Annotated in this window: 48 protein-coding genes (1 of these 48 running past the window's edge); 21 read left to right on the forward strand and 27 right to left on the reverse strand. The window is 63.0% G+C overall.

Translation table 11 applies throughout. The features are described 5' to 3' along the window. The coding region (locus tag UCMB321_RS27025) for an RHS repeat-associated core domain-containing protein (RefSeq protein ID WP_245220858.1) at window positions 1-4,362 on the forward strand (4,362 nt) is incomplete at its 5' end. Beyond that, a complete protein-coding gene (locus tag UCMB321_RS27030) occupies window positions 4,359-4,628 on the forward strand; it encodes a hypothetical protein (RefSeq protein WP_040071768.1) in 270 nt (89 codons plus the stop codon). The genes UCMB321_RS27025 and UCMB321_RS27030, both read left to right, overlap by 4 nt. Window positions 4,629-4,901: 273 nt before the next feature. Here UCMB321_RS27030 and UCMB321_RS27035 read toward each other — a convergent pair whose 3' ends face one another. The 3 genes from UCMB321_RS27035 to UCMB321_RS27045 all read right to left on the reverse strand — a co-directional run bounded on the left by UCMB321_RS27035 (window position 4,902) and on the right by UCMB321_RS27045 (window position 6,724). Further along, window positions 4,902-5,177 carry an HU family DNA-binding protein gene (locus UCMB321_RS27035; protein WP_040071769.1) on the reverse strand — a complete coding sequence of 92 codons (276 nt, stop codon included), beginning with the start codon at window positions 5,175-5,177 and terminating at the stop codon, window positions 4,902-4,904. A 188-nt stretch (window positions 5,178-5,365) separates the two neighbouring features. Beyond that, on the reverse strand, window positions 5,366-6,514 hold the full coding sequence (locus UCMB321_RS27040) for an NAD(P)/FAD-dependent oxidoreductase (RefSeq protein ID WP_040071770.1): 1,149 nt from the start codon (window positions 6,512-6,514) through the stop codon (window positions 5,366-5,368). A gap of 42 nt (window positions 6,515-6,556) precedes the next feature. Then, window positions 6,557-6,724, reverse strand: coding sequence for a rubredoxin (locus UCMB321_RS27045; protein ID WP_040071771.1), 168 nt, complete (start codon window positions 6,722-6,724; stop codon window positions 6,557-6,559). A 203-nt stretch (window positions 6,725-6,927) separates the two neighbouring features. Between UCMB321_RS27045 and UCMB321_RS27050 the strand changes: the two genes are divergently transcribed. Both UCMB321_RS27050 and ubiA read left to right on the forward strand, forming a co-directional pair. Beyond that, window positions 6,928-7,491 (forward strand): chorismate--pyruvate lyase family protein, encoded by a 564-nt coding sequence (locus UCMB321_RS27050; RefSeq protein WP_040071885.1) that lies wholly within the window; start codon window positions 6,928-6,930, stop codon window positions 7,489-7,491. After that, the gene (gene ubiA / locus UCMB321_RS27055; RefSeq protein ID WP_040071772.1) at window positions 7,491-8,381 is read left to right on the forward strand and encodes a 4-hydroxybenzoate octaprenyltransferase; all 891 of its coding nucleotides are present in this window, start codon (window positions 7,491-7,493) and stop codon (window positions 8,379-8,381) included. Before UCMB321_RS27050 ends, ubiA begins: the two co-directional genes overlap by 1 nt. A 113-nt stretch (window positions 8,382-8,494) precedes the next feature. Here the strand turns inward: ubiA and UCMB321_RS27060 are convergent, their stop codons facing one another. Beyond that, window positions 8,495-8,875, reverse strand: a complete 381-nt coding sequence (locus tag UCMB321_RS27060; protein WP_040071773.1) for a COG4315 family predicted lipoprotein — start codon at window positions 8,873-8,875, stop codon at window positions 8,495-8,497. A 153-nt stretch (window positions 8,876-9,028) separates the two neighbouring features. Here UCMB321_RS27060 and phoB point away from each other — a divergent pair, with 153 nt between their 5' ends. From phoB to UCMB321_RS27075, 3 genes are all read left to right on the forward strand, one after another. Beyond that, the gene (gene phoB / locus UCMB321_RS27065) at window positions 9,029-9,718 is read left to right on the forward strand and encodes a phosphate regulon transcriptional regulator PhoB (protein ID WP_040071774.1); all 690 of its coding nucleotides are present in this window, start codon (window positions 9,029-9,031) and stop codon (window positions 9,716-9,718) included. Window positions 9,719-9,812: 94 nt separating this feature from the next. Continuing rightward, window positions 9,813-11,135, forward strand: coding sequence for a phosphate regulon sensor histidine kinase PhoR (phoR, locus tag UCMB321_RS27070; protein ID WP_040071775.1), 1,323 nt, complete (start codon window positions 9,813-9,815; stop codon window positions 11,133-11,135). Between the two features lie 137 nt (window positions 11,136-11,272). Beyond that, window positions 11,273-12,616 carry a hemolysin family protein gene (locus tag UCMB321_RS27075; protein ID WP_040071776.1) on the forward strand — a complete coding sequence of 448 codons (1,344 nt, stop codon included), beginning with the start codon at window positions 11,273-11,275 and terminating at the stop codon, window positions 12,614-12,616. Window positions 12,617-12,733: 117 nt separating this feature from the next. Here UCMB321_RS27075 and UCMB321_RS27080 read toward each other — a convergent pair whose 3' ends face one another. From UCMB321_RS27080 to UCMB321_RS27125, 10 genes are all read right to left on the reverse strand, one after another. Further along, entirely contained in the window at window positions 12,734-13,627 is an 894-nt protein-coding gene (locus UCMB321_RS27080; RefSeq protein WP_040071777.1) for a peptidoglycan DD-metalloendopeptidase family protein, read from the reverse strand. Window positions 13,628-13,692: 65 nt separating this feature from the next. Then, on the reverse strand, window positions 13,693-13,998 hold the full coding sequence (locus UCMB321_RS27085) for a helix-turn-helix domain-containing protein (RefSeq protein ID WP_040071778.1): 306 nt from the start codon (window positions 13,996-13,998) through the stop codon (window positions 13,693-13,695). Beyond that, window positions 13,995-14,327, reverse strand: a complete 333-nt coding sequence (locus UCMB321_RS27090; protein ID WP_040071779.1) for a type II toxin-antitoxin system RelE/ParE family toxin — start codon at window positions 14,325-14,327, stop codon at window positions 13,995-13,997. Before UCMB321_RS27090 ends, UCMB321_RS27085 begins: the two co-directional genes overlap by 4 nt. A gap of 248 nt (window positions 14,328-14,575) precedes the next feature. Then, a complete protein-coding gene (locus UCMB321_RS27095) occupies window positions 14,576-15,490 on the reverse strand; it encodes a response regulator (protein ID WP_040071780.1) in 915 nt (304 codons plus the stop codon). Between the two features lie 159 nt (window positions 15,491-15,649). After that, window positions 15,650-16,411: a phosphate signaling complex protein PhoU gene (phoU, locus tag UCMB321_RS27100; RefSeq protein ID WP_040071781.1), complete on the reverse strand. Its 762-nt coding sequence runs from the start codon at window positions 16,409-16,411 to the stop codon at window positions 15,650-15,652. A gap of 106 nt (window positions 16,412-16,517) precedes the next feature. Beyond that, on the reverse strand, window positions 16,518-17,351 hold the full coding sequence (gene pstB / locus UCMB321_RS27105; RefSeq protein ID WP_040071782.1) for a phosphate ABC transporter ATP-binding protein PstB: 834 nt from the start codon (window positions 17,349-17,351) through the stop codon (window positions 16,518-16,520). Between the two features lie 133 nt (window positions 17,352-17,484). After that, complete coding sequence (gene pstA / locus UCMB321_RS27110; RefSeq protein WP_040071783.1) at window positions 17,485-19,155, reverse strand: phosphate ABC transporter permease PstA; 1,671 nt, start codon at window positions 19,153-19,155, stop codon at window positions 17,485-17,487. A gap of 15 nt (window positions 19,156-19,170) precedes the next feature. Then, window positions 19,171-21,204: an ABC transporter permease subunit gene (locus UCMB321_RS27115; protein ID WP_209437217.1), complete on the reverse strand. Its 2,034-nt coding sequence runs from the start codon at window positions 21,202-21,204 to the stop codon at window positions 19,171-19,173. 416 nt (window positions 21,205-21,620) lie between these two features. Then, window positions 21,621-22,619 carry a phosphate ABC transporter substrate-binding protein PstS gene (locus tag UCMB321_RS27120; RefSeq protein ID WP_040071785.1) on the reverse strand — a complete coding sequence of 333 codons (999 nt, stop codon included), beginning with the start codon at window positions 22,617-22,619 and terminating at the stop codon, window positions 21,621-21,623. Window positions 22,620-22,871: 252 nt separating this feature from the next. Then, entirely contained in the window at window positions 22,872-24,161 is a 1,290-nt protein-coding gene (locus UCMB321_RS27125; RefSeq protein ID WP_040071786.1) for an MFS transporter, read from the reverse strand. Between the two features lie 373 nt (window positions 24,162-24,534). Here UCMB321_RS27125 and UCMB321_RS27130 point away from each other — a divergent pair, with 373 nt between their 5' ends. Continuing rightward, window positions 24,535-24,933 carry an acyl-CoA thioesterase gene (locus tag UCMB321_RS27130; protein WP_040071787.1) on the forward strand — a complete coding sequence of 133 codons (399 nt, stop codon included), beginning with the start codon at window positions 24,535-24,537 and terminating at the stop codon, window positions 24,931-24,933. A 51-nt stretch (window positions 24,934-24,984) separates the two neighbouring features. Beyond that, entirely contained in the window at window positions 24,985-25,887 is a 903-nt protein-coding gene (locus tag UCMB321_RS27135) for a D-hexose-6-phosphate mutarotase (RefSeq protein WP_040071788.1), read from the forward strand. Between the two features lie 11 nt (window positions 25,888-25,898). On the opposite strand, the gene UCMB321_RS27140 is transcribed toward UCMB321_RS27135, so the two are convergent. The 5 genes from UCMB321_RS27140 to UCMB321_RS27160 form a co-directional block, all read right to left on the reverse strand. After that, window positions 25,899-26,435, reverse strand: coding sequence for a DUF3299 domain-containing protein (locus UCMB321_RS27140; RefSeq protein WP_040071789.1), 537 nt, complete (start codon window positions 26,433-26,435; stop codon window positions 25,899-25,901). 81 nt (window positions 26,436-26,516) lie between these two features. Next, a complete protein-coding gene (locus UCMB321_RS27145) occupies window positions 26,517-26,762 on the reverse strand; it encodes a GlsB/YeaQ/YmgE family stress response membrane protein (RefSeq protein WP_040071790.1) in 246 nt (81 codons plus the stop codon). A 107-nt stretch (window positions 26,763-26,869) separates the two neighbouring features. After that, complete coding sequence (locus UCMB321_RS27150) at window positions 26,870-27,952, reverse strand: 5-(carboxyamino)imidazole ribonucleotide synthase (protein WP_040071791.1); 1,083 nt, start codon at window positions 27,950-27,952, stop codon at window positions 26,870-26,872. Window positions 27,953-27,963: 11 nt separating this feature from the next. Continuing rightward, entirely contained in the window at window positions 27,964-28,455 is a 492-nt protein-coding gene (gene purE / locus UCMB321_RS27155; protein ID WP_040071792.1) for a 5-(carboxyamino)imidazole ribonucleotide mutase, read from the reverse strand. A gap of 348 nt (window positions 28,456-28,803) precedes the next feature. After that, window positions 28,804-29,721, reverse strand: a complete 918-nt coding sequence (locus UCMB321_RS27160; protein WP_040071793.1) for a LysR substrate-binding domain-containing protein — start codon at window positions 29,719-29,721, stop codon at window positions 28,804-28,806. A gap of 181 nt (window positions 29,722-29,902) precedes the next feature. On the opposite strand from UCMB321_RS27160, the gene aspA reads away from it, so the two are divergent. From aspA to UCMB321_RS27190, 6 genes are all read left to right on the forward strand, one after another. Further along, a complete protein-coding gene (gene aspA / locus UCMB321_RS27165) occupies window positions 29,903-31,327 on the forward strand; it encodes an aspartate ammonia-lyase (RefSeq protein ID WP_040071794.1) in 1,425 nt (474 codons plus the stop codon). 394 nt (window positions 31,328-31,721) lie between these two features. Continuing rightward, window positions 31,722-33,170 (forward strand): alanine/glycine:cation symporter family protein, encoded by a 1,449-nt coding sequence (locus UCMB321_RS27170; protein WP_040071795.1) that lies wholly within the window; start codon window positions 31,722-31,724, stop codon window positions 33,168-33,170. A gap of 133 nt (window positions 33,171-33,303) precedes the next feature. Beyond that, complete coding sequence (locus UCMB321_RS27175; protein WP_040071796.1) at window positions 33,304-34,308, forward strand: asparaginase; 1,005 nt, start codon at window positions 33,304-33,306, stop codon at window positions 34,306-34,308. 210 nt (window positions 34,309-34,518) lie between these two features. Next, window positions 34,519-35,511, forward strand: coding sequence for an AraC family transcriptional regulator (locus UCMB321_RS27180; protein WP_040071797.1), 993 nt, complete (start codon window positions 34,519-34,521; stop codon window positions 35,509-35,511). A gap of 193 nt (window positions 35,512-35,704) precedes the next feature. Then, a complete protein-coding gene (locus tag UCMB321_RS27185; protein ID WP_040071798.1) occupies window positions 35,705-36,736 on the forward strand; it encodes a histone deacetylase family protein in 1,032 nt (343 codons plus the stop codon). A gap of 12 nt (window positions 36,737-36,748) precedes the next feature. Next, window positions 36,749-37,849, forward strand: coding sequence for a polyamine ABC transporter substrate-binding protein (locus tag UCMB321_RS27190; protein ID WP_040071799.1), 1,101 nt, complete (start codon window positions 36,749-36,751; stop codon window positions 37,847-37,849). 135 nt (window positions 37,850-37,984) lie between these two features. Here UCMB321_RS27190 and UCMB321_RS27195 read toward each other — a convergent pair whose 3' ends face one another. Continuing rightward, window positions 37,985-41,335, reverse strand: coding sequence for a dermonecrotic toxin domain-containing protein (locus UCMB321_RS27195; RefSeq protein WP_040071800.1), 3,351 nt, complete (start codon window positions 41,333-41,335; stop codon window positions 37,985-37,987). A gap of 86 nt (window positions 41,336-41,421) precedes the next feature. Further along, complete coding sequence (gene pdxR, locus UCMB321_RS27200) at window positions 41,422-42,972, reverse strand: MocR-like pyridoxine biosynthesis transcription factor PdxR (protein ID WP_040071801.1); 1,551 nt, start codon at window positions 42,970-42,972, stop codon at window positions 41,422-41,424. Window positions 42,973-43,062: 90 nt separating this feature from the next. Here pdxR and UCMB321_RS27205 point away from each other — a divergent pair, with 90 nt between their 5' ends. The 5 genes from UCMB321_RS27205 to UCMB321_RS27230 all read left to right on the forward strand — a co-directional run bounded on the left by UCMB321_RS27205 (window position 43,063) and on the right by UCMB321_RS27230 (window position 50,976). Continuing rightward, window positions 43,063-43,686, forward strand: a complete 624-nt coding sequence (locus UCMB321_RS27205; protein ID WP_040071802.1) for an FMN-binding negative transcriptional regulator — start codon at window positions 43,063-43,065, stop codon at window positions 43,684-43,686. A gap of 10 nt (window positions 43,687-43,696) precedes the next feature. Continuing rightward, window positions 43,697-44,143, forward strand: a complete 447-nt coding sequence (locus tag UCMB321_RS27210) for a GNAT family N-acetyltransferase (protein ID WP_040071803.1) — start codon at window positions 43,697-43,699, stop codon at window positions 44,141-44,143. A 17-nt stretch (window positions 44,144-44,160) separates the two neighbouring features. After that, on the forward strand, window positions 44,161-44,832 hold the full coding sequence (locus UCMB321_RS27215) for a GNAT family N-acetyltransferase (protein WP_040071804.1): 672 nt from the start codon (window positions 44,161-44,163) through the stop codon (window positions 44,830-44,832). Between the two features lie 207 nt (window positions 44,833-45,039). Beyond that, complete coding sequence (locus UCMB321_RS31255; RefSeq protein ID WP_209437215.1) at window positions 45,040-47,259, forward strand: autotransporter outer membrane beta-barrel domain-containing protein; 2,220 nt, start codon at window positions 45,040-45,042, stop codon at window positions 47,257-47,259. A gap of 261 nt (window positions 47,260-47,520) precedes the next feature. Then, window positions 47,521-50,976 carry an autotransporter family protein gene (locus tag UCMB321_RS27230; protein WP_052451370.1) on the forward strand — a complete coding sequence of 1,152 codons (3,456 nt, stop codon included), beginning with the start codon at window positions 47,521-47,523 and terminating at the stop codon, window positions 50,974-50,976. Between the two features lie 70 nt (window positions 50,977-51,046). Here UCMB321_RS27230 and UCMB321_RS27235 read toward each other — a convergent pair whose 3' ends face one another. The 3 genes from UCMB321_RS27235 to UCMB321_RS27245 all read right to left on the reverse strand — a co-directional run bounded on the left by UCMB321_RS27235 (window position 51,047) and on the right by UCMB321_RS27245 (window position 54,996). Next, the gene (locus UCMB321_RS27235) at window positions 51,047-51,325 is read right to left on the reverse strand and encodes a helix-turn-helix domain-containing protein (RefSeq protein WP_040071805.1); all 279 of its coding nucleotides are present in this window, start codon (window positions 51,323-51,325) and stop codon (window positions 51,047-51,049) included. Between the two features lie 420 nt (window positions 51,326-51,745). Beyond that, window positions 51,746-53,569 carry a sodium-extruding oxaloacetate decarboxylase subunit alpha gene (gene oadA, locus UCMB321_RS27240; protein ID WP_040071806.1) on the reverse strand — a complete coding sequence of 608 codons (1,824 nt, stop codon included), beginning with the start codon at window positions 53,567-53,569 and terminating at the stop codon, window positions 51,746-51,748. 11 nt (window positions 53,570-53,580) lie between these two features. Further along, a complete protein-coding gene (locus UCMB321_RS27245) occupies window positions 53,581-54,996 on the reverse strand; it encodes an acetyl-CoA carboxylase biotin carboxylase subunit (RefSeq protein WP_040071807.1) in 1,416 nt (471 codons plus the stop codon). Window positions 54,997-55,198: 202 nt separating this feature from the next. Between UCMB321_RS27245 and UCMB321_RS27250 the strand changes: the two genes are divergently transcribed. Further along, a complete protein-coding gene (locus tag UCMB321_RS27250; RefSeq protein ID WP_040071808.1) occupies window positions 55,199-56,161 on the forward strand; it encodes a LysR family transcriptional regulator in 963 nt (320 codons plus the stop codon). Here UCMB321_RS27250 and UCMB321_RS31545 read toward each other — a convergent pair. The 3 genes from UCMB321_RS31545 to UCMB321_RS27260 all read right to left on the reverse strand — a co-directional run. After that, window positions 56,103-56,294, reverse strand: a complete 192-nt coding sequence (locus tag UCMB321_RS31545; protein WP_084615169.1) for a PA3496 family putative envelope integrity protein — start codon at window positions 56,292-56,294, stop codon at window positions 56,103-56,105. The genes UCMB321_RS27250 and UCMB321_RS31545 overlap by 59 nt on opposite strands. 94 nt (window positions 56,295-56,388) lie before the next feature. Continuing rightward, complete coding sequence (gene hexR, locus UCMB321_RS27255; RefSeq protein WP_040071809.1) at window positions 56,389-57,255, reverse strand: transcriptional regulator HexR; 867 nt, start codon at window positions 57,253-57,255, stop codon at window positions 56,389-56,391. 149 nt (window positions 57,256-57,404) lie between these two features. Then, window positions 57,405-57,671, reverse strand: the final stretch of a protein-coding gene (locus UCMB321_RS27260; RefSeq protein WP_040071810.1) for a putative bifunctional diguanylate cyclase/phosphodiesterase. It continues 2,601 nt past the right edge of the window; only the last 267 of its 2,868 coding nucleotides appear in the window; the start codon falls outside the window, past its right edge; it ends in the stop codon at window positions 57,405-57,407.

Raw genomic sequence — 57,671 nt, forward strand, 5'->3', positions numbered from 1 at the left:
GTGCTCGAGGTCGCGGCCAACGTGGCAATCACCGCACTGGCCACCGCTGCCGTGGTCGCCGCCACCGGCATCACCGTCGCCACCGGCGGGCTCGGGGCCTGCGTACTGGGCGCAGTGATTGGGGTGGTCGTCGGCGTCGCCATGAGCAAGACCGGCGCCGACAAGGGCCTGAGCAAGATGTGCGAGGGCATCGGCAACAGCCTCTTCCCGCCCACGGTGCAGGCCAATATCCTCAGCGGCTCCAACAACACCCTGATCAACTCGATTCCCGCCGCCCGCGCCGCCGGTGCCGTACCGTCCCATGTCGAAGCCGCCGGCACGCCGGACAGCGACCCGCCCCAGGAAGCCAGCTACCTGGATATCGCCAAGGGCTTCTTTGCCCAGATGTGGCGACCCACGGTGGCAACGCCCGCCCCCGGCGCCGTGCCCAAGCCGCTGGACCTGGTGACCTGCACCAAGCACCCGCCGATGCCGCAGCAGTTTCTCGCCGAAGGGTCGAAAAAGGTCAGCATCAACGGCCAACCTGCCGTGCGCAGTGGCGACCGCAGTACCTGCGATGCCACCGTCGTGTCCTCGGGACTGATCTCGCCCAACGTCACCATCGGCGGTGGTTCGGTGGTGGTGCGCGAGATCCGCAGCGGCAAGACGCCCGGCGTTGGCCTGGCTGTCACCGCGCTGATGATGCTCAAGGGCAGCAAGGGCAAGTTCCTCAGCAACCTGCCGTGCATGCTGCTGGCCGGGGTCAATTCCTTCGTCACCAGCCAGGCCATCGGCGCCCTGACCAACGCCATCGTCGGCTCACCGAACCCGGTGCACGCCGCCACCGGCGCCAAGGTGCTCGGAGGCCTGGACGATCAGGATTTCGCCCTGCCGGGGCTGCTGCGCCTGGATTGGCAACGCTTCTACAACAGCCGCGACGAGCGTCGAAACGGGCTGTTCGGCGCGGGTTGGAGCGTGTCCTATGAAGTCAGCGTGCGCATCGAAGCCCACCCCGAGGGCGGCGAACGGCTGATCTACACCGACGAACAGGCCCGACGTATCGACATGGGCTCGATCCCCCTGGGCGGCGCGGTGTTCAGTGCCGGCGAAGGCTTGAGTGTCCGCCGGCATGGCAATGGTCAGTTGTTGATCGAAAACGACGACGGCCTCTATCGACTCTTCGAAGCCCTTTCGGGCGAGCCTGACCACCTGCGCCTGACGCAACTGGGCGACCGCAACGACAACCGGATCTATCTCGACTACGACGAGTCAGGACGGCTGGCGCGGCTGCGCGACACCTTCGATCTTGTCCAGGCACAACTGATCTACAGCGACCCATGGCCGAACCGGGTCAGCCGGATCGAGCGCCTGTACCCGGATCGCCCGAACGAGTTGCTGGTCAGCTACACCTACGACCTGCGCGGCGACCTGGCGCAAGTGCTGGATTCCACCGGCCATGTGCAACGGCGCTTCGCCTACGACGACGGGCAGCGTCTGGTGGAGCACCAGCTGTCCGTCGGCCTGCGCTGCTTCTACCAGTGGGCACAGGTCGACGGTCGCGAATGGCGGGTGGTGCGCCACTGGACCGACGAGGGCGATGAATATACCTTCGACTATGACCTGGACGGCGGGACCACCCGCGTCACCGACAACCTCAAGCGCAGCAGCACCCGGCGCTGGAACCCGCAGCACCAGATCACCGAATACACCGACAACCTCGGCCAGACCTGGCAGTTCCAGTGGAACGACGAACGCCAGTTGCTCGGCGCCACCGATCCCCAGCGCGGCCAGTACCAGTTCAGCTATGACGAAGCCGGTAACCTGTGCACCACCCAGGACCCGCTGGGCCGCAGCGAATCGACCCTGTGGCTGGAACACTGGGCCTTGCCGCTGGTGGAAACCGACGCAGCGGGCAACAGCTGGCAGTTCCGCTATGACAGCCGGGGCAACTGCATCCAGGAAACCAACCCGCTGGGGCACGTCACCCGTTATCGCGTCGATGCCCAGGGCCAGACCGTCGAGATCATCGATGCCAGTGGCAAAAGCAAGACGCTGCGCTGGAGCCCCCTCGGCCAGTTGCTCGAACATGTCGACTGCTCCGGCTACCCGACGCGCCTGAGCTACGACGAGCGCGGCCTGTTGCGGACGGTCATCGACGCGCTGGGCGAACGCACGCAGTACGACTACGACCCCCAGGGCCGCCTGCTGGGCAGCCACTTTCCGGACGGTCGCACGCACCAGTACCAGCGCAATGCCGACGGCCAATTGATCGGCTACACCGACCCGGCCGGACAGACCGTCGCCTACCGCTACGACCGGCGCGGCCAGGTGCGCCAGCGTATCGACGCCGGCGGCCGGCAGGTGCAGTTCAGCTACGACGCCTATGGACGCTTGCAGGCGCTGACCAATGAAAACGGCGAAAGCTATCGCTTCGCCTGGGATGCCGGCGACCGCCTGGTCGAGCAACAGGACCTGGACGGCAGCGGCCGCCGTTACACCTACAACGCCCGGAACGACGTCACCCGCGTCGACACCCTGCCCGCACCCCATGGCAGCGGCCTGGCGCTGGTCCCCACAGCGCCGGTCGCACCGATTGTCCACCACCTGGAACGCGATGCCGCCGGGCGCCTGACAGCGAAAGTCACCGACGACGGCCGTACCGAGTACCGCTACGACGCGCTGGATCAACTGACGGCGGTCACCTTTACCGACAACGACGGCAATGCACAGAGCCTGGGCTTCGCCTACGACGCCCTTGGCCAGTTGCTCGAGGAACAGAGCGCGGCGGGCAGCCTGCGGCATCACTACGACGAACTGGGCAACCTGATCCAGACACAGTTGCCCGATGACCGTTGGCTCAATCGGCTGTACTACGGCAGCGGCCATCTGCATCAGATCAATCTCGATGGCCGGGTCATCAGCGACTTCGAGCGCGACCGCCTGCACCGCGAGGTGCTGCGCACCCAGGGCCAGGTCGGCACCCGCAGCGAGTACGACCGCGCCGGACGCCTGCGTTCGCGCCTGCGCCGTCCCCTCAACCAGCCCTCGGCGCTGCCCGCCGCGGTGCAACAGCATTTCGACTACGACCCCGCCGATCACCTGCTCGGCCGCCTCGACCAACAGCCGGGCGGCACCCATCGGCAACTGATGCACCACGACGCCAGCGGCCGCATCGTCGCCAGCCAGGACAGCGTCCAGGGCCAGAACGAGACCTTCGCCTACGACGCCGCCGCCAACCTGCTGGACGGCCCCCAGGGCGGCCGCGTGCTGCACAACAAGCTGCTGACCTACCAGGACAAGCGCTACCGCTACGACGCCTTCGGCCGGATGATCGAGAAGCGCAGCGGTAGCCATCGGCTCCAGCGCTTCGCCTACGATGCCGAACACCGCCTGATCGAGGTGCACAACCAGGACGGTGCACGGGAAACCGTCGTGCGCATGCGCTACGACCCGCTGGGCCGGCGCATCGCCAAGACCGAGCACGACAGCCACGGTTACCCCTTGGGTGAAACCCACTTCACCTGGGACGGTTTGCGCCTGCTGCAGGAGCACCGGCACAGCCTGAGCAGCCTCTACCTCTACGCCGACGACGGCCACGAGCCGCTGGCCCGGGTCGACGGCAGCGGCGCGTTGCAGAAGGTCCGCTATTACCACAACGACCTGAGCGGCTTGCCCGAACAACTGACGGAAAGCGACGGTCATGTGGTCTGGCAGGCCCGCTACCGGATCTGGGGCAATACCGTCAGCGAAACCCGCGAGCCGTATTACCTGGAAGAACAGAACCTGCGCTTCCAGGGGCAGTACCTGGACCGGGAAACCGGCCTGCACTACAACACCTTCCGGTTTTACGACCCGGATATCGGGCGCTTCACCACCCCCGACCCGATCGGCCTGGCCGGTGGCATCAACCTGTATGCCTATGCACCGAGCCCGCTGACGTGGGTCGACCCCCTGGGGCTAAGCTGCGGTCCTTCGGGTAAAATGCCGATTACCCGTAACTCCGCACGCAAACTGTTGAGAAGCCGGGGACTGAACAAAAAAATCCAGCGTGAAACCGTCGACAGCTTCCAGGGACAGATCTACGCCACCCGAGGCAAGAAAGGCGAGGTGTTCACCATCACCGAGCACAAACCCGGCACCGCTTCGCAAATCTATGTCACCCGTGGTTCAGCGGGCGCGACGGCCGCGGACAGACGCGCGAACCTGGCACTGCCCAACAGCAACAGTGCGACACACGAAGGCCAGGTCGCCCTCACCCGCGACCAGGTCCTGCTCGAAGGCCGAGTGGCGCCACAACCGCAATGGGGCGATGACAAGGTCGGTGGCGGATGGCAAGTGGTCACCGCCGGCGGACGATATTCAGGAGCAACGGAACGGCTATGAACCTCAAAGAATGCAACGACACCCTCTGCGATCTGCTGAAACGCTCGGGTTATGAAGACGAGGCCGACGAGATCCAGGCACTGGTAGCCATCGTGCTGGACCCGGGTAGCAGCGACAGTCAGCGCAACGAAGCGATCAAGAACCTGACGATGCGCTGCCACCCCAAATGGCTGGGGGACTTCTTCATCGACGGCATGACCTATCCGCAATGGACCGATCTCATTACTCACTTCGAAAAGCTGCTCAATCGCCAGAAACGGCCGTGACGATGGCGTCGCACGCGCCTTAGGAGTCCCCTAGTGCAGCCCTGCCGAAACCCTGAGGCCGCCATCGCCGGCAAGCCGGCTCCCACAAATCGGTGCTCGCCGCAAAGGTGTCGTCGAGCCAAAACCCTGTGGGAGCCGGCTTGCTGGCGATGAGGCCCTTGAGACAGGCGCTCCCCATGGGAACGCCGCTGGAATGAAAAATGGGCACCCGATCCCATCGGCGTGCCCATTTTTCTACAGCCCTCCCCTTGCTCCGGGAGTCGTACCTGACGCTTACGGGTTGACGCTGTCTTTGAGCGACTTGCCCGGTTTGAAGGCGACGGTATTGCTGGCCTTGATCTTCACCGGCTCGCCGGTTTGCGGGTTCTTGCCGGTACGGGCACCGCGATGACGCTGCAGGAAGGTGCCGAAACCCACCAGGGTGACGCTGTCTTTGCGGTGCAGCGCGCCGGTGATTTCTTCGAGGACGGCGTTGAGCACGCGGCTGGCCTGTTCTTTCGTGAGGTCCGCTTTTTCAGCAATTGCAGCGGCGAGTTCTGGTTTACGCATAATGAAGCCTCTTTGACGGTTTTTTGTTGTTATGTCCGTGCTGTTCTTCCGGAACAGCGCCCAAAGCGCCGCAGGCTCTACTCTGCGGCAGACGGGAGTGAGGATGGCACGAGGCAAGGCCCCGCGCCAGTCTCGTTACGACCTTTGTAAGGGCAAGAACAGGGTGTTTACGACAGAAGGACCGCTATTTACGCCAGCAACGGCGGAAGCTCCTTGTTCAGGGCCAGTTTTTCCATCACCGCGGCCCCAGTCAGGGCATAGCCCAGCAGCCGACCGCTGGTGTCGCGGCACAGGGCCTTGATGTCGGAGCCCTGCCCTTCGACCGTCCAGACCCCTTCGTGGCCACGGGGTGGCGGCGACACCACCAGCGGGCATACCGGCGTCTTCACCGTGATCGGCATGGCGCCATAGCTCACCGCGGTGGCGTTGCCGGCCAGGGTCTGGGCCAAGGCCCGGGCGCAATTCATCAGCGGCATGACGTACAGCAGGTTCAAGCCATCGACCTCGGCGCAATCGCCCAGGGCATAGATATTGGCGTGGGAGGTTTTCAGGTGGCGATCGACCACCACCCCCCGATTGACCTGCAAGCCGGCCGCCGCCGCCAGGTCGATGCGCGGGCGCAGGCCGATGGCCGAAACCACCACGTCGCAGGCCAGGGTGGCGCCGTCCGACAGGTGCGCCTCCAGGTGCTCGCCGCTGCGTTGCAGGCGGGTCAGCACCGGGCCCAGGTGGAAACGCGCACCGAGGCTTTCCAGGCCCGCCTGCACCGCAGCCGCTGCCGCCGGGTGCAGCAGCGTCGGCATGACTTGTTCGCAGGGGGCCACGAGGTCCACCTGGTAGCCGCCGAGGATCAGGTCATTGGCGAATTCACAACCGATCAAGCCGGCGCCCAGCAGCAGGACGCGCTGCTTGCCCGCCGCCGCCGCCCGGAAGCGCGCGTAGTCTTCCAGGTCGTTGATCGGGAAAATCGCCTCGGGGGCATCGCCTTCCACCGGCACCCGCACGGTTTCCGCGCCCCAGGCCAGGACCAGGTCGCGGTAGTTCACCGCTTCCTCGCCGATCCACAGGCGCTTGTGGCCCGGGTCGATACCGCTGATGCGGGTGTGGGTGCGGATCTCGGCCTTGAGCTGCTCGGCCATGGCCCCGGGCTCGGCCATGCTCAGGCCGTCGGCGTCCTTGTTCTTGCCAAAGCCGGTGGACAGCATGGGCTTGGAGTAGGAACGCCCGTCATCGGCGGTAATCAGCAGCAGCGGGGTTTCGCTGTCAAGCTTGCGAAACTCCCGGGCCAGGTTGTAACCGGCAAGCCCCGTACCGACGATCACGACAGGTGCACTCATTCCTTTCTCCAGATCCATTTATTCTGTTTAAAAATTGATCAATCAGCCGATTTCGATCATTTCGAAATCCATTTTGCCGACGCCACAGTCCGGGCACAGCCAGTCTGCGGGGACGTCTTCCCACTTGGTCCCGGCGGCGATGCCATCATCCGGCCAACCGTCTTTCTCGTCATAGATCAGCCCGCAGACCACACATTGCCACTTCTTCATCTCGTTACTTCCTCGGTTCCCAGGCATATGACGGCACGGACAGTCGATGGGTATGGCGTTGCCGTCCGGCTCAGGGCGTTTTGTACTGATCGAAGCCCGCCGATGCAAGCACGATCGACAGCATGGATGACCCGAGCGCTCTAAACGGCTGGACGGCCTGTGATAAGCTCGGCGCCTCACTGGCTGCCAATCAACTGCCCATCGTGCCGCACAAAGCCCCCGTTCCGGCGTCTCCCGCCTGGCTCACGCAGAGCCGGCTGAGCGCCCCGCAAGACGCGCAAACCCTAGACTGGTTATTCGACGAGGGGTCTCTCACCCGTCGTCTGACAGCACTTTCCGATAACTCTTTCAGTGTCACGCCGCTGTTCGAAGGCTGGCAACCGCTGCGCGACGACGAGTGCGCCGCGCTGGAGCTGCCGGCGGCCAGCCTGGGTTGGGTGCGCGAGGTGTATCTGCGCGGTCACGGCCAGCCCTGGGTGTTCGCCCGCAGCGTCGCGGCGCAGAGTGCCTTGCGCGAGGGCGGCCTTAATATGGATGAGTTGGGCAGTCGTTCACTGGGTGAACTGCTGTTCTGCGACCAGGCGTTCGAGCGCCAGGCCATCGAGGTCTGCCAGTACCCCGCGCCCTGGCTGCCGCCGGAGCACCGCGCCGACAACCTCTGGGGGCGCCGTTCACGCTTCAATCGCGGGCCGCTGAGCCTGCTGGTGGCGGAAATTTTCCTGCCGAGCCTGTGGCACGCCGTCAATGCCTGCGCGGAGAACCCTTGATGTACCTGAACCTGCTCAAATCCATGAACCGCCTGCACCCACGGGCCTGGGACTTTCTCCAGTTGACCCGCATGGACAAGCCCATCGGCATCTACCTGCTGTTGTGGCCGACCCTGAGCGCGCTGTGGATCGCGGCCAAGGGCGTGCCGTCGCTGGGCAACCTGCTGATCTTCACCCTCGGCGTGATCCTGACCCGCGCCGGCGGCTGCGCGATCAACGACTTCGCCGACCGCAAGGTCGACGGCCACGTCAAACGAACCGAGCAACGGCCCCTGGCGGCCGGGCGGATCAGCGGCAAGGAAGCCCTGGTGGTGTTCGCGCTGCTGATGGGGATCGCCTTCCTGCTGGTGCTGTGCACCAACGCGACCACCGTGTGGCTGTCCTTCGGCGCCCTGGCGGTGGCAGCCTGCTACCCATTCATGAAGCGCTACACCTATTACCCGCAGGTGGTGCTGGGCGCGGCGTATTCCTGGGGCATCCTCATGGCCTTCACCGCCGAGACCGGCAGCCTGCCCGCCACGGCCTGGTTGCTGTATATCGCCAACCTGATGTGGACGGTGGCGTTCGACACCTATTACGCCATGACCGACCGCGAGGACGACCTGAAGATCGGCGTGAAATCCACCGCCATTCTGTTCGGCGAGGCGGATCGGGTGATTATCCTGACCTTGCAGGGCCTGATGCTCGGCTGCCTGCTGCTGGCCGGGGCGCGGTTCGAGCTGGGGGGCTGGTTCCATGTCGGCCTATTAGCGGCCGCGGCCTGTTTTGTCTGGGAGTTCTGGGTCACCCGGGGCAAGGACCCGCAGCTCTGCTTCAAGATGTTCCTGCACAACCACTGGGCGGGGTTGGCGATTTTCCTGGGGATCGTGCTGGATTACGCGGTGCGCTGATCATCCGAAACCTGTGGGAGCCGGCTTGCCGGCGATGAGGGCCTTGGGCCTTGCATCGCCTGATCGGCCGCTCTCGCCGGCAAGCCGGCTCCTACATTAGGGACAGCGCTGAATCAGTGCTTGGCCATGTGCCACATGCCGCCGCCTTTACCGTCACCCATGGCGTCTCCGGGCTTGGCATCCATCTTGAAGGTGTACATCGGCTTGCCATCATGCGCCCACTGCATCTTGCCGTCGTCGCGTTTGATCACCGTCCACTTGCCTTCGGGCTTGGCGTCCGCAGGGGCCATCATCGGTGGCCAGTTCTCGGCGCATTTGTCGTTGCACATGGATTTACCACCCTTGTCGTTATCAAAGGTGTACAGCGTCATGCCCTTGCTATCGACCATCTTGCCGTCTTTCATCATGGCCGGCTCGGCCGCGAAAACCAGGGTCGGCAGCGTCAATGCCGCCGTTACCATCAAGGCTTTCAGCGAAAACGAAGAGTGAGTCATGAGAACCTTCCTTTTGTGGTTGTAGGATTCGAATCCTCAGCGTAGCCCATGAACATGACCATTGCGCCTGCCGAAAAAAGCTGTCACATGTCTGCAATAATTTCGTTATCTAATGCGGCGCAAGACAGTTCAATGACAAGAGGGTGATGGGATATGGTTGGCAGGAGCATTCTGATCGTCGACGACGAAGCGCCCATCCGCGAGATGATCGCCGTGGCGTTGGAAATGGCCGGCTATGACTGCCTGGAAGCGGAAAACTCCCAGCAGGCCCACGCGGTCATCATCGACCGCAAACCCGACCTGATCCTGCTCGACTGGATGCTGCCCGGCACCTCGGGCATCGAACTGGCCCGGCGCCTCAAGCGCGACGAACTGACCGGTGACATCCCGATCATCATGCTCACCGCCAAGGGCGAAGAGGACAACAAGATCCAGGGTCTTGAAGTCGGCGCCGACGACTACATCACCAAGCCGTTTTCCCCACGGGAACTGGTGGCACGCCTCAAGGCGGTGCTGCGTCGTGCCGGTCCGACCGATGGCGAAGCCCCCATCGAAGTCGGCGGCCTGCTGCTCGACCCCATCAGCCACCGGGTGACCATCGACGGCAAGCCCGCGGAAATGGGCCCCACCGAATACCGCCTGTTGCAGTTCTTCATGACCCACCAGGAACGCGCCTACACCCGCGGCCAGTTGCTGGACCAGGTCTGGGGCGGCAATGTCTATGTCGAGGAGCGCACTGTCGACGTGCATATCCGTCGCCTGCGCAAGGCCCTGGGCGATGCCTACGAGAATCTGGTACAAACCGTGCGCGGCACCGGCTATCGTTTCTCGACCAAGGGTTGAGAACGGCGGCAAACGCCCCCCCGACACATCGCGAACCGAGCCGGCTTGAGGCTCGTCGCTCGAAACTGCTTCGCCTCCAAGGACGCATGTTGAAGTGAATCAAAACTGGCATGGCACCCTGATCCGCCATCTGTTGTTGCTGGTGACCGGCTGCCTGGTGGCCGGCCTGGTCAGCGGGTATTACGGCTGGAGCCTGGCCGTGGGCCTGGGGCTGTACCTGGGCTGGACCCTCAAGCAATTGCTGCGCCTGCACCAGTGGCTGCGCCAGCACAAACCCGAAGAAGCACCGCCGGACGGCTACGGCCTGTGGGGCGATGTGTTCGACAGCATCTATCACCTGCAACGTCGCGACCAGCGTGTGCGCGGCCGCCTGCAAGCGGTGATCGACCGGGTCCAGGAATCCACCGCCGCCCTGAAGGACGCGGTGATCATGCTCGACAGCGACGGCAACCTGGAATGGTGGAACCGCGCCGCGGAAACCCTGCTGGGCCTCAAGACGCCCCAGGACAGCGGCCAGCCGGTGACCAATCTGGTGCGGCATCCGCGCTTCAAGGAATACTTCGAGCAGGAAAGCTACGCCGAGCCACTGGAAATCCCCTCGCCGACCAATGACCGGATGCGCATCCAGCTCTATATCACCCGCTACGGCAACAACGAGCACCTGATGCTGGTGCGCGACGTGACCCGCATCCATCAGCTGGAACAGATGCGCAAGGACTTCGTCGCCAACGTCTCCCATGAACTGCGCACGCCCCTGACGGTGATCTCCGGCTACCTGGAAACCCTGCTCGACAACGTCGAAGAGGTGAACCCGCGCTGGGTACGCGCCCTGCAGCAGATGCAGCAGCAAGGCAGCCGCATGCAGACGCTGCTCAACGACCTGCTGCTGCTGGCCAAGCTGGAAGCCACCGACTACCCCTCGGACAACCAGCCGGTGCGCATCGATACCCTGTTGCAGTCGATCAAGAACGATGCCCAGGCCCTGTCCGGCCAGCGCAACCAGAGCATCACCCTGGAAGCCGACGGCGCCATCCGCCTCAAGGGCAGCGAGGCGGAACTGCGCAGCGCCTTCTCCAACCTGGTGTTCAACGCCGTCAAGTACACCCCGGCCGAAGGCAATATCCGCATTCGCTGGTGGGGCGACGAGCACGGCGCGCACCTGAGCGTGCAGGACTCGGGCATCGGCATCGACAACAAACACCTGCCACGCCTCACCGAACGCTTCTACCGGGTGGACTCCAGCCGCAACTCCAACACCGGCGGCACCGGCCTGGGCCTGGCCATCGTCAAGCATGTGCTGCTGCGCCATCGCGCCCGCCTGGAAATCAGCAGCGTCCTGGGCCACGGCAGCACCTTTACCTGCCATTTCGCCCCGGCCCAGGTGACTCGCACGCAGGTCAATAACCAGACCGCCTAGTGCCTTGCCGGGACACCCGTCGGGCCAGGCCACTAGGCAACGGGCGCATCTGCCGCTACATTGGACCACTTGTGCCTGCCTTTCAGGCACCCGCCCACCTACTTCAAATTGAAATACGGAACCCGTAAAACCCCATCATGGACCCTTCCCCTAGTAGCTTGACCCTCGCTTCGCTCTTTGCCAATTTCGGCATGCTTCTTTTCGCTCTGATCCTGGTATTGCTCAACGGCTTCTTCGTTGCGGCCGAATTCGCCATGGTCAAGCTGCGCTCGACCCGGGTCGAGACCATCGCCCACCAGAACGGCTGGCGCGGACAGATCCTGCGCACCGTGCACAGCAAGCTGGACGCCTACCTGTCCGCCTGCCAACTGGGTATCACCCTCGCCTCCCTGGGCCTGGGCTGGGTCGGTGAACCGGCCTTCGCCCACCTGATGGAGCCGCTGCTCGACGCCGTCGGGATAGACTCGGCCGAAGTGGTCAAGGGCGTGTCGTTCTTTACCGCCTTCTTCATCATTTCCTATCTGCACATCGTGGTCGGCGAGCTAGCGCCCAAGTCCTGGGCCATCCGCAAGCCCGAGCTCCTGTCGTTGTGGACGGCGGTGCCGCTGTACCTGTTCTACTGGCTGATGTACCCGGCGATCTACCTGCTCAACGCCAGCGCCAACACCATTTTGCGGATCGCCGGCCAGGGCGAGCCCGGCCCGCACCACGAGCACCATTACAGCCGTGAAGAACTCAAGCTGATCCTGCACTCCAGCCGGGGCCAGGACCCCAGCGACCAAGGCATGCGCGTATTGGCCTCGGCAGTGGAAATGGGCGAACTGGAAGTGGTCGACTGGGCCAATTCCCGCGAAGACCTGGTGACCCTGGACTGCAACGCTCCGCTCAAGGAAATCCTCGCGCTGTTCCGTCGCCACAAGTTCAGTCGTTATCCGGTGTACGACGCCGAAAACAACGTGTTCGTCGGCCTGTTGCACATCAAGGACCTGCTGCTGGAACTGGCGGCACTGGACCATATTCCCGAGTCGTTCAACCTCGCGGAACTGACCCGCCCGCTGGAGCGGGTGTCCCGGCACATGCCGCTGTCGCGCCTGCTGGAGCAGTTCCGCCAGGGTGGCTCGCACTTCGCCCTGGTGGAGGAAGCCGACGGCAAGGTGATCGGCTACCTGACCATGGAGGACGTGCTGGAAGTGCTGGTGGGCGATATCCAGGACGAACACCGCAAGACCGAACGCGGCATCCTCGCCTACCAGCCGGGCAAGTTGCTGGTGCGTGGCGATACGCCGTTGTTCAAGGTCGAGCGCCTGCTGGGGATCGACCTGGACCATATCGAGGCTGAAACCCTCGCCGGCCTGGTCTATGAATCCTTGAAACGGGTGCCGGAAGAGGAAGAGGTCATGGAAGTCGAGGGCCTGCGCATCATCATCAAAAAGATGAAAGGGCCGAAGATCATCCTGGCCAAGGTCCTCAAGATCGACTGAGGCGTAACACCCTCTGTAGGAGCCGGCTTGCTGGCGATAGCGGCTGCCAGGGCGATGCAAGGCTCACTGGCCTCATCGCCAGCAAGCCGGCTCCTACAGGGTTTGTAGCGCTCCAGGCTATTTGCCTCTTAGCGCAAAATTCGGCAACACTTCCAGCGGCTGGCTGAACTGATAGGGAATCGACACCAGCCCCATCCCGGTATTGCGCTGCACCACGAAGTGCAGGTGCGGCCCGGTGCTGTTGCCGGTGTTGCCCGACAGCGCCAGCGGGCTGCCCACTTCCACCCGCTGGCCTTCACGCACGCTCACCGAGCCTTGCTTGAGGTGCAGGTACACGCCCATGGTGCCGTCGTCGTGCAACACCCGCACGAAGTTGCCCGAAGGATTCTTGCCGCCGCCGCTCTGGTCATTCTCGGTCTTGATCACCACCCCACCCCGCGCCGCAACGATCGGTGTCCCGACCGGCATGGCGATGTCCATCGCGTAACGGCTCTTGGCGCCAAAGTGGCTGTACTGCCCGTTCGGCCCCTGGGTCAGGCGAAACGGCCCGCCGCGCCAGGGAAAGGGGTAGCGATAGCCCTGGGCCTGCCCGGAAGGATCGCCCAGGAAGTATTGGAACTTGGGGGTGTAGCGCATCGACTCGCCGGCCTGGATCGGCGTGAGCAGCGCCAGGCGCTGGTTGCTGCGGGCCGGCAGAACCTTGCGGATCGACCGCGGGGCACCGCTGACATTCTTCAGTGCCCCGAATCCCAGCTCGATCTCCACCGGGGCATACAGGTCGTTGCGCACGTAGACCTCATCACCACCCTTCTGCTTGCGGATATCCAGGCGAACCTGACGCTCCAGGTGCTCGACCATCCGATCACGAAACACGAATACCTGGGCCCCCGGCGCCGGTCGGTCACTGTAGGAGACCACCCCATTGGCATCGGTGTACTTGTAGATGGTCATCGCCGCAGCCGAGGTGGCGGCCATCAACAGACCACAGGAAAGCAGCAGGCGCAGGAACATAAGCGAGAGTCGCCGAATAAAACATGGCGACCAGACTAGCAGGTGGCCAGGGGCTTTTGTGTGAATCAGGCCAGCTGAATGGCCCCGGGGCCAAAGCACAGGTCGACGTCCAACTGAGCCGGCGCCGACAGGTTCACCAGCGCATCCAGGGAAAACTTGTCGATCTTGCCGTTCAGCAGGTCATTCAACCTCGGTTGAGTGATCCCCAGGCGCTTGGCCGCGTCCTTCTGGGACAGCTCCCAGGCATTGACCCGGCTGATCAGCTCCATCATCAGCTTGGAGCGCAGGCGCATATTGGCCGCCTCCCGGGGGGTGTCCTCAAGGGCATCCCAGACAGAGGCGAAACGTTCGGTCTTGATGGGGTCTGTCATAGCGTTGCTCCTATTTCCTGCAGTCTGGCCCGCGCCAGTTCGATATCCCGGGTTTCCGTCTTCAGGGCGGTCTTCCTGAAAGCGTGGAGGACATACAGGGCATCGGCCCGGTTCACCACATAAAACACCCGAAAGGCTCCACTCTCTTCACTCACCCTGATCTCGTAGACGCCCTTGCCTACCGTCTTCATGGGCTTCCAGTTGCAAGGTGCTTCACCCTGTTGCAGAAGGTCCAGCTGAAAGCCGACCGCCCTTCGCGCATCCAGCGGGAACGCCTTGAGATCCCTGAGCGAGCTCCCTACAAACACCACATCCTTGTGCCTTGGCATCGATCTCTCCTGTTGCTGACAGGAAAAGCGTAAACAACGGGCGGGATGTCTGTGGTGCGAGGTTGTTTCAAAGCTTGGCTGAAAGACCGTCCAACCCAGCCACTCAAAAACAGCTTATATCGAAACAGATATAAAACAACCTGAACGGAAGGATTCGGACGAAAGGTTTCCCGAAGGCAGGCGCCGGTACAGGAGGAAGGGCAGGCAAACGGCGCGGTGTGCAAGGCCACCGCGCCGTCAGGTGGGCATCAAGCCCCGGGAACGAAGTGCTTCAGGGCAGTGCCGCGGGCGATCAGGCGGGAGATGTAGTCCAGCTTCTGGGCATCCTGGTCGACAAAACGGAAGGTCAGTTGCAGCCATTCGCTGTCCGGCTTCGGCTCATGGGCAACGATCGCATGCAGGTAACCGTTCAGACGGGCCACCTCGGCGTTGTCGCCCTGCTCCAGGTCCAGCACCGCGTTTTCCAGTACCTGTGGCAGGGCCTCGGCACGGCGTACCACCAGCAGGGCTTCCTTGATGCTCAGCGCCTTGATGACGCACTGCTGGATACCGCTGGACAGGCGCAACTGGCCCTGGCCACGACCGCCCGAGGCCGCCGCCGGCGCTGCAGCCGGACGTACAGGCGGGCTGTTGAGCAGGCCTTTGGACGGTGCCGCCGCCGGGGCCTGTGCGGCTGCCGGGCTGACCACTTCAGCCTTGCCGCCGGTCAGGGCGCTCAGGGAGTCGTTGGCAAAGGCCGAGTTCGCCCGGGTCGGTGCGCTGTTCATCACGGCGTCGAGCTTGCCGACCTTGTGCAACGCCTGCTTGACCTTGGTCAGCAACTGTTCGTTGGTAAACGGCTTGCTGACATAGCCGGAAACACCGGCCTGGATCGCCTGGACCACGTTTTCCTTGTCGCCACGGCTGGTGACCATGACGAACGGCATCGTCTTGAGGTTGTCCTGCTGGCGGCACCAGGTCAACAGCTCCAGACCGGACATTTCCGGCATTTCCCAGTCACACAGCACCAGGTCGAACGCTTCGCGGGCCAGCACCGCCTGGGCCTTGCGACCGTTGACGGCGTCCTCGATCCGGATGCCCGGGAAGTAGTTGCGCAGGCATTTCTTCACCAGATCACGGATGAACGACGCGTCATCCACCACCAACACACTGACTTTACTCATTGACCATTCCTCTGAAAATCCCGGCTAGCATACTGACTAATGGCTATTTGCCAACACCGATCGGTCACGCCAGGACTTTTCGTTCGCGGATGCGCGTAAATTCTGTACGCCACAAACAAAAACGCCCGACCTTAGGCCGGGCGTTTCTCTCGGGCAATCTTACTTATCGTCAGCTTCGCCGGGAACATTAGCGGTTTCGGACGAGGTACCCTCAACTTCCTGGCGCATGCGCTTGAGGCCCAGGTGACGGACATCGGTACCGCGCACCAGGTAGATCACCAGTTCGGAAATATTCCGTGCGTGGTCGCCGATCCGCTCCAGGGAGCGCAGCACCCAGATGATGCTCAACACCCGGCTGATCGAGCGCGGATCTTCCATCATGTAGGTCGCCAGCTCGCGCAGGGCGGTCTTGTACTCGCGGTCGATGGTCTTGTCGTACTGCGCCACCGACAAGGCCAGCTCGGCGTCGAAGCGGGCAAAGGCATCCAGCGCGTCGCGGACCATGTTGCGCACCTGGTCGCCGATATGACGCACCTCGACATAACCCCGCGGCGCCTCGCCCTCCTCGCACAGCTGGATGGCGCGACGGGCGATCTTGGTGGCTTCGTCACCGATGCGTTCCAGGTCGATCACCGACTTGGAGATGCTGATGATCAGGCGCAGGTCGGAGGCCGCGGGTTGGCGACGGGCCAGAATGCGCAGGCACTCCTCGTCGATGTTGCGCTCCATCTGGTTGATCTGGTCGTCGATTTCGCGCACTTGCTGGGCCAGGCCCGAGTCGGCCTCGACCAGCGCGGTCACCGCGTCGTTGACCTGTTTCTCGACCAGACCGCCCATGGCCAGGAGGTGGCTGCGTACTTCTTCCAGTTCCGCGTTGAACTGCGCGGAAATGTGGTGGGTAAGACCGTCTTTATCAATCATGTTTCACTCCGCGAAAGCTGCAGGCTTCAAGCGCTAAGCTTCAAGCCGAATTAGGGATATTCTCTGGCTGCCCGTGCTTGCCGATTGCGGCCCGCAACTGCTTCACCTAGCCATAACGACCGGTGATGTAGTCTTCGGTCTGCTTCTTCGCCGGGTTGGTGAACAGGGTATCGGTGTCACCGAACTCCACCAGCTTGCCCATGTACATGAACGCGGTGTAGTCGGACACCCGCGCCGCCTGTTGCATGTTGTGGGTCACGATGACAATGGTGAACTTGGACTTCAGCTCGTAGATCAGCTCTTCGACCTTGAGGGTCGAGATCGGATCGAGTGCCGAGCACGGTTCGTCGAGCAACAACACTTCCGGTTCCACCGCGATGGTCCGGGCGATCACCAGACGCTGTTGCTGACCGCCGGACAGGCCCAGGGCCGAATCGTGCAGGCGGTCCTTGACCTCATCCCACAGCGCGGCGCCCTTGAGGGCCCACTCCACGGCTTCGTCGAGGATACGCTTCTTGTTGATGCCCTGGATACGCAGGCCGTAGACCACGTTTTCGTAGATGGTCTTGGGGAACGGGTTGGGCTTCTGGAACACCATGCCGACCTTGCGGCGCAGCTCGGCCACATCCTCGCCCTTGCGGTAGATGTTGTTGCCGTAGAGGTTGATTTCACCGTCCACACGGCAACCGTCCACCAGGTCGTTCATGCGGTTGAAGGTGCGCAACAGCGTCGACTTGCCGCAACCGGACGGGCCGATGAAGGCCGTCACGCGCTGCTTGGGGATGTTCATGCTGACGTCGTACAGCGCCTGCTTCTCGCCGTAGTACAGGCTCAGTTTCGGGACTTCGATGGCAACGGTTTCGCTCGCCAGGTCCAGGCTCTGCTTGCTACGACCCAGGGCGGACAGGTTGATGCCGTGGGATTGGGGTTCATGCTGCATGGGGTAACTCCCTGCGCTCACATATTCGTTTGTAGGAGCCGGCTTGCTGGCGATAGGGCCAGTGAGCCTTGCAGCGCCTGATCGGTCGCTATCGCCGGCAAGCCGGCTCCCACAGTGGATGGGGTGAATGTTATTAGCTATCCAGCGCCTTGTACTTCTCGCGCAGGTGGTTACGGATCCACACGGCCGACAGGTTCAACGTGGCGATCACCAGCACCAGCAGCAACGCGGTGGCGTATACCAGCGGACGAGCGGCCTCGACGTTCGGGCTCTGGAAGCCGACGTCGTAGATGTGGAAGCCCAGGTGCATGATCTTCTGGTCCAGGTGCAGGTACGGGTAGTTGCCGTCCAACGGCAGCGACGGCGCCAGTTTCACCACACCCACCAGCATCAGCGGTGCCACTTCGCCGGCGGCGCGGGCCACGGCGAGGATCATGCCGGTCATCATGGCCGGGCTGGCCATCGGCAGGACGATCTTCCACAGCGTCTCGGCCTTGGTCGCGCCCAGGGCCAGCGAGCCTTCGCGCACGGTGCGGGGAATCCGCGCCAGGCCTTCCTCGGTCGCCACGATCACCACCGGCACCGCCAGTAGCGCCAGGGTCACGGAGGCCCAGAGCAGGCCCGGGGTACCGAAGGTCGGTGCCGGCAGGGCTTCGGGGAAGAACAGCCGGTCGATGGAGCCGCCCAGGACATAGACGAAGAAGCCCAGGCCGAACACCCCGTAGACGATCGCCGGGACACCGGCCAGGTTGTTCACCGCGATGCGGATGACCCGGGTCAGCGCGTTCTGCTTGGCGTATTCACGCAGGTAGACCGCCGCCAGCACGCCGAACGGGGTCACGAGCATCGCCATGATCAGGGTCATCATCACGGTACCGAAGATCGCCGGGAAGATCCCGCCTTCGGTGTTGGCTTCACGCGGATCGTCGCTGAGGAATTCCCAGGCCTTGCTGAAATAGAAACCCAGCTTGGTCAGCGTGCCCATGGCGTTCGGCTGGTAGGCGTGCACCACTTTGCCGATGCCGATTTCCACTTCCTTGCCGTTGGCATCGCGGGCCGTCAGGCTGTCGCGGTTGAACTGGGTGTGCAGATCGCCCAGGCTGGCTTCGACTGCCTGGTAGCGGGCATTGAGCTCGGCGCGTTCGGCCGCCATGTCGGCTTGCGCGGTGGCGTCGAGGCGACCTTCCAGCTCCAGCTTGCGGCCGTGCAGGCGAATACGCTCGAGGCCGGCGTTGATGGCGCCGATATCGCGCTTCTCAAGCGTCTTGATCTGCGCCGCCAGGCCGCTCACGCGCTGGATACGGGCCTGCAGCTCGGGCCAGGCGGCTTCGCCTTCGGCGACCACCTTGCCGCTTTCCTTGACGTTGACCAGGGTGCCGTAGAAGTTGCCCCACTCGCGACGCTCGATGGTCATCAGTTCGGTCGGATAGGTCTGGCCCTGCAGCCACTCGCCGACGGTCCAGGTGAAGTCGTTGCCGTTCAGGTCGCGGTTACCGACCTTGATCAGTTCCCGGGTCATGAACTCGGGACCCGGCTCCGGTACCGGCAAGCCGGCCGTCTTCAGGCGCTCGCGCGGCACCTCCTCCTTCTGCACCACCTCGCCGACCACGACCTGGCTGGCCTGGCCCGGCACGTTGTACTGCGCATGCACCAGGTCGGCCGGCCAGAAGTGGCCCAGGCCACGCACGGCAATCACGGCCAGCAGGCCGACAGTCATGATGACCGCGATGGATACCGCACCACCGCTGATCCAGACGCCGGGGGCGCCGCTCTTGAACCAGCCATTCAGGGAGTTCTGTTTCACAGACTTCTACCTTTCTTAAAGCGACGAGTATTTCTTGCGCAGACGCTGACGAATCAGTTCCGCGAGGGTGTTCATGATGAACGTGAACAGCAGCAGCACCAGCGCCGAGAGGAACAGCACGCGGTAGTGGCTACCGCCCACTTCCGACTCCGGCATCTCCACCGCCACGTTGGCCGCCAGGGTGCGCAGGCCTTCGAACAGGTTCAGCTCCATGACCGGGGTGTTACCGGTGGCCATCAGCACGATCATGGTCTCGCCGACGGCACGCCCCATGCCGATCATCAGCGCCGAGAAGATGCCCGGGCTGGCGGTGAGGATCACCACCCGCGTCATGGTCTGCCATGGCGTGGCGCCCAGGGCCAGCGAGCCCAGGGTCAGGCCGCGTGGCACGCTGAACACGGCGTCTTCGGCGATCGAGTAGATGTTCGGGATCACCGCGAAGCCCATGGCCAGGCCCACCACCAGGGCGTTGCGCTGGTCGTAGGTGATGCCCAGGTCGTGGGAGATCCACAAGCGCATGTCACCGCCGAAGAACCACGATTCCAGGTGCGGGCTCATGAACAGCGACAACCAGCCGACGAACAGGATCACCGGGATCAGGATCGCGCTTTCCCAGCCGTCCGGCACCCGCAGGCGCAGCGACTCGGGTAGGCGGCTCCAGGCGAAACCGGCCACCAGGATGCCGATCGGCACGAGCATCAGCAGGCTGAAGATCCCCGGCAGGTGTCCTTCGACATAGGGCGCCAGGAACAGGCCGGCGAAGAAGCCGAGGATCACCGTCGGCATCGCTTCCATCAATTCGATCACCGGCTTGACCTTGCGGCGCATGCCCGGAGCCATGAAGTAGGCGGTGTAGATGGCGGCGGCGACGGCCAGCGGAGCGGCCAGCAGCATGGCGTAGAACGCTGCCTTCAGGGTACCGAAGGTCAGCGGCGAGAGGCTCAGCTTGGGTTCGAAGTCGGTGTTGGCGGCGGTCGATTGCCAGACGTACTTGGGTTCGTCGTAGTTCTCGTACCAGACCTTGCTCCACAGCGCGCTCCAGGACACTTCCGGGTGCGGGTTGTCGAGGGTCAACGGCTGGATCTTGCCACCCTGCTCGACGATCACCCGGTTGGCCCGTGGCGACAGGCCGAACAGGCCCTGGCCGTCGACCACCTGGTTCACCAGCAGGGTCCGGTGCGCGGTGCTGTGGAACACGCCGAGCTTGCCGGAAGCATCCATGGCGACAAAGCCCTTGCGACGCTCTTCGGCGGTGATTTCCACGATAGGCGCGCTGCCCATCTGGAACCCGCGGATATTTTTCAGGCGCAGCTCGCCATCCGGATCGCGGGCCATGAACCATTGGGCCAGGCCACCGGTGGAGTCACCGATGATCAGCGAGATACCGCCCACCAGTTGCGTACTGGCGGTCACTTCGGTCGTGGCGCTGTCGAGCAGTTTATAGCGACCGTTCAGGCTCTTGTCCCGCAGGCTGAACACATCGGCCTGGGCCCGCCCGTTGATCACGTACAGCCATTGCTGGCGCGGATCGATATAGATCGCCTTCACCGGTTCGGTCATCTGCGGCAGCTCGATGCTTCTCTGCTCGCTGGTGACCTCGCCGGTCATCATGTTTTCTTCCTTGGTCAGCGCCAGCACGTGCAGCTGGGCACCGGTGGAACCCGCCACCACCAGGGTCGACTCGGCGGCGTTCAGGTTCACATGCTCAAGCGCACGACCCTGGTCATCGAGGCTGATCGGCGTGTCTCCGTAGGGATATTCGAGCGCCGGGGAAATGGTTTTCTTGCCGTCCGGGTACGTCACTTTATAGGTGTGACGGAACACCAGCGCCTGGCCGTTGGACAGGCCGACAATCACCAGCGGGATACCCGGCTGGTCCTTGCTGATGGCAGTGACCGTGGTACCGGCCGGAATCGGCAGGCTCACCCGCGACAGCTCGGTGGCGTCCTGGGCATTGAAGAACAGCACCTGGCCCTGGTCGGAAACCCGCATGCCCACCTGGTTCTGTTCTTCCAGGGAAATCATCAGGGGTTTGCCGGCGTCCTGGATCCAGGCGGGTGTAATGCTTTTCTCGGCGGTCAGCGAGGCGCCCTGGAACAGGGGCAGGACCACATAACCGAGAAAGAAGAAGATCAGCGTGATCGCACCCAGAACGGCCAGGCCGCCAATGAACACATACCAACGGGTCAGGCGATCTTTCAGCGCGCGAATACGGCGCTTGCGTTGCAGCTCCGGCGTATTGAAATCAATGCGCTCGGGGGGGGAAGTTGTAGTCATGGTGGAATTGGCCAGATCGTTCATGCGCACACCCTAGCGATCCTGTATGACAGAAAGATGACAATGTAGTGACGCACTGAAGCCGCCGCCCAGCAAGGCTGGCAGCGGATTCGGAATGAGGGGCGCGGTCGATGGGGATCAAACCGCGCCTTGGTGTTGCTGGCGGGACTGGCGTCCCGGCTGATGGCTTACTGCTTGGCGACGCCACCTTCGTTCAGACCCAGGTCAGCCAGTGCCTTGGCGGCAACCTTGGCTGGCAGTGGGATGTAGCCGTCCTTCACAACCACTTCCTGACCCTGCTTGGACAGGACCAGTTTCACGAACTCGGCTTCCAGCGGAGCCAGAGGCTTGCCCGGTGCCTTGTTGACGTAGACGTAGAGGAAACGCGACAGCGGGTATTTGCCGTTCAGTGCGTTTTCTTCGCTGTCTTCGATGAAGTCGGTGCTGCCTTTCTTCGACAGGGCAACGGTTTTCACGCTGGCGGTCTTGTAGCCGATACCCGAGTAGCCGATACCGTTCAGCGAGGAGCTGATGGACTGCACGACGGAAGCCGAACCTGGCTGTTCGTTCACGTTAGGCTTGTAGTCGCCTTTGCACAGGGCTTCTTCCTTGAAGTAGCCGTAGGTGCCGGATACCGAGTTGCGGCCGAACAGTTGAACCGGCTTGTTGGCCAGGTCGCCGGTCACGCCCAGGTCAGCCCAGGTCTTGACTTCGGCCTTGGCGCCGCACAGACGAGTCGAAGAGAAGATCGCGTCGACTTGTTCCATGGTCAGGTGCTTGATCGGGTTGTCCTTGTGCACGAAGACGGCCAAGGCATCCACGGCGACCGGGATAGCGGTCGGCTTGTAGCCGTACTTCTGCTCGAAGGCAGCCAGTTCGGTGTCCTTCATCTTGCGGCTCATCGGGCCCAGGTTCGAAGTGCCTTCAGTCAGGGCGGGCGGCGCGGTAGCGGAACCGGCGGCCTGAATCTGAATGTTCACGTTCGGGTATTCTTTCTTGTAACCCTCGGCCCACAGGGTCATGAGGTTAGCCAGGGTGTCGGAACCAACGCTGGACAGGTTGCCCGATACACCCGTGACTTTTGAATAAGACGGAATGGCCGGGTCCACACCAGCGGCGACCGCGTGGGCAGTTGCAACGCCAGCAGCGACAAAAGTCATTGCCGCCATCAAACGCTTCAGTTTCATGCCTTGCTCCTAGCAGAGAGGGTTTATCAGATCGGGGCCAAGTATCAGCAGGCCGGATGAACACTCTATGACTGGTATATGACAGTTAGATGAATGGCCATCACCCGGAAAAAGGTCGGCCTTGAACGAAAAAACGGGCGAAAGCCCGTCTCTACTGGACGGCGGCGCCCTCACAGGGGCGCCGCACATGTCGACTTTGAAATAATTAGAAACCTTCTTCCTGCCGATAGACCCTGCTTCTACTGGCGAAGCTCAACGCCCCTTCGACCACAGATAACCGCCCACCAGCACGCCCATGCTGCAAATGATCGCCACATAATAGGCCGGGCCCATCGGGCTTTCCTTGAGCAGCAGGGTAACGACCATCGGGGTCAGGCCACCGAAGATCGCATAGGCCAGGTTGTAGGAGAACGACAGGCCACTGAAACGCACCACCGCCGGGAACGCCTTGACCATCACGTACGGCACCGCGCCGATGGTGCCGACGAACAGGCCACTCAGTGCGTACAGCGGGAACAGCCACTCGGGGTGAGTCGGCAGACTGCTGTAGAACACCCAGAAGGTCACCATCAACGCCAGGCTGCCGAGCACGAACACCCGCCCGGCGCCGAAGCGATCGGCCAGCGCCCCGGACAGGATGCAGCCCAAGGTCAGGCAGATGGTCGCCAGGCTGTTGGCTTCCAGCGACACGGTCGGGGCGAAGTGATAGGCCGTCTGCAGCACGGTCGGGGTCATCAGGATCACCACCACCACACCGGCGGAGAGCAGCCAGGTCAGCAGCATCGAGACCAGGACCGCCCCCCGGTGATCACGCAACACCGCCCCCAGGGGCATGCCATCGGACAGCGCCTTGCGCAGCTGCAACTCGGCAAACACCGGGGTTTCGTGCAACCAGCGGCGCAGGTACACCGAAAACAGGCCGAACACGCCGCCCAGCAGGAACGGAATCCGCCAGGCGTAATCGGCCACTTCCAGCGGGCTATAAAGGCTGTTGATCAGGGTGGCCACCAGCGAACCCAGCAGGATGCCGGCGGTCAGGCCCGAGGTCAGGGTGCCGCAGGCAAAGCCGATCCGGCGCTCCGGTACGTGTTCGGCGACGAACACCCAGGCGCCCGGCACCTCACCGCCGATGGCCGCGCCCTGGATCACCCGCATCAACAGCAGCAGGATCGGCGCCCAGATGCCGATCTGCGCATAGGTCGGCAACAGGCCCATGATCAGGGTCGGTACCGCCATCAGGAAAATACTCAGGGTGAACATCTTCTTGCGACCCAGCAGGTCACCGAAGTGCGCCATCACGATACCGCCCAGTGGCCGGGCCAGGTAGCCGGCGGCGAAAATCCCGAAGGTCTGCATCAGGCGCAGCCACTCGGGCATGTCCGCCGGAAAGAACAGCTTGCCGACCACAGCGGCAAAAAACACGAAAATGATAAAGTCGTAGAACTCCAGCGCACCGCCCAGGGCAGACAGCGATAAAGTCTTGTAGTCGTTGCGGGTCAGCGGGCGCGAAGGTTGCGCGATATGGGTGGTCGCGATGGTCATGGGCTTCTCTTATTGGGCACGTCTATGAGCCACGCAAGGCTCGGCTCAGGCTGGGGGCAGGTCTGGCACCATAGCAAATTGTTCATAAAAGCACATGGATCGACGCATTCGTCGGCAAAAATGCGAACCGGGTGGTCGTCTCGCGGTCTATCGACCGATATACTCGTGCTCTGCGCCGGGTAAAACCTGCAGGCTAGAGGGGTATTGTGCGAAAACGCCGTTGGGGCCGAACCAGCCGCTTTCGCAGAGTTTCCCTTAGTGCGGCTTACGAGAAACGTAACGAACGTAGTATGTTCGGGTTGAATCGTTTTTCTTGAAGACGGCTATTCACCTGCAATACCAACGTAGCGTTACGGGTCAGAGGCACCCCGGCATGATCGAACTCGAACAAGAAGATCCTATCCCGCAAGGCGATCTCGCCCTGCAAATTACCGCGCTCCCGCGCGAAGCCAACGGCTTCGGCGATATCTATGGCGGCTGGCTGGTCAGCCAGATGGACCTGGCCGGCACGGCCATGGCCAGCAAGGTCGCCGGCGGCCGGGTGGCCACGGTGTCCATCGACCGCATGGCGTTCCTGGTCCCGGTCGCCGTGGGCGCGCAATTGTCCTTCTATACCCATACCGAGGAAATCGGCCGCAGCTCGATGCGGATGATGGTCGAGGTGTGGAGCGACGACCCGCTGACCAGCGAATGGCGCAAGGTCACCGAAGCGGCGTTCGTGTTCGTGGCCATCGACGGCAGCGGACGCACCCGCTCCGTGCCACGGCGCTGATCCGGCCACCACTCCGCGGCTCGTTGCAACTCCCTGTCTTGCGAGAACACCATGACCACGCCCTATGTTGAAACGGTAAAACTGGACGAACTGAACGGTTGGCGCATCCGCCACGGCCAGGCCGAGTTGCTGGTGGCGCAACAAGGCGCGCAGATCCTCAGTTACCAGTTGGCCGGGCAACCGCCGCTGATCTGGCTCAACAACGAGGCCGTGTTCAAGCAGGGCAAGGGCATTCGCGCCGGCGTGCCGGTGTGCTGGCCGTGGTTCGGCAACTTCTCGCGCAACCCGGATAACGTGCAGGCCATGCGCCAGGGCAGCGATGCCCCCACGGCCCACGGCCTGGTGCGGACGATGGACTGGTCGTTGCAGGGCATCGAGGCCGAAGGCGACTCGGTGAACGTGGCGTTCACCCTGCCACTGCCCGAAGGCGGCCTGCCGGGCTGGCCGCACAAGGTCGGCCTGACGTTGCGCATCCGCCTCGGCGAGACCTTGCAGATCGAGCTCAGCAGCGAAAACCTGGACGATCATCCGGTCAGCCTCAGCCAGGCACTGCACACCTACTTCGCTGTCAGCGATGTGCGCAATGTGCGGGTGGAAGGCGTGGAAGGCCTGACCTATATCGAAACGCTGGATGACTGGAAACCGCTGACGCAAGTCGGCAGCCTGGGGTTTGCTGGCGAAACCGATCGCATCTACCAGAATGCGCCGGCGCAGTTGAGCATTGTCGATCCGGACTGGCAGCGACGTATCCAGCTGACCAGCAGCGGCTCACGCACGGCGGTGATCTGGAATCCGTGGATAGAGCGGGCCAGCCAGTTCGCCGATATGGCGGATGATGGCTGGCAGCGGATGCTCTGCATCGAGACCGCGAACGTGCTGGATGACGTGGTGACGCTAGCGCCGGGGGCAAGTCATACACTGGGTGTGACCATCGGCAGCCAGCGCCTGGCGTAAGGCCTGGCGCCTTACAGGTCCGACTCCTTCACCACCCTGACCTTGCCCGCATCCAGCGCATACGCTGCGTCGGCCAGGTCATTGCTGACCTTTTCGATCTTCAACGTGCCGGTAACCCACAGCGGCGTATAGATATCATCCAGCTTCAGGCCCTTGGGATAGCGCACCAGCACCAGTTGATTGGGCGGCGGTGGCGGCACGTGGATGCAGGCGCCCGGGTACGGCACCAGGAAAAACAGCGTGCTGCGCCCCTTGGCATCGGTCTCCAGCGGCACCGGATAACCGCCGATGCGGATCTCCTTGCCGTCCATCGCCGGCACGGTCTTGGTGGAATACATCACCGCCGGCAGGCCCTTGCTCTGCTTCATGCCACCCTTGGCGGTAAACGTACCGTTGGCCTCGGGCGAGTTGTGGGTGATTTCCGGCATTTGCTCGAGGGCTTTCTGGTCCGACTTGGGCATGAGTTCCAGCCAGTCGGTTTCCGGCAGTTCACCGGCATGAACCAGGCCACTGCCCAAAAGAAGAAGTGTCAAAAGAAGGCGGCGCATGGAGGAAACTCGAAAACACAAAGGAATGTTACGCATTCTAGCCCTCTCCACCCTTGCGGCGGAGAGGGTTTGGTCACCTGATCAGCTCTTCTTGATCAGGCCGTAGATCACCAGCAAAACAATTGCGCCAACAACCGCACCGATAAAACCGGCACTCTGGCCCGCGTGATAGATCCCCAGCGCCTGACCGCCGTAGGTCGCCGCCAACGAACCGCCGATACCCAGCAGGATGGTCATGATCCAACCCATGCTGTCGTCGCCCGGCTTGAGAAAACGTGCCACCAGGCCGACGATGAGGCCGATAAAAATTGTCCAGATAATGTGCATGGCGTTTCCTCTCGGTGAGTTTGCACAGTCAAAGCCTAGTCAGCCCTTTGACATCCTGCCATCAGAGGCTGGCGACAACCGTAGGTTCCCGCCGGCACTGACTATCTTTACTCGGCGATCAACGCCTCGACCCGCAGGATCTGCTCTTGCAGGGTGGCCTTGTCCGCGCAGCGCAGGGTGGCGTGACCGACCTTGCGCCCGACCTTGAACGCCTTGCCATAATGATGCAGATGGCAATCGGCGATAGCGATCACCTGTTCCACCGGCGGAACTGAACCGATGAAGTTGAGCATCGCGCTTTCACCGACCTTGGCGGTCGAACCCAGCGGCAGTCCGGCAATAGCCCGCAGGTGGTTTTCGAACTGGCTGCACTCGGCGCCTTCGGTGGTCCAGTGCCCGGAGTTGTGGACCCGTGGCGCGATTTCGTTGGCCTTGAGGCCACCATCGACTTCGAAGAACTCGAACGCCAGCACGCCGACATAATTCAGCTGCTTGAGCACCCGGGCGGCATAGTCTTCGGCCAGGGCTTGCAGCGGATGGTCGGTGCTGGCCACGGACAGGCGCAGGATGCCGTTGTCGTGGGTGTTGTGCACCAGCGGGTAGAAGCAGGTTTCGCCGTCACGGCCGCGCACGGCGATCAGCGAGACTTCCCCGGTGAACGGCACGAAGCCTTCCAGCAGGCAGGCGACGCTGCCCAGCTCGGCGAAGGTGCCGACCACATCGGCCGGGGTGCGCAGGACTTTCTGGCCCTTGCCGTCATAACCCAGGGTGCGGGTTTTCAGCACGGCCGGCAGGCCGATGCTGGCGACAGCCGCGTCCAGGTCCGCCTGGGACTGGATATCGGCGAAGGCCGGGGTGGGAATCCCCAGGTCCTTGAACATGCTCTTTTCGAACCAGCGATCACGGGCGATGCGCAGGGCTTCGGCGCTCGGATAGACCGGCACGAACTGCGACAGGAACGCCACGGTTTCCGCCGGGACACTTTCGAACTCGAACGTCACCAGGTCGACTTCGTCGGCCAACTGACGCAGGTGATCCTGATCGCCGTAATCGGCGCGCAGGTGCTCGCCCAGGGCGGCTGCACAGGCATCCGGCGCCGGGTCCAGGAAAGCGAAGTTCATCCCCAGCGGCGTACCCGCCAGCGCCAACATGCGGCCCAGCTGGCCGCCACCGATTACACCGATCTTCATCGTCATCAACCTCAGGCGACGCGCGGGTCTGGATTGTCCAGCACGCTGTCTGTCTGTTCAGCCCGGAATTTCTTCAGCACGGTATGGAAATGCGGGTGCTTGGCGCCCAGGATGCTCGCCGAGAGCAGCGCGGCATTGATCGCGCCGGCCTTGCCGATGGCCAGGGTCGCGACCGGAATACCGGCCGGCATCTGCACGATCGACAGCAGCGAGTCGACGCCCGAGAGCATCGCCGACTGCACCGGCACGCCCAGCACCGGCAGGTGGGTCTTGGCCGCGCACATGCCCGGCAGGTGGGCCGCACCGCCGGCACCGGCGATGATCACCTCGATCCCGCGCGATTCGGCCTCTTCGGCGTACTGGAAGAGCAGGTCCGGGGTGCGGTGGGCCGAGACCACCTTCACCTCGTAGGGGATGCCGAGCTTTTCCAGCATATCGGCGGTGTGGCTAAGGGTGGACCAATCGGACTTGGAGCCCATGATCACGCCAACCAGTGCACTCATCGTCGTGCCTCTTCTCTTGGGCGCCCGCGGGCGCGTCAAAAAACAACAAGCCACGCGGGAGACCGGCGTGGCTTGTCATGCGAATCGGGGCCGGGCGAACCGGCCGAAGGCCGCGCAGTATACCGAAAAAAGTGCATTGAACGCACCTTTACCGACTATCTGTCGTTTAGCGGATTCCAGCCGCTAAAGGCCGGTTTACCTGACTTTCAGGTCAATCCAGAAACACCACGCACCACCTGTAGGAGCCGGCTTGCTGCGGGCGGCGTTCCGACGATGATGGCCGCAAGGGCAATGCAAGGCTCAAGGGCCTCATCGCCGGCAAGCCGGCTCCTACAGGTTTCGCGGCGCTCAGGTAGAACCTGGCGCCTGCGCCGCCGCACCTTCGAGCTTGCGCCACAACAAGCGCACGTTGGCCTTGCGCACCAGCGCGCAGCGATACAGGCGAATTTCCAGCGGCACGTGCCATTGCGGCCCGCCGCACACCACCAGTTCGCCCCGCGCCAGCTCCGCCCGGACACTGAGATGCGGCACCCAGGCAATGCCCAGCCCTTCGAGCGCCATACTCTTCAAACTGTCGGCCATCGCCGTTTCGTAGATCGTGGTAAAGCGCAGATTGCGCTGGCGCAGCAACAGGTTCACCGAGCGCCCGAGAAACGCCCCGGCACTGTAGGCCAGCAGCGGTACGCTCGCCTCACCCTCCAGGTCGAACAACGGCTGGCCGTCCAGCCCCGTAGCACACACCGGCAACATCTCGGTCTGCCCCAGGTGCAGGGACGGAAAGATCTCCGCGTCCATCTGCAACGCCGCATCCGGGTCATAGAACGCCAGCATCAAGTCGCAACCGCCCTCGCGCAACGCATGCACGGCGTCACCGACGTTGGTCGCCACCAGCCGCGTGGCGATGTTCAACCCTTCATTGCGCAACTGCGCGATCCAGCGCGGAAAGAAGCCCAGCGCCAGGGAGTGCGCCGCCGCCACCTGCATGACTTCGCCCTGCCCGCCTTCCAGGTGATGGAGGTGACGCACCACCTCACCCAACTGCTCGACCACCGTACGCGCCGTCACCAGAAACAACTGCCCCGCCGCCGTCAGCTCGATCGGTGTGCGCGAGCGGTTGACCAGGGTCAGCCCCAGCGCCGACTCCAGGCTGCGAATCCGCCGACTGAAGGCCGGCTGCGTGACGAAGCGGCGCTCGGCCGCCTGGGAAAAGCTGCGGGTCGCCGCCAGGGCACTGAAATCTTCCAACCATTTGCTTTCGAGATTCATCGGCTCCTCCCGCCAAGCGCACCATTTTGGTTCACACGTCTGCCATACACAACGCGTCACATCCGTATTATGCCGTTTGTGCATAGGGCAGTGCTGAACAGCATTGGCCCAACAATTCGCCCAAGCCTAGCATTGCCAACGTTCCGGCACCGACCGGGTTCCTATCGAGATGATTTCTATCATGTCCTCCGCTGCATCTTTCCGCACAGAAAAAGACCTGCTTGGCGTACTCGACGTACCCGGCGACGCGTATTACGGCATCCAGACCCTGCGAGCGGTGAACAACTTCCGTCTCTCCGGCGTCCCGATCTCGCACTACCCGAAACTGGTCGTGGCCCTGGCCATGGTCAAACAGGCCGCCGCTGACGCCAACCGCGAGCTGGGTCACCTGACCGAAGCCAAGCACGCGGCCATCAGCGAAGCCTGTGCCCGACTGATCCGTGGCGACTTCCACGAACAGTTCGTGGTGGACATGATTCAAGGCGGCGCTGGCACTTCGACCAACATGAATGCCAACGAAGTCATCGCCAACATCGCGCTGGAGGCCATGGGCCACAGCAAGGGCGAATACCAGTACCTGCACCCCAACAACGACGTGAACATGGCGCAGTCGACCAACGACGCGTACCCGACGGCCATCCGCCTGGGTCTGCTGCTGGGCCACGACGCCCTGCTCGCCAGCCTCGACAGCCTGATCCAGGCCTTCGCCGCCAAGGGCCAAGAGTTCAGCCACGTCCTGAAAATGGGCCGTACCCAGCTGCAAGACGCCGTGCCGATGACCCTCGGCCAGGAATTCCACGCCTTCGCCACCACCCTGAGCGAAGACCTGGCCCGCCTGAAGACCCTGGCTCCGGAAGTCCTGACCGAAGTCAACCTGGGCGGTACCGCCATCGGCACCGGTATCAACGCCGACCCGCGCTACCAGCACCTGGCGGTCGACCGCCTGGCAACCATCAGCGGCCAGCCGCTGGTACCCGCCGCCGACCTGATCGAAGCCACCTCCGACATGGGCGCCTTCGTCCTGTTCTCCGGCATGCTCAAGCGCACCGCGGTCAAGCTGTCGAAGATCTGCAACGACCTGCGCCTGCTGTCCAGCGGCCCGCGTACCGGCATCAACGAAATCAACCTGCCGGCTCGTCAGCCCGGCAGCTCGATCATGCCCGGCAAGGTCAACCCGGTAATCCCGGAAGCGGTCAACCAGGTGGCATTCCAGATCATCGGCAACGACCTGGCCCTGACCATCGCGGCCGAAGGCGGCCAACTGCAATTGAACGTGATGGAGCCGCTGATCGCCTTCAAGATCTTCGACTCGATCCGCCTGCTGCAACGCGCCATGGACATGCTGCGCGAACACTGCATCGTCGGCATCACCGCCAACGAAGCGCGCTGCCGCGAGCTGGTGGAGCACTCCATCGGCCTGGTCACCGCCCTGAACCCCTACATCGGCTATGAAAACGCCACCCGTATCGCCCGCATCGCCCTGGAAAGTGGCCGTGGCGTACTGGAACTGGTGCGCGAAGAAGGCTTGCTCGACGACGCCATGCTCGCCGACATCCTGCGCCCGGAAAACATGATTGCTCCGCGTCTGGTTCCACTGAAGGCCTGACCTTCAATGCCGGACTGCAACACGCTCACCAGGTCGAGGGACTAGACACCTCTCACCTTTTGAGGGCTTGAAGGTCACTCTTCAGGCCCTTTTTTTACAACTGGAAAGTGGGAAAAAGGCCCAACCTCGCCCCTGCATTCACAAGAAATACCAGCGCTTTGTCGTCCGTCCTACAAACCAGTACAGACGACTGTCGTGCTCATCGGTATAGTGCCGCCCCTCTTCGCGTAAGCGATCCGCGGTACAGCGGCACTGAAACACGCGAAACAACACTAAAAACAACCCGCGAAAGCTCGGGACGACGTATCGCCAGCCCACACTGCCCTGCAAGACCGGGTGTAACGCGATATCTCAAACGAGCCGCCTTTGCATCAAAACAGCGAGGAACCACTCCATGCTCGAAGTCATCAACGACTTCCTCTCAGGGAAAGTACTGATTGCGCTCATTGTCGGGCTCGGTAGCTACTTCACGATCCGCTCGCGGTTCGTCCAGTTCCGCCATTTCAGCCACATGTTCACGGTCTTCAAAGAATCCCTGCGCGGCCAGGCCGGCCAACTGAGCTCGTTCCAGGCCCTGATGCTGAGCCTCGCCGGCCGCGTCGGCGCCGGTAACATCGCCGGTGTCGGCATCGCCGTGACCCTCGGCGGCCCAGGCGCCGTGTTCTGGATGTGGGTCACCGCACTGGTGGGCATGTCCAGCAGCTTCTTCGAATGCACCCTGGCCCAGGTCTACAAGCGCGCCGATGGCGACGGCCTGTACCGCGGCGGCCCGGCCTACTACATCCAGCACGGCCTGAAGCTCAAAGGCATGGCGGTGGTGTTCTCGATCCTGCTGCTGGTCACCTACGGCTTCGCCTTCAACGGCCTGCAGTCGTACACCGTCACCCACTCCCTGCAGAATGCCTTCGGCTTCGCCCCGGAACACACCGGCATCGCCCTGGCCGTACTGCTGGCGATCGTCTTCCTCGGCGGCATCAAGCGCATCGCCTCGGTCTCCGACCTGCTGGTCCCGGTCAAGACCCTGGCCTACATCGGCGTCACCCTGTACGTGATCGGCAGCCAGATCGAGCACGTTCCGGCCATGCTGGAAACCATCTTCAAGAGCGCCTTCGGCCTTGACCCTGCGTTCGGCGGCCTGCTCGGCAGCGCCATCATCATGGGCGTGAAGCGTGGCGTGTTCGCCAACGAAGCCGGTCTGGGCAGCGCACCGAACGTCGCCGCCGTGGCCGCCGTGAAGCACCCGGGCGCCCAGGGCGTGGTCCAGGCGTTCAGCGTGTTCCTCGACACCTTCGTCATCTGTACCTGCACCGCGCTGCTGATCCTGCTGTCGGGCTTCTACACCCCGGGCTTCGAAGGTGATGGCATCGTCCTGACCCAGAACTCCCTGGCCGCGGTGGTCGGTGACTGGGGGCGTCTGTTCGTCAGCGTCGCCCTGTCGCTGTTCGTCTTCACCTGCATCCTCTACAACTACTACCTGGGCGAGAACAGCCTGCAGTTCCTGAGCCGTAACCGCGTCGTGCTGATGGTGTACCGCGGCCTGGTACTGGCACTGATCGTATGGGGTTCGACGCAGAACCTGTCGACCGTGTTCGCCTTCGCCGACATCACCATGACCTGCCTGGCCTTCGTCAACCTGCTCGCCCTGGCCCTGCTGTTCAAGGTCGGCCTGCGCGTGATGCGCGACTACGACGCACAACGCAAAGCCGGCGTCGGCCAGCCCGTGTTCGACTCCAGCAAGTTCGCCGACCTGGACCTGGACCTGCAAGCCTGGCCGACCACCTCGAGCCAGCCTGCTCCACGCGAGCAAGGCGCAGCCCAAGGCGCGCCTGCCACGCAACGCTGATCGCTCCCGCGGGCGGCGCCCTGCCGCCCGACGCGACAGACCTTACCGGGTGGCGTCCTGCCACCCGACGTGACACACCTTGCGCATGCAGGCATGCTGCGGCGCAAGGTGCATTCGTCCAGGAGAACCCTCAATGACTTCCGTCTCTTATCCTGCCGCACAGCGCGTCATGGTGCTCTACACCGGCGGCACCATCGGCATGCAGGCCAGTGCCAGCGGCCTGGCCCCGGCTTCCGGTTTCGAAGCGCGGATGCGCGAACAGCTCACCGGGCAGCCCGGCCTGAGTGTGCCGGACTGGTGTTTTCGTGAAATGGCACCGCTGATCGACAGCGCCAACATGACCCCCGAGTACTGGCTGCGCCTGCGCGATGCGGTGGTCGAGGCGGTGGACGTGCAACAGTGCGACAGCGTGCTGGTTTTGCATGGCACCGATACCCTGGCCTACAGCGCGGCGGCGATGAGCTTCCAGTTGCTCGGGCTGCCGGCTCCGGTGGTGTTTACCGGTTCGATGCTGCCGGCGGGCGTGCCGGACAGCGATGCCTGGGAGAATGTCTGTGGCGCGCTGGTCGCGTTGGGCCAGGGCCTGGCGCCAGGGGTGCATCTGCACTTCCACGGCGAGATGCTTTCGCCCACCCGTTGCGCGAAGATTCGCAGCTTTGGGCGGCATCCGTTTGCTGCCCTCAATCGCACGGGCGGCGTGGCAAAGGCGCAAGCCTTGCCGGCGCAGCTGAACTACTGCCAGGCCCGGCAACTGACGACGGTCGGCGTATTGCCGCTGGTCCCGGGCATCGCCGCCGCGCAGCTGGATGGCATGATCGACAGCGGTATCCAGGCGCTGGTGCTGGAGTGCTTCGGCAGCGGCACCGGGCCAAGCGATAACCCGGCGTTCCTCGCCAGCCTCCAGCGGGCAGAGAAGCTGGGGATCGTGGTGGTCGCGGTCACCCAGTGCCATGAAGGCGGTGTCGAGCTGGATGTGTACGAAGCCGGTAGCCGTTTGCGCGGTGTCGGCGTGCTGTCCGGCGGCGGCATGACCCGTGAGGCGGTGTTCGGCAAGCTGCATGCGTTGCTGGGCGCCGGTCTGGAGCTGGCTGAGGTGCGGCGGCTGGTCGAGCTGGATCTGTGTGGCGAGTTGAGCTGAATATCCTGACGGCAAGAGCCACATAAAGACTGCGCCGAACGCAGTCCCTGTAGGAGCCGGCTTGCTGGCGATCGCGTCCGCAAGATCGATGCAAGGCTTACGGGCCTCATCGCCGGCAAGCCGGCTCCCACAGGGTTATGCGGAGCAGCCGATCGGGTGAGCGGCACACAACTTGCTCGATTCCTGCCACGCCAAAAGCCGGAACCGAGCATGCTCCACTCCCACCTCACCACCCTCAACGCCGTCTCCCTGGTGCTCAACACCTTCCGCGACAAGGGCGTTGCCAGCGATGCACTGCTGGCCGGCAGCGGCATCAGCGCCGCCGACCTGAGCCGCGCCGACACCCGCATCACCACCAACCAGGAGATGCAGGTGTGCGCCAATGCCGTGGCCCTGCGCCGGGAAATCGGCCTGGAGTTGGGCCGACGCATGCATGTCTCAGCCTACGGCATACTCGGCTACGCCCTGCTCACCAGTGCCACCTTCGGTGACGCCTTGCGCCTGGCCCTGCGCTATCCGGCGCTATTGGGAACACTCTTCGAACTGAGCCTGGAAACCGATGGCGAACGTATCTGGTTCACCGCCGCGGATTATCGGGAAAACCCGCAGTTGGCGGTGTTCAACACCGAGCTGTGCCTGGTCTCGCTGAAAGTCATCTGCGACGACCTGCTGGGACACCCGCTGCCCCTGCTGGCGGCTCGTTTCGAGCACGAAGCGCCGGACTATCAGGCCAACTACAGCGACAGCTTCGACTGCCCGCTGCAATTCTCGGCCAGCAGCAACGCGTTCGCCTTCGACCCACGCTGGCTGGAGCAACCCTTGCCCCTGGCCGACGCCATTACCCACCAGGCCATGGCCGAGCGTTGTCGCAAGCACAACCTGGAGTTCACCGGCCGCCAGGCCTGGCTCGGGCGTATCCGCCACTTGCTCGCCGCGCAACTGCACACCGCGCCGGGCCTGGAGGGCCTGGCCGAACAGATGAAATGTTCAGCCCGCACCTTGCGCCGACACCTCAACGACCTGGGCTGCAGCTATCAGGAACTCCTCGACGAGTTGCGCTTCGAGCGCGCCAAACAACTGCTCGGGGAAGCCCAGCTACCGATTCACCGCATCGCCGATGAGCTGGGCTTCAGCGAAACCGCCAGCTTCCGTCATGCCTTCGTGCGCTGGAGCGGGGTCAGCCCGAGCCAGTTCCGTCCCTGAATCGAAAAACCCACGCCAACACAGCCCCCGCCCCCCTGTTGCGCCCCCAAAGAACGCCGTCATGTGCTGCCCAGGGGCGAAATCAGGACACATCTTTTGGCCATATCGATCCCCTTTTGGCCGCTCCCGTCATTCTCCCAAAGACGCCAGGCATCAAGAATGAAGCCACGTCCACGCTATCGGAGAACAATAAATGCTGACGGTCTACTCAGACGATCACCACCTGCACCACGGCCGCTGCGAGCTGATCGACGGGCAGTTGATGCCCTGCTTCGAAATGCCTTCGCGCGCCGACCACGTGCTGGCCCGCGTGCAACAGCAGAGCCTGGGCCCGGTGCGCAAGCCCGAGGACTTCGGCCTGGAGCCGATCCGCCGCGTTCACGACGAGGCCTACCTGGACTTCTTCAAGGGCGCCTGGGACCGCTGGGCCGAACAAGGCCGTGACGGCGACCTGCTGCCCTTCACCTGGCCGGCCCGCACCCTGCGCCAAGTGATCCCGAAGAGCCTGCACGGTGAACTCGGCTACTACAGCTTCGACGGCGGCGCGCCGATCACCGCCGGCACCTGGCAGGCGGCCTACAGCGCGGCCCAGGTCGCCCTCACCGCCCAGGCCGAGATCCAGCGCGGCGCGCGCGGCGCCTTCGCCCTCTGCCGACCGCCGGGACACCACGCCGCCAGCGACCTGATGGGCGGTTACTGCTACCTGAACAACGCTGCCATCGCCGCCCAGGCGTTCCTCGACCAGGGCCATGAAAAGGTCGCGATCCTCGACGTCGACTACCACCACGGCAACGGTACCCAATCGATTTTCTACGGGCGCAGCGATGTGCTGTTCACCTCGATCCACGGCCACCCGGAAGCCGAGTTCCCGTTCTTCCTCGGCTATGCCGACGAGCTCGGCGAAGGCGCCGGCGAAGGCTTCAACTTCAACTATCCGCTGGCCGCCGGCAGTGCCTGGGAGCAATGGAGCGCGGCGCTGGAACAGGCCTGCGGCGAGATCGAACGCTACGCGCCCGACGTGCTGGTGATCTCCCTGGGCGTGGACACCTTCAAGGACGATCCGATTTCCCGGTTCAAGCTCGACAGCCCGGACTACCTGCGCATGGGCGAACGTATCGCCCGCCTGGGCAAGCCGACGCTGTTCGTGATGGAAGGCGGCTACGCGGTGGAAGAAATCGGCATCAATGCCGTGAACGTACTCGAAGGTTTCCAATACGCTCAATGAGGAACTAGAAGAATGAACAAGCTCAAGCGTCTGATTGCCCCGGCCCTGTGCGCCGCCGTGCTCAGCGGCGGCGCCCACGCCGAGGAACGCACCCTGCGGGTCTACAACTGGTTCGACTACATCACCCCCAAGGCCCTCGACGACTTCAAGGCCCAGAACACCCAGGTCAAGCTGGTCTACGACATCTTCGACACCAACGAGGCCCTGGAAGCCAAGCTGCTCACCGGCAACTCCGGCTATGACACGGTGGTGCCGTCCAACGTGTTCCTCGCCAAGCAGATCGAAGCCGGCGTGTTCCAGCCGCTGGACCGCAGCAAGCTGCCGAACTGGAACCACCTCGATCCCAAGCTGATGAAGCTGCTCGAGGCCAACGACCCGGGCAACCAGTTCGCCGTGCCCTACATGTACGGCACCATCCTGATCGGTTTCAACCCGGACAAGGTCAAGGCGGTGCTGGGTGACCAGGCACCGGTGGACAGCTGGGACCTGATCTTCAAGGAAGAGAACATCAGCAAGCTCAAGCAGTGCGGCGTCGCCCTGCTCGATTCGCCGTCGGAGATCCTGCCGCTGGCCTTGCAGCACCTGGGCCTGAACCCCAACAGCAACAACCCGAAGGATTATGAAAAAGCCGAGGCGTTGCTGCTGAAGGTTCGTCCGTACATCACCTATTTCCACTCGTCCAAGTACATGGCAGACATCGCCAACGGTGACATCTGCGTGGCCGTCGGTTATTCCGGCAGCTTCTCCCAGGCCGCCAACCGCGCCAAGGAAGCCAAGAACGGCGTGGTGGTGGACATGCGCCTGCCCAAGGAAGGCGCGCCGATCTGGTTCGACATGCTGGCGATCCCCAAGGGGGCGAAGGACACCCAGGACGCCTACACCTTTATCAACTACCTGCTGCAACCCCAGGTGATCGCGCCGATCAGCGACTTCGTCGGCTATCCGAACCCGAACAAGGACGCCACCGAAAAGGTCGATCCGGCGATCCGCAACAACCCTAACCTGTACCCGACCGAAGCGGCGATGAAGACGCTCTACACCTTGCAGCCGCTGGACCAGAAAGCCGAACGGGCACGCACGCGGGCCTGGACCAAGATCAAGTCCGGGACCTGAGTGTTGCCACCGCCTCCCTGTAGGAGCGAGCTTGCTCGCGATGGACGTCAACGATAACGCGGGAAGCCTGATACCCCGCGGTGTCCCGGCTACCATCGCGAGCAAGCTCGCTCCTACAGGGGACAGGAACAGCCTTCAGCCACTCGACGACAGGAACAACGCCTGCGCCGCCCTGGCATTGATCGGCCCGCGCCAGATGGGCGCGACTTTCCCGCCCGCAGTCGCCTGGGCGATCTGAAAGCTGAGCCCCAGATAACGTTGCGCGCGGGTCTTGAGGTGAGCTTTGGAAAAGTTGGTTGCTGACGTGGTCGCCGTCGGGTAATGGAAGTGCGCGAACCACAACAGCTCGCCCTGCCTGTCGCGAATGCCGTACTCCTCAAGAAAGTCGGTGCCCTTGCCATGGGAAATATCCCGACGCTCACCCAGCTTGCGGATCGTGATCTGCTCTTGCTCCTTCAGGAACTCAACCGCGGCAACGCTCGGCAAGCCTTTCTTGGTCAAGCCGATCCGCAGACTCAGGCCCTTGTCGGCCAAGGTGTTTGCTGCCCGCTCCAGCTCGGAAATCAGATACCGGGGTTGCTGTGCGAGCCCTCGGGTCAAGTCCCGCAACTCCCTCATGGCCTCTTCAAAAGGCTGCGCCTTCATCACCAGTATGTCCTCGATGTCACGCGGGGCCTGTACGCTGTTCGCACTTCGTTCGGCGTCCGCCAGCAGCCCAGGCAAGCTGGCCAACAGATCACGGGCCTTCTTCTCCAGCGACTTCAGCTTCTTCGCGGCGCGCACACTCAACTCCCCCGCACCACCCAGCAGGCGCAGGCCACGATCCAACTGCCAGCGCCCCGCGCCGTCGTTTTTCAACCAGGGGCCCTGCAGCGCCGGGTGGCTGTTGTCGATGATCACCACCCCATCGAGCTTGCGCGCCACCCGAAACCAGGCGTCGTCGACCTGGGCATAGAGCAGGTCGCCACGCTGATACAGGCCTTGCCACTCCCCCGATGCCAGCAAGGTGCCGGGCGCCTCGGACAGCGACAGCTTGAACCTCTCGAGTCGGACCAGTTCCGAGGCGGTGAAGTGACGTCCCGGACGGGTCCAGGCAAAGACCAACTGGCTCGCCGCACTGGCGACAGGCTCCTGGATCACGGCGTTGCTGATGATCGGCCTGGAGCGTACAGCCCCGGCGTTGCCAATCAGCGACTGGCGGTGATACACCAGCACGACCGCCAGGTTCAGCAAGACGTCGGCGAACGCCGCCCAGGGGTGGGACGCCTGCGGATCGGCAAAGGTCTTGAGGCTGGAGAGCAATTGCACGAGCCAGCCGAAATTCGCCAGAGGGCCGGGCAACAGGGGCTGCAACAGGCCGAACAACGCCCAGCCCAGATCGACGAAGCGGTTCCAGCGATCTTCGGCATTGGACACGGAGTCCGCCTCGGCCTGCGCGATCAGCGCCTCGACGCCGGCGGCGAACAGCGCCGCGCAAAACGACCCGGACAGCAGCGTGCTATCCAGCGCAGCCGGCTCAGGGGTGTCCGGGATGTTCCAAGCGGAGTCGGTCACCCTGATCAGGTGCGGCTCCTTGAATCCGCCCTGGTCATAGGTGGAACGCCTTGCGCTTTCCAGGCCATCGAGGACCGATTGCTGCAAGGGCCCCTCCTGCTGGATGGCCGTCAACAAGCCGGCCCATGATGGAAACTCAAGCAGGAGCTCCCTGGCGCCGGGGCGGCACAACACCTGCGGGCCCTGGTCCGTCGCCTGCGGGCCGATCACAAACATGTTGCGCACCCGGTCCGCCGTGGCATTCGGGTGCGCCAGGAAGGCCAGCGGCCTGACCACGATAGGCTGTCCCGGGACCGTTTGAACACCGCCATCCTGCGTCACCGCCGCCTCGACATAACGCCGGGCGAGCTCTGTCAGTTGCCGGTCGAGCCGCTGCTCCAGCGCCCGCATCGGCAGCAGGACACGCAGGTAGTCGGTAAACAGCCCCTCTTGCCGGGCCCGCTCGACCAGGTCCTGCTGCAACTTCTGCCCGAGCAACTCAGGGTAGGTCCTGCCGATATCCGTGTCGCTCACCGCCGTGCGCAGCGCGTCATAGGTCATCCAGGACGGCGGCGTCCGGCCTTTGTAACGAACCTGCGCCGATGCACCAAGAGGAAAGGCCTCAAGGTTCTTCAGCGCCATGGCGACATAATCCTGGGTCTGTGACTCATAGCGAGCGTCAAAAGCGCTGTCGACCATTTCCGCTGGACTGTTCGCGATACGCGCCAAGGTCACGCTGATGTCGCTGACCGACACGCTCTCTGCCTGTGGATATTTCGCCTGCAAACTTGCCTGCAACGACTGGCCGGCAAAGGTACGGATATCCGGAATGCCATCGAGAAACGCCTTGCCGGTGTGCTGCCGATGCACCGCCGCGAGCGCCGCCACGTAACGACCATAGCGCGTGCGATCTGACGGCGACGCAGTGCACAACCGCTCGGGAAGCAAGTCACGCAGGCGACCCAGTTTCGCCTCGTGGCCGGAACGAAAGGCACCGAACAAGACCTGCAGACCGGTCAGCTCATGCAGGTGCTGCTCGAGGGCCGCCGGGGTGCGATAGTCACTCGGCCTGATCGCGTCAATGGCCTCCAACTGTCGTTCCAGCAGGGTCACGGTCAGGGCGTCGAAGATGTGATGATCCGGCGAATAGCACCTGAACTCCGAGTCCTGGCCGCTCAATGTCACCCCCAGGGAATCTTCAAGCGCTCGCGTGGAATCGAACGCCTCGATCCCTCCGAACAGTGTGTAAAGCAAGACGATCTGGCGCGCGCCGACCCAGCGGCTCATGACCAGTGCCTGCACATGCAAGGGCTCGGGATCCTTGACGCGGGTATCGATGATGGGGATATAGGCCTGCGCGCAATCACTGCCGAACCTGGCCCGGCGCGCCCGCAGGTCGGGATAGTCGAGCACCGCCTCCACGGTGGCCAATTCATCGCCCGACAACGCCGCACACGCCAGGCGCAATTGCGCCGCGAAAAACTCGGAAAGTCGCTGCCAGGGCACGACATCCTGCGCCAACGGCAAGCTCCAGAAGTCGACCAGGCCCTGTTTGTACGCCTCCAGCAACAACGGAGCCCACTCGCTCAGCAGCGCATCGACCGCCGCAACACTCAAGGACAGCTTCTGCGGATGCTCCGCGCCCGGGTAGAGCGTCAGGTAGCTGCCGGCCGGATGAGTCAGTTTTTCTTCGCCCAGGAAGCGCTCGATCAACAGGTGCGCCAGGGTCAGGACCCGGTACTCCACCTCATCCTTGCGCGGTTCCGGCTCGATGAGCGCGGCATGGGTAAGCTGCTCGCCCAGCGATGGGTATTGCTCTTCCAGCATGTCGCGAACAAGGCTGGGGGCCACGCTTTCCAGGGTCGGTCGTGAGGCGAAATAATCACTGAGGGTGTAGACCCTCTCAGCCTGTTCGCTTTCGCTCAAGGTCGCGCCAGCAAGGGGGGACGTCATGTCTATTCATCCTGGTTTCGGGTTCCGGGAATAAATAAACATCGACCGCACGATGGCCTGCGGTAACCGGCTAATACCCTCCGCGACTACCGCTTCCAGACCGTACGCAGGCGCGTCAGCGCCGACTCGATATCCGCCTCCGGCACCGCGGCAAACCCCAGGACCAAGCCGGCGCGCTGGTCTTCCGGGGGCTCGGGTTGGGTGATCCAGTAGCTACTCAAGGGACTGATTTCGACCCCGACGCGCTCTGCCAGGGCGATCAACTCCCGCTCCCGCGCCAGGTTCGCCACGGGCACCGTCAGGTGCAGGCCCGCGGCAACCACCGGCAGACTGCCACAGCCCGGGATATCCGCCGGCCAATGGGCCAACAAGGCATTGCGCCGACTCAGCGCGGCCCGGCGCATACGCCGGATATGCCGCTGGAAATGCCCGGCGGCCATGAACTCGGCCATCACCGCCTGGGTACTGACTTCCGAGTGGCGCATATCCAGGGCACGGCGCTGGGAAAAGGCCTCGACCAAGGTCGGCGGCAGCACCAGATAACCCAGGCGCAACGCCGGAAAGGCGATCTTGCCGAAGGTGCCGACATACAGCACCCGGCCCTGCCGATCCAGCGCTGCCAAGGGGGCCAGCGGCGCGCCGCTGTAACGGTACTCGCCGTCGTAGTCGTCCTCGACGATCCAGCCGCCGGTGCGCTCGGCCCAGGCCAGCAGTTCCAGGCGCCGCGCCAGGCTCATGATCACGCCGCTGGGGTATTGATGGGACGGGGTCACATAGGCCAACCGACAGTCCGGCAATTGCGCCAGTGCGGTGCAGTCCAGCCCCTCATTGTCCACCGCCACGCCATGCAGCCTGGCCCCCGCCACCGCGAACGCCAGGCGGGCCGCCCGGTACCCGGGGTTCTCCACCGCCACGCCATCGCCCGGGTCCACCAGCAACTGTGCACAAAGGCTGATGCCCTGCTGTGCGCCACTGGTGATCACAATTTGTTCAGCCGTGCAGGACAGCCCCCGGGAGCTGCGCAAGTAAGCCGCGATCAGGCCGCGCAAGCGCTCGTCCCCCGCCGAATCGCCGTAACACAGTTGCTGCAAGTCCGGTTTGCGCCAGAAAGCCGCCTGCAGCTTGGCCCAAACGTCAAAGGGGAACAGATCGAACGCCGGCACCCCCACCCGAAAAGCCCGTGGCGGACCGCTCGGCGGCTTGTGCAGCGGGTTGTTCTCGATCCGCCCCAAGGCCAGATTGTGGATAACTTCACTGGATGTAACCCCAGCGGTTTCGCTCGATTTTGTGGATAACCCTGTGGGTAAGCTTGTTGAAAACCCTGTGGATACTTTTGTGGACAACTTTTTGATCGGCAGGGCTTTTTCCGGCAGTTGCGCAACATAGGTGCCGTCACCGATCCGGCCCTCGATAAAGCCCTCGGCGTAAAGCTGGTCATAGGCCCGCACCACGCTATTGCGGGAAATCGCCAGGGCGCTGGCCAGGTCGCGACTGGCCGGCAGACGGCTGCCACTGGCCAGGCGTCCGTCCAGCACCCGCAGACGCAGGGCCTGGTAAAGCTGGCGACTGAGTCCCTTGGCCGGATCCAGATGGATCCCGGCAGGATCGAACGGCAGGGGCAACGATGGATGGGGCATGGCATTGGACCTATGAAAATCGCTGGCAATGGCTCTTACAACCAACCAATAGCCTGCCTAGGATGCAGCCATTCGCCAAGGAAAATTTCCATGTACACACCCAGTGCCTTTTCCGAACAAGACCTGCCCACCCTGCAGCAACATATCCAGGACACCCGCCTGGCGACGCTGGTCACCCATGGCAAGCTCGGCCTGCAAGCCATCCACGTACCTCTGTTGTTCAGCCCCGAGCAAGGTCCCAACGGTACGCTCTACGGCCATCTGGCCCGGGCCAATCCGCAGTGGCAGGAACTGGCCGAGGGCGGCGAAGTCCTGGTGATCTTCCCGGGAGCCGATGCCTATGTCAGCCCATCCTTCTATGCCAGCAAGGCCGAGCACGGCAAGGTCGTGCCGACCTGGAACTACGTGGCCGTGCATGCCTACGGCCAGGCCGAGGTGTTCGACGATGCCCATCGCCTGCGCCACCTGGTCAGCGCCCTGACCGACCGGCACGAGGCGGGCCGGGCCAAGCCCTGGAGGGTCGACGACGCCCCCGCGCCCTACATCGACAGCATGCTCAAGGCCATCGTCGGCTTTGCCCTGCCGATCCAGCGCCTGGAAGGCAAGCGCAAGCTCAGCCAGAACCGCAGCGCCGCCGACATCGCCGGCGTGCAACAAGGGCTGGCGGCCAGCGCCGACAGCCAGGATCAAGCCCTCGCCCAACTGATGCGCTAAGGAGTTACCTATGAGTTCCATCGAAATCCGCCCGGTTACCGCTGCCGACCAGGCCGTTTGGCGCCCGCTGTGGCAGGCCTACCTGAAGTTCTACGACACCGAGCTGCCTGACAGCATCTACCAGTCGACCTGGCAGCGCTTTCTCGACCCGGCCGAACCCACCAACGCCGCCCTCGCCTGGCAGGACGGCAAGGCGGTGGGCGTGGTGCATTTCATCTACCATCGGTCGAACTGGAGCATTCAGAACAGCTGCTACCTGCAGGACCTGTTCGTGACGCCCGGCCTGCGCGGGACAGGTGTCGGACGGCTGCTGATCGAGCACGTCTATGCCACGGCGGCCCAGGCCGGTTGCAATAGAGTCCACTGGCTGACCCACGAGACCAACGCCACGGCCATCCAGCTATACGAACGGATTGCCGAGCGCCCGGGTTTCATTCAATTTCGCCAAGCGTTGTAAGCGTTGAGGAAAGCGTCATGTCGACATCCCTAGCAAACTGGAAAGGCGCGCCGGCGCCTTCGGCTCAACGCCTTGAGGGGCGTTTCATCGTCCTGGAAAAGCTCGATCCGGCCCGTCATGGCGACGACCTCTGGCGGGCCCTGACGGGCCCCGGCGCCGATCCCAAGCTCTGGGACTACCTGCCTTACGGTCCGTTCCTGGAGCGCAGTGCCTTCAACGACTGGCTGAGCAACCACGCGGCCAATAGCGATCCGTATTTCTTCAGCGTGGTCGACAAGGCCAGCGGTGAAGTCCAGGGCATCCTCAGCCTGATGTCGATCGTCCCGGCCCAGGGCCGTATCGAGATCGGCCACGTCACCTTCGGCGCGCCGATGCAGCGCTCACCCAAGAGCACCGAGGCGGTCTACCTGCTGGCCAAGGAAGCCTTCGCCATGGGTTACCGGCGCCTGGAATGGAAGTGCAACAACGACAACGCCCGCTCGCGTACGGCGGCTGAACGTTTGGGCTTCAGTTTCGAGGGGGTGTTCCGCCAGCACATGGTGGTCAAGGGCAGGAACCGCGACACGGCGTGGTACAGCATCCTCGACTCGGAATGGCCGGCGGTGAATGCCGGGTTCGAGCGCTGGTTGTCGGAAGAGAACCTGAGTGCGGCAGGGCAAATCAAATCCCTGGTCGAATGCCGGGGTTAACCCGGACAGCCTGAAAGCACAGCACCCCTCGACCTGAAATACGGTGGCTGACGCCTCGGCCACCGTAAGACCACACAGTCACAAAGACGCCTCTAATCGTCGCCAAACCGGCGACATATCTCGCAAAAGATGGGTGAAAAGCCCGACATTTATCGATTACATGGATAGATACATTTCCGCCTCGATTTATTCTGAGGATGAAATGGAATGTCCCCCAAGAAGACCCACCTTGCTGTCGCACTGACATTGGCGATGAACAGCCTGATCGCTCAACAAGTGCTGGCTCAGGACTCACAACAGCCACAAATTCTAAAGCCAGGTACCTTTACGGTAGTCGACACATGGCCCGCCGTTGACGGCCTTGTTTGGGTCAAACGTAACGATGATCAAATGGGCGTCTACCAGGCATACATCCAGCCCGATGGTTCTGCTATTTGGGTATACGAGTCCCCCCAACCACCTCTGGAGCCCAACGTTATTGCCGATCAACAGGCACCGGCTTATCAATGGATGCCAGGACCCAGTCGACCTATTGGAACGAACAGTGGGGGCGGCCAAAAAGGCGACAAGGGTGATAAAGGTGATAAAGGTGATAAGGGCGACGCCGGTGCCACAGGTGCGACGGGCGCGACTGGCAACACGGGTCAAAAAGGCGACAAGGGCGATAAGGGGGACACCGGCGCGACCGGGGCGACCGGCAACACAGGCCAAAAGGGCGACAAAGGCGATACCGGCGAAACAGGCGCGACCGGCGCTCCGGGTCAAAAAGGCGACAAAGGCGACAAGGGGGACACCGGTGCCACGGGAGCCACAGGTGCGACCGGCAAGACCGGCGCCACAGGCCAAAAAGGCGACAAGGGCGATAAAGGTGATAAGGGCGACGCCGGTGCCACAGGTGCGACGGGCGCGACTGGCAACACGGGTCAAAAAGGCGACAAGGGCGATAAGGGGGATACCGGCGCGACTGGGGCTACCGGCAACACCGGCCAAAAGGGCGACAAAGGCGATACCGGCGAAACAGGCGCAACTGGCGCTCCGGGTCAAAAAGGCGACAAAGGCGACAAGGGGGACACTGGCGCGACCGGGGCTACCGGCCAAAAGGGTGACAAAGGTGACACCGGCGCAACGGGTAAAAAAGGGGACAAGGGAGACAAGGGCGATACTGGCGCCACAGGGGCTACCGGTCCCAAAGGCGAACTAGACCCCGAGACGCTGGAGAGAATCGCCAAACTTGAGGAAAACGACAAGAAACAGGACGACAAGATCGCATCGTTTCAAAATAAAGACCCAAAACAGATTCAGGCAGATGACCCAAAGGGCGGCCAGGGCGGTAATGTCGGCCAGCCAATCCCAAAACCCTCCCCGCTGCTCACGGCCTTGAAAAACCTGGGCCCAAGTGCAAAAAGAGACGCCCGAGCGCAGCTTTCCGGCGCGGGCAACGCCAGCCTGGGTGCCGCCACCCTCAGTGGTGCCAGCCAAGTGGGCAACAGCGCCCTCGCGGCCATGCGCCAGCTCGGCAACGACCCCACGCAGCGCCTGCTCGCCGGGCAGAACGGCGCGCCCGGCCAGGTGTCGCTGTCGGGACGCTCGGAGATCAAGCCCAATGAAAGTCGCCTGTGGGTACAGGCCCTGAACAACGCCAGCGCCTTCGATCAACCGGCGGGACAGAAGGCCTTCGAACAGAACACCCGAGGCCTGGTGATGGGCGTCGACTGGGCCCTGGATAATGAATGGCGCATGGGCTTGCTGGGCGGTAAATCGCAATCGAAGCATAAGGGAAACCGCTTCGAAGCCGGCCTGGACAGCTGGCATGTCGGCACCTACGCCCTGCACCAGAGCGGGCCGGTGGCCCTGCGCCTTGGCGCGATCCACAGCCAGCATTATGGCAAGACCGAACGCAACGTGGAGTTCAGCGGTTACAAGGACCGTCTCACCGGCAACCACAGCGCCAACAGCCAGCAGGCCTTCGCCGAGCTCGGCTACAACCTGGGCAGCGGCAGCCTGAGCGCCGAGCCTTTTGCCAGCCTCGGCTACCAGCGCTACTCGCGCCAGGGTTATACGGAAAAAGGCGGTGAGGCCGCCCTGAAGGCCGACGCCCAGACCCAGAGCAACTTCAGCACCACCCTGGGCCTACGCACCGCCAGCATCAAGTACATGGACAACAAGATGAGCCTGGCCCCGCGCCTGAGCGCGGGCTGGAAACACCTGTACGGTTCGGTCGAGAGCACCAGCACCCAGTCCAATCAGGTCACCGGCGACATCTTCAACACCAAGGGGATCACCCAGGACCGCGACAGCCTGGTGGTCGAAGCCGGGCTGGATCTGAACCTGTCGGCCAGGCATTCCATCGGCGTGGCCTACAACGGTGAAGTGGGCAATAGCAGCCGGACCCATGGCGTCATGGGGCAGTGGAAGATGAGTTTTTAATCCCTTGAACCTAAGGACTTATCCCGCCTGTTGGAGGTAAAAAGGCCGACATTTATCGATTAAATACATAGATACATTTCCGGTCTCGAATCAATCCGAGGCCGGAAAACCATGCCCCCTACACCTCATCGCCTAGCACTCGCGGTCACGCTGGCACTCACAACTGTCGTCCTGCGCGACACACAAGCCAGCGACACTCCCCCAGCCCCTCAACAACAGGGGAACGTTAGCAGCCTGCACGCCGAGAAAGGCCATACGGTCTTGCTGAACGATCCGTCAATCGACTACACCAATCAACGTGACGGCGAAATTCATGCGACTACTGGAAGTGGCATCAAGGTCAGAGGGCACGTCACGGGACACATCACCAACGACGGGAAAATCAGCAGCGAACGTCATGACGGCATAGACCTGGGGCGCTCCGATATCCCCCTGCTCAATGTTGGCACCCTCTCGGGCGGACGTCACGGCGTCAGCACCCGACACGAGGGAGAGCTGACGAACCGCGGCCAGGTGAACGGGCTCAACGGTGCGGGATTCCATTCCGAGGGCAACGGCAAGGTCACCAACTCAGCCAGACTCACGGGTGATGCAAGCACCCTGGATGCCGACGGCGATGGCATACGGATCAGCGCAGATGCGGAGATTTACAACGTCGGCGAGATTGTCGGCAAAGGCAGCCGGGGGGTTGATCAATACGGCGGCGCCTATACCAGCGAAGGTATCGCCCTAGGCGGCGGCACGATCTTCCAAGGCGCCAAAGGCACCATCAGCGGCGCGGATCATGGTATCCAGGCGAGTGACGGCAACAATGATCCGTCGCAACGCCCCACCTTCCTGGAAAACCACGGCACCATTCGCGGCCAAAAGGGCTTTGGCGTGCGCTTTATCGGCGAGCAGGCCGACCGGGTGACCAACAACGGGCTGATCCATGGCGGCAACGGTCATGCCCTCGACCTCGGCGGCGGTAACGACATCCTGATCGTGCAGAGGAACAGCCGCTTCGAGGGTATCGTCGACGGCAACACAGGTGATGACGTGATTCGCCTCGACAGCCCCGAAGGCGGCCACTTTGACGTTGGCCAGAGCCGCAACTTCGAACGACTTGAGGTGCGGAAAGGGACCTGGTCCCTGACCGGACAAGACGCTTTCAGTGCGGGACTCGAAGTTTTCCCCCATGCGCAGGTGCTCGCACAGGACGGCACGGGCCTGCGCATCGAAGGCACTCCGCTTCTGATCAACCGTGGCACCGTGACGGGCACCACGACCTCCGCGAACAGCGATGCCGACGGGCTGCAGGTCCGGGGCAGCGTCCAGATCGACAACTACGGCCGCATCACCGGCAGCGGGGCCAATGGTTTCGAACAAGGCCATGCACCCGGCGGTGACAGCGCCAATCCGCGTCATAGCAGTGAAGGTGTGCGTCTGAACGGCGGGCGCCTCACCAACCATGAGGGCGGGGTTATCGAGGGGCAGCACAATGGCCTTTTCGCCGACCAGCGGACAGACCCGCTACAGTTGGAAAATCGCGGTTCCATCCGTGGCGTCGAAGGTTTTGGCGTCAGTCTGTTCGGCCAGTTCGACGATACGCTGAGCAACAACGGCTTGATCGGCGGCGGCAATGGCCTGGCCCTGAACCTGGGCGGCGGAAGCGATACCCTGATCGTGAAAAACGGCAGCCGCTTTATCGGTCGGGTAGATGGCGGGACCACTGACGATTACCAGGAACAATTTCAACTGGGCTTCGACCCCGACACACCGCTCAAGTCCAACGACGATCAGGTGATCTTCGATGACACCCTGGGCGGTAGCTTCGGTAACAGCCGGCACTTCGAACGGCTGCTGGTCAAACAGGGCACCTGGACACTCACCAGCCAGGACGACTTCAGCACGGGTGCCGAAGTGCTGGCCCAGGCCCATCTGATCAACCAGGGCAGCATTCTCGGGACGGTACGGGTCAACGACGGGGCGACCTATGGCGGCGGCGGAAGCGTCGGACATCTGCGGGTGGCGGGAACCCTCGAGGTCGATCCTCTGCAGGGCGCCGCCAAGATCAAGGAGCATCTGACCCTGGATCCCGGCGCGACCCTTGCCTATGGCATCGACGCCGACGGCAACAGCGCCACTGTCGAGGTCGGTGACACCGCCCATCTCGATGGCGCCCTGCTGCTGAAGGTACAGACCGACGCCCCATCGAACCGCGAGCACACGGTCATTAAAGCCGGCAAGCTGGAAGGCCGGTTCGCCAGCATCCGCACCAACCTGGCGCTACTGACCGCCACCGCCCACTACAGCCCGACGCAGGTGGGCCTCACCTACACACGCAATGACGTCAATCTGGGGGATCTGGGGAATACCAGCAACGGTCACAACGCGGGGGAAGCCTTGGATCCCTGGATAAGTCCGAGTTCGCCTGCCCCGGCACCCACACCGGTTAGAGCGCCTGAGCCGATCGCTGCCGTGCCGACCATTACATTGCCAGAGCCAGTCGTCTCCGTGCCGGTCATTACACTGCCAGAGCCGGTCGTTTCCGTACCGACCACCACATCGCCCGAGCCAATCGCCTCCGTGCCAGCCGTTACGCCGCCAGAACCGGTCGTTTCCGCGCCGGTCATTACCCCAGAGCTGATAGCCGAGGAAGGCCAGGATACCGAGCTGTCGGACGAACCCATGCAGCAACCGTCCCCGAACTCACCACTGCGCCATGCCGCGCTCTACATCAGCGCCGTCGAGGCGGGACAGGCGCTCGACCAGCTTTCCGGCGGCAGCACCGCCCAGTTGCGCAACGCGACGCTCAGCGGTTCCCGACAGGTCGGCAGCAGCCTGCTCACGGTCATGCGACAAACAGAGGGCCAGCCCGACCAAGGCGGCAAGGTTCAGGTCATGAACGGCGGCCACAACCGGCTCTGGGTTCAAGGCCTGGGCAACTCCGCCAGATTCGACAGCACTCATGGCAACCATGGGTTGCGACAAAGCACCCGGGGCCTGATGCTGGGTGCCGACTGGGCGCTCGACAGCGAATGGCGCCTCGGCGTTCTCGGCGGCCAATCGCAATCGGACTTCAAAGGCCAACGTTTCACCGGCGACCTCGACAGCTGGCACGCCGGTGTCTACGCCTTGCGCCAAAGCGGCCCGCTGGCCCTGCGGCTCGGGGCGGTGTACAGCAGCCATTCAGGCAAGACCGGGCGCAACCTGGAGTTCAACGGCTACCGTGATCGTCTCAAAGGCGATTACGACGCCAACAGCCAACAAGCGTTCGCCGAAGTCGGCTACAGCTTCGGGGGTGCCGACCTGCGTGTCGAACCTTTCGCCGGCCTCGGCTACGAACGGTATCACCGCGACGCCTTCACCGAGCGCGACGGCGAAGCGGCCCTGGCCGTCGGCAGCCAGACCCACGGCAACCTCAACAGCACCTTCGGCTTGCGCGCGAGCAGCGTCACCAGCTTCGACAATAAAATGAGCCTGACCCCACACCTGAGTGCCGGCTGGAAACACCTGTATGGCGACGTTGGCAGTACGACCCAGCAAAAATTCGCGGTGAGCGATCGCCCCTTCAAGGTCCAGGGCGCCGCCCTGGACCGCGACAGCCTGCTGCTGGAAGCCGGCCTTGACCTGAAGCTGTCGCCCGGCCAGCACCTCGGCGTCGGCTACACCGGGGAAGTCAGCAGCAACCAGCGCAATCATGGGGTCATGGGTCACTGGAGGCTGACCTTTTAACCAGACTTCGGCTGTCCGGCCCGTCCGTCTTACAGGAACGGGCCTTGCCACAAGAGGCGACGCGAGCCCATCAGCCTACAGTCTTGCGAAGTCGCACCACGCCCATCTGCAGCCCGAAGGGTTTGAACACCGAGTTCAACGAATTGAGCGTCGGATTACCCTCCTCGTGCTCGATATAAACAAGGGTCCGTACCGAAATCCTGCACATCCGTGCAAATTGAGTCTGGTGCAAGCCAGTGACCTCGACACGCAAGCGCCTGACCGCAACGCCAATACCAATCACGCCTTGGGCAAGGTCGTCCTGAATGGCCTGAATCAGCAACGCACGGACTTCAAGGCTGAGGGTCATTTCAGCCCCCAATCCTGCAAGCGCTGATCAAGCTTTTTCATAGGCGTATTCAAGAAATCGACTATCACGATTTACCACGTTCGCCCGAGTTTGCGGATCCTCGAAAGCCAGGGTCATGGCGTCCTGCCAAGTCCTGTTCGCATAGATTTGGAGTGTCAGCGTGTACATGGGTCAACCTGCAATTTAATGCGCCCGATAAGCAAAGATCGTCGACAGAACTGCAATATAGTACATATCAGTTCACCTTCGCCGTCTCAAAAATGCAATAAAATGCACTTAAAACCCGCTAAATGGGAAGTACACGCAATAAAATGCAGGTTGCTTCGTGGGAAGCGAAGTTTGCTCAGGGCAAAACCCGATCAAAAAAAAGGGGAGCACATGCTCCCCCGAGGAAAAACGCTTGTAGTCGAAGGCTATCGATCAGCCTTCGATCTCGATCAGGATTTCGCCCGGATTGACCCGGTCGCCCTTGGCCACATGGATGGCCGTGACCTTGCCCGACACCGCGGCCTGCACTTCGGTCTCCATCTTCATGGCCTCGGTGATCAGTACGGCCTGGCCGGCTTTCACGGTGTCGCCTTCCTTGACCAGCACATCGACGATATTGCCCGGCATGGTGGTGCTGACATGGCCCGGCGCGCTGGCCTGCTTGCGCTTGCTGCTGCCACCGCTGACGAATTCGTTGAGCGGTTCGAACACCACTTCTTCCGGCATGCCGTCGATGGACAGGTAGAAGTGCCGCTTGCCTTCGGCTTTCACGCCGACACCGGTTATGTCGACGCGGTAGGTTTCACCGTGTACGTCGATAACGAACTCGGTCGGCACACCTTCACCGCCCGCCGAACGCACGCCACCGGCCTCAGGGATCGGCAACAGCACTTCAGGGACCAGGGTGCCGGCCTCACGCTCTTCGAGGAATTTGCGCCCGATATCCGGGAACATGGCGTAGGTCAGTACGTCTTCTTCCGACTTGGCCAGGGCACCGATCTCGCCACGCAGCTTGACCATTTCCGGCTTGATCAGATCGGCCGGACGCACGTCGATCACTTCCTCGCTGCCGATGGCCTGGCGCCGAAGCTTCTCGTTGACCGTACCCGGCGCCTTGCCATAGCCGCCCTGCAGGTACAGCTTCACCTCGTTGGTGATGGTCTTGTAGCGCTCGCCGGCTAGAACGTTGAAGAACGCCTGGGTGCCGACGATCTGCGAGGTCGGGGTCACCAGCGGCGGGAAGCCGAGGTCTTCACGCACCCGTGGAATTTCCGCCAGCACTTCGCCCATACGGCTCAGGGCGCCCTGCTCTTTCAACTGGTTGGCGAGGTTGGAGATCATCCCGCCCGGTACCTGGTTGACCTGCACGCGGGTGTCGACCGCGGTGAACTCGCTTTCGAACTGGTGGTACTTCTTGCGCACGGCGTAGAAGTACAGGCCGATTTCCTGCAACAGTTCCAGATCCAGACCGGTGTCGAATTCGCTGCCCTTAAGGGCCGCGACCATCGACTCGGTGCCCGGATGGCTGGTGCCCCAGGCGAAGCTGGAGATCGCGGTGTCGATATGGTCGGCGCCGTTTTCCACCGCCTTGAGCTGGCACATCGCGGCCAGGCCGGCGGTGTCGTGGGAGTGGATGAACACCGGCAGCGACTGCTCGGCCTTCAGCGCCTTGACCAGTTCGCCGGTGGCGTAAGGGGTCAGCAGGCCGGCCATGTCCTTGATCGCCACCGAGTCGCAACCCATGGCTTCCATCTGCTTGGCCTGGGCCACGAACGCCTCGATGGTATGCACCGGGCTGGTGGTGTAGGCGATGGTGCCCTGGGCGTGCTTGCCCGCCGCCTTCACCGCTTCGATGGCGACCCGCAGGTTACGCACGTCGTTCATGGCGTCGAAGATGCGGAATACGTCGATACCGTTGACCGCCGCCTTGGCGACGAAGGCCTTGACCACGTCGTCGCTGTAATGGCGGTAGCCCAGCAGGTTCTGGCCGCGCAGGAGCATCTGCAGGCGGGTGTTGGGCAAGGCCGCGCGCAGTTGGCGCAGGCGCTCCCACGGATCTTCCTTGAGGAAGCGCACGCAGGCGTCGAAGGTCGCGCCGCCCCAGACTTCCAGGGACCAGTAGCCGACCTTGTCGAGCTTGTCGCAGATCGGCAGCATGTCTTCGGTGCGCATGCGGGTGGCGAGCAGCGATTGATGGGCGTCGCGCAGGATCGTGTCGGTAACGTGGATTTTTTTGGCAGAAGCGGTCTTGCTCATTGTAATAATCCTCACAGGCCTGCGTGGGCGGCGATGGCGGCGGCGATGGCCAGGGCCAGCTCTTCGGGTTTGCGCTTGATCGAGTAGTTGGTCAGTTCAGGGTGGCTTTCCACGAAGCTGGTATTGAACTGGCCGCTGCGGAATTCCGGATTGCGCAGGATTTCCTGGTAATAGGCGGCAGTGGTCTTCACGCCTTGCAGGCGCATGTCGTCCAGGGCGCGCAGGCCACGGTCCATCGCTTCTTCCCAGGTCAACGCCCAGACCACCAGCTTCAGGCACATGGAGTCGTAGAACGGTGGAATGGTGTAGCCGGTGTAGATCGCCGTGTCGGTGCGCACGCCAGGACCGCCGGGGGCGTAGTAGCGAGTGATCTTGCCGAAGCTGGGCAGGAAGTTGTTCTTCGGGTCCTCGGCGTTGATCCGGAACTGCAGGGCAAAACCGCGATGGATGATGTCCTCCTGCTTGACCGACAGCGGCAGGCCGGAGGCGATGCGGATCTGCTCACGGACAATGTCGATGCCGGTGATTTCTTCGGTGATGGTGTGTTCCACCTGCACCCGGGTGTTCATCTCCATGAAGTACACCTCGCCCTCGGCGAGCAGGAACTCCACGGTGCCGGCGTTCTCATAGCCCACCGCCTTGGCCGCGCGCACCGACAGGTCGCCGATATAGGCGCGCTGTTCCGGGGTCAGCTGGGGGCTGGGGGCGATTTCGATCAGCTTCTGGTTGCGGCGCTGGATCGAGCAGTCACGCTCGAACAGATGCACCACGTTGCCGAAGCTGTCGCCGAGGATCTGTGCTTCGATGTGCTTGGGATTGACGATGCATTTTTCCAGGAAGACTTCCGCCGAACCGAAGGCCTTGGTCGCTTCGGAAATCACCCGTGGGAAGGCCTGTTCCAGTTCTTCGCGGCTGTTGCAGCGACGGATACCGCGACCGCCACCGCCGGAGGTGGCCTTGAGCATCACCGGGTAACCGATGCGGTCGCCTTCGGTGAGGGCCTCTTCGATACCCGAGACGTTGCCCTCGGTACCCGGCGTGACCGGCACGCCGGCCTTGATCATGCTGCGCCGGGCTTCGGTCTTGTCGCCCATGCGCCGAATCACTTCCGCCGACGGGCCAATGAACTTGACTCCGCGCTCGGCGCAAATGTCCGCCAGCTCGGCGTTTTCCGAAAGAAAGCCGTAACCGGGGTGCAGTGCGTCGCAACCGGTTTCCACCGCCAGGTTCACCAGCTTGCGCGGGTTCAGGTAGCCGGCCAGCGGCTCGGCGCCAATACTGTAGGCCTCATCCGCGCGCTTCACATGCAGGGCATGGCGGTCAGCGTCGGAAAAGATCGCGACCGAGCGAATGCCCATCTCGGCGCAGGCACGCACGATTCGTACGGCAATTTCACCACGGTTGGCGATCAGGATCTTTTTTATCACTTGGAAATTCCTAAGCCGCTGGAACAAACAACCCTTGGGGTGCAACCGGAAAAACGGGTCGGCGCGTGACTAAATGTTTCAAGCCAGTCGCGCAGTCCACACTAGCTCTACCCAGTGATAAACCAAAATCAATAATTATTGGGTCACTCATAAGCAAAGGCTTATAGTTTGAGGGTTCGCCGCCCCCACGAGTATTCAGAAAATGCGTAAGTCCTTGATGCGTATGACATTACGCCAGCTCAAGATCTTCAACGAAGTCTGCGATCTGCGTTCCTACAGTCGCGCGGCTGACGAAATGTCTCTCACACAACCGGCCGTCAGCCTACAAATTCGTCAGCTGGAAGAGCTGATCGGGCAGCCTTTGTTCGATTACGTCGGCAAAAAGCTCTACATGACCGAAGCGGCTGAAGCGTTACAGCGGGCCAGTCGGGACATTTTCGGTCGGCTGGAAAACCTCGATATGCAGCTCTCGGACATGCAAGGTTCGCTGCAAGGGCAACTGAAACTGGCGGTGGAATCCAGCGCCAAGTATTTCGTGCCGCACCTGTTTGCCGCGTTCAAGCGCCAGCATCCCGAGGTCAACCTGCACCTGACGGTGGTCAACCGCGCGCAGGCGATCCGGCGCCTGTCGGACAACCGTGACGACCTGCTGATCATGTCCATGGTGCCCCAGGACATGGGGCTCGAATTCCTGCCGTTCCTGAACAACCCGATTGTCGCGGTGGCACGCCCCGATCATCCGCTGTGCCATGGCGGCCCGCTGCGCCTGCAGGACCTGGAGCCATACACGCTATTGATCCGTGAAGCGGGGTCGGGGACGCGGATGGCCTGCGAGGAGTATTTCAAGGAGAAGCGAGTGCACTTCTCGCAGACACTGGAAGTGACTTCGGGCGAAGCCCAGCGCGAAAGTGTGGTGGCGGGGCTGGGCCTGGCCCTGTTGACGCGCCATGCCCTGAGCCTGGAACTGGCGACCGGCGTGCTCCGGGAACTGCCGGTGGAAGAACTGCCGCTCTATCGCAGTTGGTGCGTGGTTCAGGCCAAGGACAAACGCCTGTCGCCGGTCGCCCATGCGTTCCTGGGGTTTATTCGCAGTGAACGGTTACAAATCAGCGGGCTGGCTGAGCGCTTCGACGGTCGGTTACCAAATCAGCCTGCCAGTAATTGAGGGCGGCGATTTCCTGTTGCAGCTGGCGCAGTTCGTTGCGGTCTTCGATTGCACGACGGAACTCCATGCGGCGCTGGTCTTCCTGCTGCCGACGGGTTTTGACGCTGCTTTGCTCTTCGTGGTGCCGGGCCATTTCGAGTCTCCCAGGGTGGATACGGGAGTTTCAAGATGGACGCCTGGCGTTACGATTTGGCGGCAGGTGGGTGACAGGCAGATGAAATTGCCTATCAGTCGTCCAGGGCTTTTACCGACTTGGGCGACAGCCGCAGGCTGCGCAAGCTGCGCTTGACGCTCTTGAGGTGGTTGACCAGGCTCGGCCCACGGGCCATGGCCACGCCCATGGCCAGCACATCGATCACCACCAGGTGGGCGATACGCGAGGTCAGCGGCGTATAGATCTCGGTGTCTTCATGCACGTCGATGGCCAGGTTCACCGTCGACAGCTCGGCCAGCGGCGTCTGGCTCGGGCACAGGGTGATCAGGGTCGCGCCGCTTTCACGCACCAGGTTGGCGGTGATCAGCAGGTCCTTGGAGCGGCCCGACTGGGAAATGCAGATCGCCACGTCGGTGGGCTTGAGTGTCACCGCCGACATCGCCTGCATGTGCGGGTCGGAATACGCCGCCGCCGTCAGCAACAGCCGGAAGAACTTGTGCTGGGCGTCCGCCGCCACCGCACCGGAAGCACCGAAGCCATAGAACTCCACCCGCTGCGCCGCCGACATGGCGGTCACGGCGCGTTGCAGCGCGGCCGGATCGAGCTTCTCGCGCACGTCCATCAGGGTGTGCAGGGTGGTGTCGAAGATCTTCAGGCTGTAGTCCGCCACCGAATCGTCTTCGTGAATCGCGAACTGCCCGAAGCTGGCGCCGGCCGCCAGGCTCTGGGCCAGCTTCAGCTTGAGATCCTGGAAGCCCGAACAGCCGATGGCTCGGCAGAAACGCACGATGGTCGGCTCGCTGATGCCCACGCTGTGGGCCAGGTCGGCCATGGAACTGTGCATCACCGCCGCTGGATCGAGCAGGACGTGATCGGCGACCTTGAGCTCCGACTTGCGCAGCAGGTTGCGAGACTGGGCGATGTGTTGCAACAGATTCAAAGGGCTGGACTCATTGTTATGGGCGAACGCCTGGGATGTAGCAGTCTTGTAGTTATACTACAAGAATTCGCGGATTGCCCGCTCCATTACGTAACCAACCGCCCCACGATCCTGTCGTGGGGGCATGTAGCCGCCGTGGCGGCCGGTGCTTATGGAAAGCCTTCGCGCAGACGCCGCATCAATTCCTGCGCCGCCACCGGCCGGCTGATCAGGTAGCCCTGCACCTCATCGCAGCCCTGCGCCTTGAGGAAATCCAGTTGTTCCTGGTTTTCCACGCCCTCGGCCACCACCTTCAGTTCCAGGCTGTGGGCCATGGCGATGATCGCCCGGGTGATCGCCGCGTCTTCGCTGCCCTCGCCCAGGCCGCGAATAAAGCTCTGGTCGATCTTCACGTAGTCCACCGGGAAGCGCTTGAG

The sequence above is a fragment of the Pseudomonas batumici genome, assembly GCF_000820515.1.
Classification (GTDB): Bacteria; Pseudomonadota; Gammaproteobacteria; order Pseudomonadales; family Pseudomonadaceae; genus Aquipseudomonas; species Aquipseudomonas batumici.

Excerpts from the sequence above, each read along its gene's own strand:
- UCMB321_RS27175 (WP_040071796.1), top strand. The coding sequence starts at position 33,304 with ATGACTTCCGTCTCTTATCCTGCCGCACAGCGCGTCATGGTGCTCTAC.
- UCMB321_RS27235 (WP_040071805.1), bottom strand. The coding sequence starts at position 51,325 with ATGACCCTCAGCCTTGAAGTCCGTGCGTTGCTGATTCAGGCCATTCAG.
- purE (WP_040071792.1), bottom strand. The coding sequence starts at position 28,455 with ATGAGTGCACTGGTTGGCGTGATCATGGGCTCCAAGTCCGATTGGTCC.
- oadA (WP_040071806.1), bottom strand. The coding sequence starts at position 53,569 with ATGAGCAAGACCGCTTCTGCCAAAAAAATCCACGTTACCGACACGATC.
- UCMB321_RS31545 (WP_084615169.1), bottom strand. The coding sequence starts at position 56,294 with ATGGCCCGGCACCACGAAGAGCAAAGCAGCGTCAAAACCCGTCGGCAG.
- UCMB321_RS27090 (WP_040071779.1), bottom strand. The coding sequence starts at position 14,327 with ATGCCAAGGCACAAGGATGTGGTGTTTGTAGGGAGCTCGCTCAGGGAT.
- pdxR (WP_040071801.1), bottom strand. The coding sequence starts at position 42,972 with ATGCCCCATCCATCGTTGCCCCTGCCGTTCGATCCTGCCGGGATCCAT.
- UCMB321_RS27130 (WP_040071787.1), top strand. The coding sequence starts at position 24,535 with ATGATCGAACTCGAACAAGAAGATCCTATCCCGCAAGGCGATCTCGCC.
- UCMB321_RS27120 (WP_040071785.1), bottom strand. The coding sequence starts at position 22,619 with ATGAAACTGAAGCGTTTGATGGCGGCAATGACTTTTGTCGCTGCTGGC.
- UCMB321_RS27085 (WP_040071778.1), bottom strand. The coding sequence starts at position 13,998 with ATGACAGACCCCATCAAGACCGAACGTTTCGCCTCTGTCTGGGATGCC.
- UCMB321_RS27170 (WP_040071795.1), top strand. The coding sequence starts at position 31,722 with ATGCTCGAAGTCATCAACGACTTCCTCTCAGGGAAAGTACTGATTGCG.
- UCMB321_RS27075 (WP_040071776.1), top strand. The coding sequence starts at position 11,273 with ATGGACCCTTCCCCTAGTAGCTTGACCCTCGCTTCGCTCTTTGCCAAT.
- UCMB321_RS27030 (WP_040071768.1), top strand. The coding sequence starts at position 4,359 with ATGAACCTCAAAGAATGCAACGACACCCTCTGCGATCTGCTGAAACGC.
- pstB (WP_040071782.1), bottom strand. The coding sequence starts at position 17,351 with ATGCAGCATGAACCCCAATCCCACGGCATCAACCTGTCCGCCCTGGGT.
- UCMB321_RS27060 (WP_040071773.1), bottom strand. The coding sequence starts at position 8,875 with ATGACTCACTCTTCGTTTTCGCTGAAAGCCTTGATGGTAACGGCGGCA.
- UCMB321_RS27140 (WP_040071789.1), bottom strand. The coding sequence starts at position 26,435 with ATGCGCCGCCTTCTTTTGACACTTCTTCTTTTGGGCAGTGGCCTGGTT.
- UCMB321_RS27205 (WP_040071802.1), top strand. The coding sequence starts at position 43,063 with ATGTACACACCCAGTGCCTTTTCCGAACAAGACCTGCCCACCCTGCAG.
- UCMB321_RS27250 (WP_040071808.1), top strand. The coding sequence starts at position 55,199 with ATGCGTAAGTCCTTGATGCGTATGACATTACGCCAGCTCAAGATCTTC.
- UCMB321_RS27035 (WP_040071769.1), bottom strand. The coding sequence starts at position 5,177 with ATGCGTAAACCAGAACTCGCCGCTGCAATTGCTGAAAAAGCGGACCTC.
- UCMB321_RS27040 (WP_040071770.1), bottom strand. The coding sequence starts at position 6,514 with ATGAGTGCACCTGTCGTGATCGTCGGTACGGGGCTTGCCGGTTACAAC.
- UCMB321_RS27190 (WP_040071799.1), top strand. The coding sequence starts at position 36,749 with ATGAACAAGCTCAAGCGTCTGATTGCCCCGGCCCTGTGCGCCGCCGTG.
- UCMB321_RS27125 (WP_040071786.1), bottom strand. The coding sequence starts at position 24,161 with ATGACCATCGCGACCACCCATATCGCGCAACCTTCGCGCCCGCTGACC.
- UCMB321_RS31255 (WP_209437215.1), top strand. The coding sequence starts at position 45,040 with ATGTCCCCCAAGAAGACCCACCTTGCTGTCGCACTGACATTGGCGATG.
- UCMB321_RS27150 (WP_040071791.1), bottom strand. The coding sequence starts at position 27,952 with ATGAAGATCGGTGTAATCGGTGGCGGCCAGCTGGGCCGCATGTTGGCG.
- UCMB321_RS27185 (WP_040071798.1), top strand. The coding sequence starts at position 35,705 with ATGCTGACGGTCTACTCAGACGATCACCACCTGCACCACGGCCGCTGC.
- UCMB321_RS27160 (WP_040071793.1), bottom strand. The coding sequence starts at position 29,721 with ATGAATCTCGAAAGCAAATGGTTGGAAGATTTCAGTGCCCTGGCGGCG.
- UCMB321_RS27215 (WP_040071804.1), top strand. The coding sequence starts at position 44,161 with ATGTCGACATCCCTAGCAAACTGGAAAGGCGCGCCGGCGCCTTCGGCT.
- ubiA (WP_040071772.1), top strand. The coding sequence starts at position 7,491 with ATGTACCTGAACCTGCTCAAATCCATGAACCGCCTGCACCCACGGGCC.
- UCMB321_RS27145 (WP_040071790.1), bottom strand. The coding sequence starts at position 26,762 with ATGCACATTATCTGGACAATTTTTATCGGCCTCATCGTCGGCCTGGTG.
- UCMB321_RS27180 (WP_040071797.1), top strand. The coding sequence starts at position 34,519 with ATGCTCCACTCCCACCTCACCACCCTCAACGCCGTCTCCCTGGTGCTC.
- UCMB321_RS27195 (WP_040071800.1), bottom strand. The coding sequence starts at position 41,335 with ATGACGTCCCCCCTTGCTGGCGCGACCTTGAGCGAAAGCGAACAGGCT.
- UCMB321_RS27210 (WP_040071803.1), top strand. The coding sequence starts at position 43,697 with ATGAGTTCCATCGAAATCCGCCCGGTTACCGCTGCCGACCAGGCCGTT.
- aspA (WP_040071794.1), top strand. The coding sequence starts at position 29,903 with ATGTCCTCCGCTGCATCTTTCCGCACAGAAAAAGACCTGCTTGGCGTA.
- UCMB321_RS27080 (WP_040071777.1), bottom strand. The coding sequence starts at position 13,627 with ATGTTCCTGCGCCTGCTGCTTTCCTGTGGTCTGTTGATGGCCGCCACC.
- UCMB321_RS27095 (WP_040071780.1), bottom strand. The coding sequence starts at position 15,490 with ATGAGTAAAGTCAGTGTGTTGGTGGTGGATGACGCGTCGTTCATCCGT.
- phoB (WP_040071774.1), top strand. The coding sequence starts at position 9,029 with ATGGTTGGCAGGAGCATTCTGATCGTCGACGACGAAGCGCCCATCCGC.
- UCMB321_RS27045 (WP_040071771.1), bottom strand. The coding sequence starts at position 6,724 with ATGAAGAAGTGGCAATGTGTGGTCTGCGGGCTGATCTATGACGAGAAA.
- UCMB321_RS27135 (WP_040071788.1), top strand. The coding sequence starts at position 24,985 with ATGACCACGCCCTATGTTGAAACGGTAAAACTGGACGAACTGAACGGT.
- phoU (WP_040071781.1), bottom strand. The coding sequence starts at position 16,411 with ATGATTGATAAAGACGGTCTTACCCACCACATTTCCGCGCAGTTCAAC.